Genomic DNA, 57,671 nt, shown 5'->3' on the forward strand with positions numbered 1-57,671 from the left:
AGCATTTTGAGCTATATTTAAAGGAATGTGAATGGCGTTTTAACAACAGTGAAATAAAATCTCAAATTTCCATTTTAAAACAATTAGTTAAGGGGATTTAGATCTAGTTATCTAGTACAGCCCCAAATTTTTTTATAAGTATGTTTTTAGAAAATATCTAACAAATTTAGAAAAAAGTTCACTTATTGGATAAAAAATAACAAAAAATATTTTCTTTCGATAAGAATTTACGCTATCTTTAATTCCCTTGTAGGTGGATTGGTAACAATCTGAAGTTAAATTTATTAAAAAGAAAGATAAAAGTATGAACACATCTCGTTTATTTCGTCTGTTATTCCAGGGCAATTTAGTAAAAAGAATTGCAACTGGTTTAGTTCTAGGGATCATTATTGCGCTTGTTGGACCTGCACTTGAAGGTGCTTTGGGTTTTAATATTGCGGAAAAAGTAGGCGTTTTAGGTAGCATCTTTGTTAAAGCATTGCGTGCTGTTGCGCCAATTTTGATTTTCTTCCTTGTTATGGCTGCGCTTGCAAACCGTAAGATTGGTACGAAAAGCAATATGAAAGAAATCATTGTGCTTTATCTTTTAGGCACATTCCTAGCTGCATTTGTTGCTGTTATTGCTGGTTTCGTATTCCCAACAGAAGTTGTACTTGCAACCAAAGAAGATGCAAGTTCAGCGCCGCAAGCTGTTGGGCAAGTTTTATTTACCCTTATTTTAAATGTGGTAGACAATCCATTAAATGCGATTTTCAAAGCAAACTTTATTGGTGTATTAGCATGGTCTATCGGTTTAGGTTTGGCGTTACGTCATGCATCTGATGCAACTAAGAACGTATTATCTGATTTCGCTGAAGGCGTATCAAAAATTGTTCACGTCATTATTTCTTTTGCGCCATTTGGTGTATTCGGTTTAGTGGCTGAAACCTTATCTGATAAAGGATTAGTCGCATTAGGGGGGTATGTGCAATTACTTACAGTATTAATCGGTACAATGTTATTTACTGCTTTTGTTATTAACCCAGCATTAGTTTATTGGAAAATTCGTCGTAATCCGTACCCATTAGTATGGACTTGTGTACGCGAAAGTGGTGTAACCGCATTCTTTACACGTAGTTCTGCGGCAAATATCCCTGTGAATATTGAATTAGCAAAACGCTTAAACCTTGATGAAGAAACTTATTCTGTTTCTATTCCATTGGGTGCGAACATCAATATGGCGGGTGCTGCAATCACGATCACAATTTTAACGTTAGCGGCAGTACATACATTAGGTGTGGAAGTGTCTTTTGTTAGTGCGATTTTATTAAGTATTGTTGCAGCACTTTGTGCTTGCGGTGCATCTGGTGTGGCAGGTGGTTCATTATTATTAATCCCATTAGCATGTAGCTTATTTGGTATTTCTGATGATGTAGCTGCACAAATGATCGGTGTTGGTTTCATTATCGGTATTTTACAAGACTCAACTGAAACGGCATTAAACTCATCAACTGACGTATTATTTACTGCGGCAGTATGTATGGAAGAAGAACGCAAAAACGCAGCATAATTATGATGCAAATAAGAGAGCGGGCTATGCCCGCTTTTTTTATGTGATTTTATATGCAAAGTGCGGTCTATTTTGATAGACTTTTGCCACTTTTTATTTCCCTACAAATAGGTAAGAAAAATGAACCACTTAATTATTTTTGCTCATCCTAATTCAGAGCGTAGTTTTGGGCGAGCGATTGCCAATCGTATTGAGCAAATTAGTCAAGAAAATGGTGTAAATGTATTTTTTCGTGATCTTTATGAAATGAATTTCAATCCAATTTTATCTCATGAAGAATTGCAGAATGCTAACAAAGGTATTATTCCAGAAGATATTCAGCAAGAGCATGATTTTATTCTTCAAGCGGATTTAATTACGTTGGTTTATCCCCTTTGGTGGATGGGGTTTCCATCGATTTTGAAAGGCTATTTAGATCGCGTATTAAGCCATGGCTTTGCTTATAAAACGGAAAATGGCGAATCAGTGGGATTGCTAAAAAATAAGCAAATGCAGCAATTTATTACGATTGGCAGTAATGTTGATAAATATAAAGAATTTGGTGTAGATAAGTCCCTCAATCATTGTTTGATTAATGGATTGTTTAATTACTGTGGCATTGAAAATGTTGAGTTTGAATTATTCGGTGATATTCATTTAATTGATGATGAGGCGCGTAAGGCAATGATTGAACTTGCAGCTCAAAAAACAAAAGAAAAATTGACCGCACTTTTAAAGGAAAAAGCGTAATGTCTGAAAAACAAATTAATAATTTTTCATTAATTAGTCGATTATTCGGTAATCTTTTTTATCGTTCTCCTATCGATGAAGTACTTGCAGGCGCGTTTGCTTGGTTACAGCAAAAAGGTTTGAGTCAAGTTTGGGCGTTAGATACTGATAAAGAAAGTGAATTAGCGCTGAATAGCTTACAAGCTAAAATTGATCTCGATTTATTGAACCAAGAGTATCAAAAATTGTTTGGTACCAATGGTAAAGTTATGACTGCTATTTCAGCTTATGACATTGATGTTGAAGAATTTATGAATTTTCGCCTTGTACGCAATATGCCAGAGGTGGAAAGCGCGGATCATTGTGCTTTATTATTGCTTACCGCCTCTTGGCTTGAAGATAATTCGGATTCTTTAGTGGCTCAGCAAGAATTCTTTGAAACCTTTTTATTGCCTTGTGCAGCGAAGTTTCTAACTCAAGTAGAAAATCAAGCAACTTTGCCTTTTTATCGTGCATTAGCCCTTCTTACACGAGAAATATTGGCAGCAATGGCGGATGAATTGGAAGAAGAGTAGGCAATATCTTGCTTTCCTCAGTGTTTTGAGGAAAGCAAGAAATATTTTATAGATAGGTTACAAAATCTTTTGTATCGATAACACGGCATTCACGTTCGGCTTTTTCCATGCCTGTGCCAATCATGACTAACGCAATCACACGATCTTGTTCACGACATCCGAAAGCTTCACGTAATGCAGTGCCATTAACCCATTTCCCTGAAATCCACACATTATCAAATCCTTGCGCTTGTGCAGCCAGTTGTAATCCATAAGTTGCACAACCTGCACTCAACATTTGTTCCCATCCAGGTACTTTAGCGATAGTTGGATCGATCTTTGCTACGACACCAATGACCATAGGTGCGCGATGTGCTAAATTTTCAGCTTTCTTTAATTTTTCTTCACCCAAATCAAATTCCACAACGGCAGCTTTAAGTAGCGTTTCCAATTTATTTAATCCATCATTTTCCATTACAACAAAATGATAAGGATGTAATTTCCCATGATCTGGTGCGTGCATTGCTGCTTGGAGAATAAATTCAAGCTGTCCAGCATTAGGCGCAGGTGCGGTCAATTTTTTGTTTGATTTTCTTGTTGTTAAAAGAGTTAACGCGTCCATTTTATTATTCCCTATGAATAAAAGTGCGGTGGATTATAGCATAGTTTTTGACAAGGCTTTGTGATACGCTAGCGCAAAATTTTTAAAGGTAATTTGTATGTTTCGAGTATTAAAATTATGTTGGAAAGCGCTATGTTTTATTCGTGATCTTGTGATGAATGTTGTGTTTTTAGGCTTTGTACTATTGCTAGTGGCGATCATTAGCTTTTCAAGCGGTGGAAAAAAATCTACAACATTAACAGGGGAAGGTGCGTTATTACTGAATTTAGATGGCTATCTAGCGGACAACCGAGATGAAACACTTCGTTGGCAAGATGCGCTAAGCGAATTGAATGGCGAGTACGTCCCTAGAAAAATTTCGACGTTTGATGTGGTATTTGCCATTAAGCAAGCGGAAGATGATCCTAAAATTAAAGGATTAGTGCTCGATCTTAATTATTTTGAAGGGGCGGATTTACCCGCATTAGATTTTATTGGTGGCGCTATCAGCCAGTTTAAAAATGCAGGAAAACCGGTGATTGCCTATGCGGATAATTATTCCCAAGTACAATATTATTTAGCGAGCTTTGCTGATGAAATTTATCTAAATTCAATTGGAAATGTGGATATTCACGGTTTATCGCAAGAGAATTTGTATTTCAAAGAAATGCTCGACAAATTAGCCGTTACACCACATATTTTCCGCGTAGGGACTTATAAATCCGCGGTAGAACCATTTTTACGCAACGATATGTCGGCTGAGGCAAAAGCAAATATGCAGCGTTGGTTAGGTGAAATGTGGAACAACTATGTTTTATCAGTCAGCGAAAATCGCAAGATTAAGAAAGATAACGTTTTGCCGAATACGAAACAGTATCTTGCAGAACTTAAAGCGTTAAAAGGCAATAGTACGGCATACGCACAACAACGTGGATTAGTAACTGATGTTGTAACTCGTTTGGATTTAGATAAAAAACTAGCCGCACTTTTTGGTAAAGGGAGTGACGAGAAAGCGAATCTCATTGAACTTGATGATTATTTGACTCAACTGCCTGATCGTTTAGAACATTACAATGTACCGAATAAAATTGCGGTCGTGAATGTTGAAGGAACGATTATAGATGGTGAAAATGATGAAGAAAATGCAGGTGGTGATACCATTGCACGAATTCTCCGTAAAGCTCACGATGATAACTCAGTAAAAGCCGTTGTTTTACGAGTCAACTCACCGGGCGGTAGTGCTTTTGCTTCAGAAATTATCCGACAAGAGACTGAAAATTTACAGAAAATTGGTAAGCCTGTGATTGTATCTATGGGAGCCATGGCAGCATCTGGTGGGTATTGGATTTCATCTACTGCAGATTATATTATTGCCGATGCAAACACCATTACAGGTTCTATCGGTATTTTCGCGATGTTCCCGACTTTCGAAAATAGTATTAAGAAAATAGGCGTGAATGCAGATGGTGTTTCAACCACTGAATTAGCCAATACATCTGCGTTTTCTCAGTTAGCAAAACCCGTGCAAGATATTTATCAAACAGAAATTGAGCATGGCTATGATAGATTTTTAGAAATTGTCAGCAAAGGTCGCCAGCTTTCTAAAACACAAGTAGATAAACTGGCTCAAGGTCAGGTTTGGTTAGGCAGTGATGCATTCCAAAATGGTTTAGTGGATGAGATAGGTTCTTTTAATGAAGCGGTTAATAAAGCAGAGCAATTAGTGAATCAACGCCAAGATACTGCAGTACAAGATTTTAGCGTGGAATGGTTTACAGATGATAACGTTAGTTTAATTAGCACCTTATTGCGCGATACTAAAAAAGGGGCGCAAGAGCAGTTAGTTAAATGGCTTGGTTTGCCTGCTCCAATTCAAAAATTACAAAAAGAATTGAATGTATTAACTAAATTTAATGATCCTAAAGGTCAGTATTTGTATTGTTTGAATTGTGGGAAGGTTAAGTAATTTAATCCTGATAATCTTTTTATTATTTCAAATTTATAACGCACGCTTTATAGCGTGCGTTTCAATTTTCAGAAAGTATTTATTAGGAAAACAGGTAATAGCATTAAGAATAAAAAATTATTCAACTTTCGAACCTTTCAACCACTTTCTCACCCAAGCTCGATTAGCTGAAAGATTATGTAATATAGCTTCGCTTATAGGTAATGGCTCGCCATAAATGATTGAAGCTAAGGTTTCACCTAAGAGTGGGGCGGAGGTAAGCCCGCGAGAACCTAAGGCAGCCGTTAAGAAAAGATTCTGAAAATTGGCCGCACTGTGAATAGATTGTTTTCGACGACGGAGGTTAAAGATATTGTGATAATCTTCTTTTTGTTGGACAAAATTCGGTACGTTTCCAATCATTGGGACAAGATCTCTTACGGAGCAGCGGATGCCTACACGAGCGAGATTACCTGATGTATCCACATCTTGAGTCCATAGTTGGGCGATATTTTGTTGGAGTTTTTGTTGATTTTCTTGTTGTTCTTGTTCGCTAAAATGGCGATCAATGTTATCACGAACATGGCTTGCACCGATGCAATGTGAGGTTTTTAATTGATCGACTGGGGTGAGATAACCATCATAACAAAGCACAGATTTTAGTTTTAGTAAATTTTCTGATGTTGGAATTTGGCTGACCTGCCCGCGGATAGGGTAGAGCGGTAGCTTTTCTGTTTGAATAAAATCAGTAATTTTATATCCGTTCGCAAGAATGACGACTTCATGGCGGTATTTTTGACCTTGCGTATTTTCTAGTTCCCAACCTTTTTCTTGTTGAGAAAGTGCGGTAATTTTTTGTGAGGTTTTAATGACGACACCCTGCTTTTCAAGAAATGAAAAGGCATTTTGAACAAATTGTCTTGGTGCAAGCCAAGCCCCTTGTGCAACCCAACCGCCTTCGCAATTAAGCGGTAATCCCACTTTTTCACTAAGTTGTTCAGCATTCAGCATTTGGAAGATTTCGTTCGGTAAACCAAGTTGAGAAATCTTTGTTAATTTAACCGCACTTTTTTCGTTGTAAGCACATAGTGCCACGCCACAAAATTCGTGCTCAAACGCTATGTTTTGTGCGATTACCCAATCAAGTAATTGGCGACCGTAACTGAAAGCGTGCAGGTAAAAATCAACGGTGAGCGCATTATCATCGCTAAGTTGCGGATAAAATGCGCCTTGTTTATTGCCTGAGGCATTGAGTGCGAGCGCGTCATCTTCACAATAAATGGTAACTTTTGCCCCACGTTTTACTAAGGAAATGGCAGCACAAAGAGAAGCAATACCACCGCCGATAATAGCGACATCTTGTTTTTCCATTTTCGCAGGCTGAGCAAGATACCAAGGTGTCGAAAGTGCGGTAGATTTTGATTGTATTTTTACCCCACTTAAGCATTCTCGTTTTTTGCCGAAGCCTTTACGCTTGGTCACATTAAAGCCTGCAGATTCAAGTCCTTTTCTGACCGCACTTGCTGCGGTGAAGGTGGCAAAAGAACCATTGGGTTTCGTGAAACGAAACATCAAGTTATAGAGATCATCATTCCACATTTCAGGATTTTTGCTTGGCGCAAAGCCATCTAAAAACCAAGCATCAATACGTTCATTCATATAATCGCCAAGTTGTGGCAAGTTTTCTGAGACATCACCAAGCCATAAATCTAACGTGGTCTCTTCAAAATGAATACGATGACAACCTAGAATCAATGAAGGCCAATAACGTTGCAAATGAGCGCTTAAATTTTCAAACTGCGGATAGGCAAGATGTGCTTGCGAAAGTGCGGTGATTTTTAGCGGATATTTTTCAAAGGAAATAAAATTTAGGCGTTTTAAAGGATGATTCTCGTGTTGCTGGCGAAATTCACGGAACAATTTGGTTGCTGCAAAGAAATTTAATCCTGTACCAAATCCTGTTTCAGCGATGACAAAATTAGCCTCGTTGTGGCTTATCCAACGTTCCCAAAGTTGATTACCTTGTAGAAAAACATAATCTGTTTCAGCCAATCCATTTTCGTTAGAAAAATAGACATCATCGAATTGATCTGAGACGGGAATATGGTTTTGATTGAAGTGAATCTCAGCATGTTGCACGCTAAAGGTCATTTTTTATTCCTTCCTTGCCTAATGAAATTTGCGTATAATAACGCGATTTTCTAAACTGGTCGAACAAATGAATTATTGCTTGAAATATTTTTATTTCGTAGTAATTTTGAGCCGTTATTTTTACATATAAAACAATAAGGAAGAAGCAATGAGAAGAGCTGTAATTACAGGCTTTGGGATTATTTCAAGTATCGGTAACAACAAAGAAGAAGTATTGGCTTCATTAAAAGCAGGGAAATCAGGTATTGAAGTTGTGCCTGAGTTTGTTGAAATGAATATGCGTAGCCATGTTGCCGGAACAATCAAATTAAACCCAAGCGAGCACATTGATCGTAAAGTGTTCCGTTTTATGGGTGATGCAGCGGCTTATGCTTATCTTTCTATGCGTGAAGCGATTGAAGATGCAGGCTTAACAGAAGATCAAGTTTCTAATGATCGTACTGGTTTAGTTATTGGTGCTGGTACGGGCTCTGCACATAATCAATTAGTGGCGTGTGATGCGGTACGTGGCCCTCGCGGTGTAAAAGCAATTGGCCCTTATGCAGTAACGAAAACTATGGCTTCAAGTGTTTCCGCTTGTTTAGCCACCCCTTATAAAATCCGTGGTGTGAACTATTCAATCAGTTCTGCTTGTGCAACCTCTGCACATTGTATTGGTCATGCGGTTGAATTAATTCAATTAGGCAAACAAGATGTGGTTTTTGCTGGTGGTGCAGAAGAATTATCTTGGGAATGTGCGACTGAGTTTGATGCAATGGGGGCAGTTTCAACTAAATATAATGAAACGCCAGAAAAAGCATCTCGTGCTTATGATGCAAATCGTGATGGTTTCGTTATTGCTGGTGGTGGTGCTGTTGTGGTTGTGGAAGAATTAGAACATGCACTTGCTCGCGGTGCAAAAATCTACGCTGAAATTGTAGGTTATGGCGCAACTTCTGATGGTTACGATATGGTGGCACCAAGCGGTGAAGGCGCAGAGCGTTGTATGAAACAAGCAATGGCAACTGTCGATACCCCAATTGATTACATCAACGTACACGGTACATCTACACCAGTTGGTGACGTGAAAGAATTAGGTGCAATTAAAAATGTATTTGGTGATAAAATCCCAGCGATTTCTTCAACTAAATCAATGACTGGCCACTCTTTAGGGGCAGCAGGTGCACACGAAGCAATTTACACGTTATTAATGTTGGATAATGATTTTATTGCACCAAGTATTAATATCGAAACCTTAGATGAAGCTGCTGAAGGTTGCAACATCATTACTGAGACGAAAGAAAATGCAGGATTACAAACTGTCATGTCAAATAGCTTTGGTTTTGGTGGTACGAATGCAACATTAATTTTTAAGCGTTATAATGGTTAAAGCGATTCTATGAAAAAAGCCACTTTCGATTGAAAGTGGCTTTTTTGTATAAATTAAAAAGAAAAATTAAGCAACGATACCAAATTGCTCTTTCATTAATGCTTCAAAGTCAGTGCAACCACCGATTGGTTTTTCATCAATAAAGATTTGTGGTACGGTTTCTACTGGTTTACCGACAGATTTTGATAGATCTTCTTTAGTAATGCCTTCTGCGTGAATATCCACATAACGATAGTCAAAATCAGCAACTTCGCCTTTTAATTTTTCAGCAAGGTTTTTTGCACGTACACAGTAAGGGCAGCCAGGACGACCAAAAATAACAACGAACATAAGATTTCCTTTTTTGAGTTAAAAATTCTAGGCAATTCTACCTGATTTTTATCGTCTACATAAAGTGTTTTTATTCGTGTAATATACGGAACATCGTAGACAATGAGTTAAATATTATGAAATTACTAATGCTTTGCCGCGAACCTCGTCTTTATAGTTGCCAACGCTTAAAAGAAGCTGCGAAATACCAAGGGCATGAGATGGATATTTTAGATCCGAATCGTTGCCTCTTAAAACTCTCGCAAAATCCACCGCATTTTCAGATTTTTTATCAAGAAAATTCAGAGTCGAAACCTTATTTATTGCCTGATTATGATGCTGTTTTGCCTCGATTTGGCACAACAAGTACACAAATGGGATGCTCAGTCTTACAGCATTTTGAAGGCAAAGGGACTTTTTGTTTAAATTCATCTCAGGCATTTTTAAATGCGCGTGATAAGTGGAAAAGTTTACAACTTTTGCTGAAGGTTGGTGTTCCTGTTCCCAATTCACTTTTAAGTGGCGGTGAAGTACAAGCTCAGGCGACGATAGCTCATATCTGTTCGCCGACAATTTTAAAAATGCTAAATGGTTCACAAGGTATTGGGGTGATTTTGGCTGAAAAACCACAAAGTGCGGTGAGCATTATGGAAGCTTTTAAACAAACCAATATAGCTATGCTGCAGCAAGATTTTATCGAAGAAGCGGGCAATGCGGATATTCGTTGTTTTGTGATTGGTGATCAAGTTATAGCAACGATGCAGAGAATTGGACAAGATGGTGAGTTTCGAGCGAATTGCCACCGTGGCGGAAAAACTGAAAAAATTACCCTAAGCGATGAAGAAAAGCAGATAGCCATTCAAGCAACAAAAGCTATCGGTTTAGATGTGGCTGGTGTGGATTTAATTCGTTCGAAAAATGGATTATTGGTTTTAGAAGTGAATGCAAGCCCAGGCTTAGAAATGATTGAAAAAACAAGTGAGATTGATATTGCGTTACAGATGGTAAATTATGTTGAAAAGCAGATTCATTTGAATAAGAAAAATAAATAAAATTTGATATTTGTAAAGCCTTATTATTCACACCAATTTTTATACACATCTTCTAATGACCTCGCTATCAAAAGTGCGGTCATTTTTCTTTGAGTTTTCTCAGAATATTAAAAAACTAGCTAAAACCTGTTTTATATCAAAAAATCCACAGAATTTATAAGCCTATGTTCTTTATTTAGGCGTATTATATTACTCGGAATGAGTAATTCATTCTGGTTATCTAAAATAAGGACATTACTATGACAATTAAAAAAGTGATTACTGTCTGTCCGTATTGCGCTTCAGGTTGTAAGATCAATCTATTGGTTGAGAACAACAAAATTGTGGGTGCTGAAGGTGCAAACGGTAAAACAAACGAACGGGAGCTTTGCCTGAAAGGATATTATGGCTGGGATTTCGTGCATGACACAAAAATCCTCACTCCTCGCCTAACTCAACCGATGATTCGCTACAAACGTGGCGAGCCGTTCACGCCAGTGAGCTGGGAAGAAGCAATTTCCTATTCAGCAAAACGTTTACAAGAAATTAGAGAAAAATATGGCAACGAGTCAATTATGGTAACGGGTTCTTCTCGTGGACCAGGTAACGAAGTGAATTTCGTTATGCAAAAATTTGCTCGTGCGGTATTAGGCAATAACAACATTGACTGTTGTGCACGTGTCTGACATGGCCCATCTGTAGCAGGTCTGCTCAAATCAGTGGGTAATGGCGCGATGTCCAACTCAATCGTTGAGATTGAAGACACTAAATGTGTATTTATCTTTGGCTATAATGCCTCAACATCTCACCCTATTGTAGCGCGTCGTATTAACCACGCTAAAGCAAAAGGGGCGAAGGTTATTGTTTGTGACCCTCGTAAAATTGAAACCGCTCGTATTGCTGATATTTATGCGCCACTTGCCAATGGTAGTAACGTCGCATTTTTGAATGCAATGATGAATGTGATTCTTGAAGAAGGATTACAAGATCAAAAATTCATTGATGAACATACCGAAAATTTCGATGCGTTCTATGAAACTGTAAAAGCTTATACACCTGAATCAACTCAACATATCACTGGCGTTGAGCCTGAAATGTTGAGAGAAATTGCCCGCACTTATGCGAAAGCTGAAACTGCGACAATTCTTTGGGGTATGGGGGTATGTCAGTTCCGTCAAGGTGTGGAAACTGTACGTGCGTTGGCAAGTTTAGCAATGTTGACGGGTAATCTTGGTAAACCAAATGTTGGTGTAAACCCTGTGCGTGGTCAGAACAATGTACAAGGCGCATGTGACATGGGGGCTTTATATAATACTTTACCTGGTTATCAAAGCTATGCGGATCCAGAAATCAACGCTAAATTTGCGAAAGCATGGGGAGTACCATCTATTCCAACCAAACCAGGTGTACCATTGAGTGAAGTACCACATGCTGTAGCAGAAGGTAAACTCAAAGCATTCTATATTATGGGTGAGGATACTTTACAAACTGAACCTGATTTGAATGCAATGAAACAAACCTTTAAAGATCTTGAGTTTATTATCGTTCAAGATATCTTTATGACTCAAACGGCAGCGGAAGCGGATGTGATTTTACCAGCAACATCTTGTGCTGAACACGAAGGTGTTTATAGTGCGGCTGACCGTGGTTTCCAACGTTTCTATAAAGCGGTGGATCCTGTTGGTGATGTAAAAGACGACTGGGAAATCATTAGTCTTATGGCACAAGCTTTGGGTTATCCAATGCATTACAACAACACCAAAGAAATTTGGGATGAGTTGCGTGAGCTTTGCCCAATTTATAAAGGTGCAACTTACGAAAAAATGGAAGGCTTGGGTTATATTCAATGGCCATGTACAGATGAAGGCCCTGAAGATCAAGGCACTACATACTTATATGAAGGTCAAATCTTCGACCGTCCAAATGGTAAAGCAGAGTTCTTTGCTTGCGATTGGGAACCACCAATGGAAGAAGTCTCTGAAGAATATCCATTAGTGCTTTCTACCGTGCGTGAAGTTGGTCACTATTCTTGCCGTTCAATGACGGGTAACTGCCGTGCACTTGCTGCGTTGGCTGACGAACCGGGATTTGTTCAAATGAACGACCAAGATGCGAAAGCTTTAGGCATTAAGAATAATGAGCTTGTTTGGATTTCTTCATCTCGTGGTAAAGTTATATCTCGTGCTGATGTAAGTTCTCGTACTAACAAAGGTGCGTGTTATATGACTTACCAATGGTGGATCGGAAAATGTAACGAACTCACTGCTGAACATTTAAATCCGGGATCTCGTACTCCGGAATATAAATACAGCGCGGTGCGTATCGAAAAAATTGAAGATCAACGTTGGGCTGAGCACTATGTTGTAACTGAATATACTAAGCTCAAATCTCGTTTAAAAGAAACCGCACTTGTGGCTTAATTATAATATTTATCATGATTAGGACAGGCTTTATGCCTGTCCTTTTTTATGCTTAATGAAATATGATATGGGTAAGAATATTGGAAATGCTAAAAAAGAGCGGTTTATTCAAAGGCAATTTCTTTAATACGTAATTCATCACCACTTTGTCGTTGCAAGTGTATGCTGCCACAATTTGGACAAGAATCATGATGCGCTTGTATCTCAACCAATTTTTGACACTGCCAACACCAGGCTTGCGCTGCTATAGGAATGAGATGTAGTTTACAGCCTTCAGCAGCCGTACCTTGAAAGGTTATATCAAAACAAAATTCTAATGCGTCAGGTTCTACACAAGAGAGTGCGCCAATTTCCAACCAAAGATCCGTGACTTTTTTTATATCGTGACTTTTACATTGTTGTTCTACTATTTCCAGCATATTTTGACAAAGAGATAATTCGTGCATAATTTTTCCTTTTATTTTTCTTCCTTAAAATAAATGCCTTTATCAATTCAAGATAAAGGCATTTCTCTAAAACATTGTCAATTTCAACCGCACTTTACGCGAGCATATTTACAACTGCAAATGAGACTTTTAATAGCGCAGCGTTGATTAAGTCGATAAAGAATGCACCGACCATTGGAACGATTAAAAATGCTTTGTGCGATGGCCCAAAACGGCTGGTGACAGCTTGCATATTTGCGACTGCGGTCGGAGTTGCCCCCAAACCGAAACCACAGTGACCTGCGCTTAATACGACAGCATCATAATCTTTCCCCATTGCACGATAGGTGATGAAGATTGCAAATACCGCCATAAATGCAACTTGAATAGCAAGAACGACTAATACATCGACAGCTAAACCTGCAAGTTCCCAAAGTTTTAACGACATTAAAGCGATAGCTAAGAAAATAGATAAACCTACGCTACCTAATACATCAATAGCTGATTCAGCTACTTGGAAGCGGAAAATGTTCGTTAGAATATTGCGGATAATAACACCAGTAAATAAACACCATACGAAAGTTGGTAATTGAAGTGCTGTACCTTTTGTTTGCGCATCTAAATATTGACCGATAAGCAAACAAATAGACATCATTGCAATAGTTTCAATTAAAGAACGAGAAGTAATTTTACGTTTGTAAGTTGGATGTTCAAAGGCTTCTTGAACATCATCAACTTCATCATTTTCAGGGTTTTCACCTTGTTTTTGACGATTTAATAAGAAACGTGCAACAGGGCCACCGATAATACCACCAAAGACTAAACCAAAGGTTGCACAAGCCATCGCTATTTCAGTTGCACCTTGTAGATTAAATTGATGAACGAATGTATCAGCCCAAGCTGCACCCGTACCATGACCGCCAGTTAATGTTACCGAACCAGCCAATAATCCATATGCGGGATGAATACCTAATGCTAATGAACCCGCGATACCAATAATATTTTGACAAATAATCAGTAAACCAGCGACAAATAAAAATACGATAAGTGGTTTTCCGCCTTTAATTAAACGGGAAAAGTTTGCGCTTAAACCAATGGAAGTGAAGAACACTAACATCATGGTAGTTTGCAAATTTTTATCAAAGTTAAAGGATGTTCCATCGACTTTATGCCAAATTAAAAGACCAATGGCAACGATAAAGCCTCCAACAACTGGCTCAGGAATGTTGAAGGTTTTTAAGATGCTGATTCGTTTAACGAGAAAATAACCCAAGAGCAAGACTAAGCTTGCTAGTGCAAGGGTTTCATACGTGCTAAATGTATGACTCATAAATTGGATCTCCCTATGTTGTGTTTAAATTATGTGTTGTGTTGCGGTTCAATTACCACTATTTCAACATTGGTATGTAATCCGCGTGGTAATGTCGAACCTTTTCTGCCTCGTTCTGCTCGGAACTTCTGCAGATCTTCCGGTTTTAATGTGAGTTTTCGTTTGCCAGAATGAAATTCAAGACTTGCTTGACCTGAAATGAGCAATAATTTTATCAATAATTCACTACGATCTTTTGCATTCACAGCGGGAATAGTGACAATTTTATTGCCTTTACCTTTTGATAATACCGGTAAATCTTTTGCCGGAAAAATCAACATTCTGCCTGCTGATGTTAGCGCAATGAGAAGTGCGGTTGCATTCGGCAGAATTTTAGGTTCTAACACTTTGGCATTTTCTGGCAAAGAAATCAAGGCTTTTCCTGCTTTATTGCGAGCAATTAAATCTTCAAATTTACAAATAAAACCATAACCTGCATCAGAAGCCATCAATAATTCTTGCTGTTCACTCGCCATTACGACATATTCAATGGTCGCACCAGCTGGTAAATTTAGCTTACCCGTGAGTGGTTCACCTTGCGAACGAGCGGAAGGTAATGAAAGCGGATCGAGTGCATAACTCCGCCCCGTACTGTCAATGAATACAACGGCTTGATTACTCTTGCCACAAGCGTGAGCTCGATAATTATCACCTGCTTTGTAGCTTAATGATTTAGGATCTATATCGTGTCCTTTAGCACAACGTACCCAGCCCATTTCTGATAAGATGACAGTGACAGGCTCTGCGGGCGTCATGTCACTTTCAGAGATCATTTTGGCTTCTTCTCGTTCGACCAGTTGAGACATACGTGGACTGGCATATTTTTTCGCATCTTCTTGAATTTCTTTTTTGATAAGCGTATTCAAGCGACGTTCTGATCCTAAAATTGCTTCTAAATTTGACCGCTCTTTTTCAAGTTCATCTTGTTCTGCTTTGAGTTGGTTTTCTTCTAATTTCGCTAAATGACGTAAGCGTAAATTTAAAATTGCATCGGCTTGTTCATCGCTTAAATTAAAGCATGCCATAAGCTCTGCTTTTGGATCATCTTCATTGCGAATAATGTCGATAACCTCATCAATATTTAAGAAGGCTATCATCAAACCTTCTAAAATATGTAAGCGAGAGAGCACTTTATCCAAACGATATTGAAGACGACGAGTCACGGTTGTTCGGCGGAAAGTGAGCCATTCATTTAAGATTTCTAATAAGCCTTTTACCGCAGGTTTATGATCAAGCCCGATCATATTCATATTTACACGGTAGCTTTTTTCAAGATCTGTGGTAGCAAATAAATGTGCCATTAACGCATCAGTATCGACGCGATTTGAGCGAGGAACTAGCACAATTCGAATTGGATTTTCGTGATCGGCTTCATCTCGAATATCTTCTAGCATTGGCAGTTTTTTTGCCGTCATTTGTTCGGCTATTTGTGCAATAACTTTGGATGGCGAAGATTGATGTGGAAGCGCAGAGATAATAATTTCACCATCTTCTTTTTTCCACGTCGCACGCATTTTTATTGAGCCACGGCCTTGCTCATAAATTTTACGAATTTCTGATTTTGGCGAAATAATTTCTGCTTCTGTTGGAAAATCTGGGCCTTGAACAATTTCAAGTACATCGTCTAATCCCGCTTTAGGATTATCTAGCAACATTACTGCCGCATCAGCAATTTCGTTAATATTGTGTGGTGGAATATCTGTCGCCATACCCACCGCAATACCTGTTGTGCCGTTCAATAAAATATGCGGTAAACGAGCAGGTAAATATTGTGGTTCGGCCAAGGTTCCATCAAAGTTTGATTGATAATCAACTGTTCCTTGTCCGAGTTCACTCAACAAGATTTCAGAGATTTTAGATAGGCGCGATTCCGTATAACGCATGGCAGCGAAGGATTTGGGATCATCTGGCGCCCCCCAGTTGCCTTGACCATCTACAAGCGGATAACGATAAGAGAAGGGTTGTGCCATTAACACCATTGCTTCATAACAAGCGCTGTCACCATGTGGATGGAATTTACCAAGTACATCACCGACGGTACGGGCAGATTTTTTGTATTTTGCTGTGGCATTTAAGCCAAGTTCAGACATCGCATACACGATACGGCGTTGAACAGGTTTTAAACCATCGCCGATAAAAGGCAGCGCACGATCCATGATGACATACATGGAATAGTTGAGATAAGCCCTTTCGGTGAAGGTGCGTAGAGGCATTTGCTCAATGCCTTCATAATTGATATTTGTCATTTTGGTTTCTGTTAATTGAATAGATTCTTAATTTATTAAAATTCGGATTTGCTGAGATTAATTTAGTCTAAACAGATAAATCAACCTGATCGCCTTTCGCTTGCAACCAATTTTTACGGTCTTCGGAACGTTTTTTCGCTAACAACATATCCATGAGTTCTAATGTATCCGCGCCTTGGTCTTCCTCTAAATCATAAGTTAATTGAACAAGGCGACGAGTATTAGGAGCCATTGTCGTTTCACGCAATTGCAATGGGTTCATTTCACCTAAACCTTTAAAGCGTTGAACATTCGGTTTGCTTTTTTTATTTTTTAACCGATCTAAAATCGCCTCTTTTTCACTTTCATCTAATGCGTAGAAGACTTCTTTATTTAAGTCAATGCGATAAAGTGGTGGCATTGCGACGTAAACGTGACCGTCTTGTACCAATTTCGGAAAATGGCGTAAGAACAAGGCGCAGAGTAGGGTAGCAATATGCAGACCATCGGAATCAGCATCCGCGAGAATACATACTTTACCATAGCGAAGTTGTGATAAATCATTGCTATCAGGATCTATCCCTAGCGCAACGGCGATATCGTGAATTTCTGTTGAACCTAATACTTGATCAGGTGAAACTTCCCATGTATTTAAGATTTTTCCACGTAACGGTAAAATCGCTTGGTACTCGCGATCACGTGCTTGTTTTGCTGAACCGCCCGCAGAGTCGCCCTCTACTAAAAATAATTCCGTTTTTTCTAAATCCTGTGAGCCACAATCAGCTAATTTTCCTGGTAACGCTGGGCCACTAACAAGTTTTTTTCGTACGACTTTTTTGGCTGCGCGTAATCGGCGTTGTGCGGAACTAATGGCGATTTCTGCTAATTTTTCAGCGTCTTGTACGTTTTGGTTGAGCCATAGACTGAACGCATCTTTTAAAACACCGCTGACAAAGACCGCACTTTGGCGTGATGATAAGCGTTCTTTAGTCTGCCCTGCGAATTGCGCATCTTGCATTTTAAGGGAAAGAATGTAAGAACAACGATCCCAAATATCATCAGCGGTAAGTTTTACGCCGCGTGGTAATAGATTTCTAAATTCGCAAAATTCACGAATGGCATCTAATAAACCTTGGCGTAAGCCATTCACATGTGTTCCACCTTGAATTGTTGGAATTAAGTTTACGTAGCTTTCGCCAATCAGTTCTCCACCTTCTGGCAACCAAAGTAATGCCCAGCTAACCGCTTCATTTGTTCCTTTAAATTCACCAACGAATGGTTTTTCCGGAAGCGTTTCAAAGCCATTAACTGCTTCGATAAGGTAATCGGAAAGCCCATCTTCATATAACCAAATATCTTGAGTATTGTTTATTTTATCAATGAATTTGATTTCAAGCCCTGAGCAGAGGACTGCTTTCGCTCTTAATAAATGGCGTAGGCGGCTAACGGAAAATTTTGCGCTGTCAAAATATTTTGGATTCGGTTTGAAGTGAACAGTTGTTCCCGTTGTGCGTCTGCCACAAGTCCCAATAACTTCCAATTCTTCTACTTTATTGCCGTTTTCAAAGGCAATTTTATACACTTCACCATTGCGTTTAACTTGAATATCCACGCGTTCAGAAAGCGCATTCACCACAGAAATCCCAACACCGTGTAAACCACCGGCAAATTCATAATTTTTATTGGAGAATTTACCACCCGCATGTAGTTTAGTCAGGATTACTTCTACGCCAGAAACGCCCTCCGTAGGATGAATATCCACAGGCATACCGCGACCATTGTCTGTGACTTCAATGGATTGATCAGGGTGTAAAATTACTTCAATTTTTGTGGCAAAACCCGCGAGGGCTTCATCCACGCTGTTATCAATAACTTCTTGTGCGAGGTGATTCGGACGAGTGGTGTCTGTATACATACCGGGGCGAATTTGCACCGGCTCGAGATCTTTAAGAACGGTAATTTCTTGAGCTGAATAATTGCTTGTCATGGTTAGATGAGTCGTTAATTTTTTAAATTTGAGAAAATTCTATCAAAAAGTGCGGTGATATTCGACCGCACTTTTAATCGTATAAACTAGGCGTCTTTTCATCGGGGCGCGTTTTAAAACGGCGATGTAGCCACATGTATATTGTTATGTCCTTCATTATTTCCTTTTCTACGATTTGATTCATTCGCGTAGCAATCGCCGTTTCATCCTGTAAATCCATAAAATCAACAGGTGCTGAAATACTCACGGTATAGCCTGAACCATCTTTATTGCGTAATGGCGCAAATGGAATCACTTTGCTATTTGGTGAGGATTTCAATAAATAATAACTACCAGTGGTTGTGCAAGCATCGGGCATCGCAAAAAATGGTACAAAAACGGCATTTTTTCTGCCGTAATCGTGATCAGGCGCATACCAAATGGTTTCTTCGTGACGTAAAGCTTTGATCATTCCGCGCAAATCTTTACGATCAAGCATATCTTTATTAGAGCGTAAACGGCCTTGCGTTTGTAGCCAATCAAGCAAAGGATTATCATTTGGACGATAAACACCAATGCCGGGATGATGCAAACCAAGAATGCGTGCGCCAAGTTCTAGCGTTAAGAAATGAACACCAACGAGAACAATTCCATCTTTTTGATTTTCTTTTAGATAATGTAAGCCTTCAACTTTTGACCATTTTTTGATACGTGAATCCGACCAAAACCAAGCCATACCTGTTTCGATAATTGCCATGCCTACTGAACGAATATTTTCTTGCAAAATCGTCTCACGCTCGTTTTCAGGCATATCAGGGAAACAAAGTTCAAGATTACGGCATGCAATGGCAGCTCGACGTTTACCCACTTTTAAATGTGAAAACAGCCAACCGAAACCATTACCAATATGGCGCAAAACAGGGTAGGGAAGACATAAAATACTTCGCCAAATTGCCACGCCTAACCAAAAAAGCCAGTATTTTGGGGCTAAAAAGTGCGGTTGAAATTGAGGGAGTTTTTCGTTTTTCATTGTTCTTTCCATCTAAGTTAGGGGCGTAGTTTATCGTAAATTTGAGTTGTGGTAAAATCGCCACAATTTTGGTTATTCAAATAGAGAGATTTTAAAATGGCTCAATATTCAGCAGAATTTAAGCAAGCAAAAGTACTCGTATTAGGCGATGTGATGCTTGATCGCTATTGGTTCGGCGCAACCAATCGTATTTCACCAGAAGCACCTGTGCCAGTAGTTCGTGTACAAGAAAATGAAGAGCGCGCGGGTGGTGCAGCAAATGTGGCGATGAATATTGCGTCACTTAATGTACCCGTTCAGTTAATGGGATTGATTGGACAAGATGAAACTGGTTCTGCTCTTTCTCATTTATTAGAAAAACAAAAAATCGATTGTAATTTTGTTGCATTAGAGTCCCATCCAACCATCACTAAATTACGTATTTTATCTCGTCACCAACAGTTACTTCGCCTTGATTTTGAAGAAGATTTCAATAATGTAGATTGCAAGGATTTATTAGCGAAGTTAGAAAGTGCGGTGAAAAATTACGGTGCCTTGATTCTTTCTGATTACGGTAAAGGCACGCTTAAAGATGTTCAGAAAATGATTCAAATTGCACGCAAAGCAAATGTGCCTGTGTTAATCGATCCAAAGGGAACTGATTTTGAACGCTATCGTGGTGCGACATTATTGACACCAAATATGTCTGAATTTGAAGCTGTTGTGGGTAAATGTAATACAGAAGAAGAGATTATTGAGAAAGGTTTAAAATTAATTTCTGATATTGAATTAACCGCACTTTTGGTGACGCGTTCTGAAAAAGGGATGACATTATTACGTCCAAATCAAGAACCCTATCATTTGCCAACTGTTGCAAAAGAAGTGTTTGATGTGACGGGAGCCGGTGACACTGTTATTAGCGTATTAGCAACTGCATTAGCAGATGGACGTTCTTTCGAAGAATCTTGTTACCTAGCTAATGTAGCCGCTGGAATTGTGGTGGGTAAATTGGGGACTTCAACGGTTTCGGCTGTGGAACTTGAAAATGCTATTCATGCTCGCCCTGAAACGGGATTTGGCATTATGAGTGAAGCAGAATTAAAAGATGCAGTAGCTCAAGCGAAAGCGCGCGGTGAAAAAATTGTGATGACTAATGGCTGTTTCGATATTTTGCATCCAGGGCATGTTTCTTATTTAGAAAATGCACGTAAATTGGGTGATCGTTTAATTGTCGCGGTAAACAGCGATGATTCTGTTAAACGCTTAAAAGGTGATAGTCGCCCAATTAATAATCTTGAAACTCGTATGGCGGTATTGGCTGGTTTGGCATCAGTGGACTGGTTGGTGCCATTCACTGAAGATACACCACAACGTTTAATCGGCGAAATTCTACCAGACCTTTTAGTCAAAGGCGGAGATTACAAACCCGAAGAGATTGCTGGAGCAAAAGAAGTTTGGGCAAATGGCGGTGATGTTAAAGTGCTAAACTTTGAAAATGGTTGTTCAACAACAAATGTGATTGAAAAAATTAAATTATTGAAAGATTAGGTGAAAGGTTGGGTCGTCCCAACCTTTTTTGCTGCTTTAATATTCATATGAAATTATCACAGAAAGCACTGTTTTTAAGTAACAGGTTTATTTATCTCAAGGACAACTAATTTAAGGAGTAGCAATGATTTATTTTTCAGATAAAGAATTGGATGATTTATTGCTTGAGGATATTTATCGTGGTGATTTAACCACTCACGCCCTTGGTATTGAAAATATCCCAGCAAAAATTCTTTTTAAGCGTAAAAATGCAGGGATTGTGGCGGGTGTTTCTGTTGCGGAAAAATTATTAAAAAAACTCGATATTCAACCGCACTTATATGTAAAAGAAGGGGATTGGGTTGAATCAGGTGCTTTGTTGATCAGTGTGGAAGGAATGTCTGAACAATTACATCAAGCTTGGAAAGTGGTGCAATTGGTACTTGAGTGGTCATGTGGGGTTGCGCAATATACGGCAGAAATGATTGCCAATGCCAAAGCGGTGAACCCAAGTACAGTAGTTGCTTGCACGCGTAAAAGTATTCCTAATACGCGTAAGCTTGCGACGAATGCTGTATTAGCAGCTGGTGGGCATATTCATCGACAAGGCGTCAGCGAGACTCTTTTGGTTTTTACTAATCATCGAAATTTACTTTCGGATCCAAATGATTGGACGAAAATTGTGGATAGATTACGTCAAGAAGCACCTGAAAATAAAATTACTTTAGAAGTAGATAATTTTGCTCAATTTGAGCAAATGTATGTAGCAGAGCCAGATATTATTCAACTTGATAAATGGTCTTTGGAGGATGTGAAAAAGGCTTTAGATCTACTTCAATCAAAACAGAAAGATATTCTGCTTTCTGTTGCTGGAGGGGTAAATAAAGATAATGTATCAGATTATGCTAAATTGGGTATTCATTTATTTATCACTTCTGCACCTTATTATGCACTGCCAGAAGATATAAAGGTGGTGATTGAAAAGATATAATGTTTTTCAATTTTATTTTTTAGCTTTAAACCTTGCATTTAAGCCTATTCATCGCTAGAATATAGGCTCTTTGTCATCGCTGAGTTAGAGATCGGCGAATGATGTATTAACAACACTACCTTTTAGGAGTAAAAAATGTCTCTAAGTACTGAAAAAAAAGCAGCAATCGTTGCTGAATTTGGTCGTGATGCGAAAGATACTGGTTCTTCTGAAGTTCAAATCGCATTATTAACTGCACAAATCAACCACTTACAAGCTCACTTTGCAGAGCACAAAAAAGACCACCATGGTCGTCGTGGTTTATTACGTATGGTTTCTCGTCGTCGTAAACTTTTAGACTACTTAAAACGTACTGATCTTGCTTTATACCAAAGCACTATCGCTCGTTTAGGTTTGCGTCGCTAATTTTTATTACGATAGTAAAAGATCAAGCCCTCAAATTTCGAGGGCTTTTTTGTACCGTTTTGTTTTATGAAATTATAGATTTACTTTTTGTTTGGTACATAAGTTTTTCTATAATATGCAAGGTTTGCAGCTAAAAAAGCTGGAATTCTTTCTTTCATTTTTTCTCCTTAGTTTGAATTGAAAAAAATTCTTTTCAATTATAGTTAAAATTTTTTAAAGTCAAGTTATATTAAAAAAGAAAAATCCCCAAAATGGGGATTTTTGTAGTTATTTAAGTAGTGATTTAATTTGGGAAAAAACCGGCTTCTATAGTTTTAGTAGCTGGATAGTAAATAAAATATCTATCACTACTATCCCAGAATCCTTCAGGCAAAGTAAAATTATTCCATTCAAGTCCTTCTCCTTTTACTGTCATTGAACCATTACTATGTTTTGTGAAAACAAAACTTTGGCCACAAGCCTTGAATTTCATTTTATTTTTCACTACAAAATTTCCACGATGAGTTTTTCCTTCACATTCTATAATAATCTCATTCTTTTTCAGTTCATAAGAAGCAGAAGCAGTTGTACTAACGGATGTAGCTAAGCAAGCAGCAGCTAAAAGTGCCATAGTTTTTACTTTCATAATTTTCTCCTTAGTTTGATATGAAAAGTTTAAAAATAATGAAAGAGGCTGTACTAGACCAAACTCCCCTTAACTAATTGTTTTAAAATGGAAATTTTAGATTTTATTTCACTGTTGTTAAAACGCCATTCATATTCCTTTAAATATAGGTCAAAATCTTTGGAAATGCAATTAAACTTGCGTAAATGACGTTTTGCTTGATTCCAAAAATTCTCAATTCCGTTTATGTGGTTATGATTTTCAGCAAAATGCGCGCTGTGATTGACGCGAAAATGGCTAAATTCACTGACATCAAGCACATTCATAACGACGAAAAGTATTCGTGTACACAATGCTATCAGGCTTAACTTTCTCTCGGATAATTGGCAACACTGCGACCACGTTTACCTTTTCGAGTACTGCCGAAATAGCTTTCATCGGCTTCAATCTCACCTTCAAACATTTCCAAATGTGGGCTTGTTTGATAGATGAGCAAGCGTAATCGATGAAAGTAATAAGCGGCTGTATTTTTGTTTACATTAACCAATTCACTGGCTGTTCTTGCTGTGACACCTGCGACAAACAGTTCAATGAGTTTATTTTGTTTATGCTGACTTAAGCGACTTTTTCTCATTGGTTTATTTTAATCTAAATGGGATTTTTAGTTGTTATCTACTACAGCACCTTAATATTTATAGATTTCGTTATATAAGCCACTTTCAAATTGTACCAATGGAGCTCGTTTGGTTTTGCTTTCCAAATCGCCTGTTGAGTAGCCATTAATAAATTGTACAAAGGCCACTTTTTCCCCTCGAGCATTTGTCATAAAACCGGTTAGGTTATAAACCCCTTTCAAAGAACCTGTTTTAGCAATCACATTTTTCACTAATGGAGGGCTAATTAATCCACCTCGCCCACTGATCGTGCCATCTACACCTGCGATGGGGAAAGTTTCCATTAAATGCAATTTATCTTCGTTTTTGGCGATGTATTCTAAAACAGATAGCATCGTTTTAGGTGCTACAAGATTATGGCGAGACAGGCCCGAACCATCGGCTAAAATACTGTTGCCAAAACGAATTCCCTGTTTTTGTAATATGGATTTAATCGCTAATGTACCTAATTGAAAGGATGCAGGGCGTTTATAGTAATTGAATGCCACAGCTCGGAATAATGAATCGGCAATTTGGTTATCCGATTTTTTCATCATTTTTTTCAATAAATCCGGTAATGGTTTGGATAAATGTTTCGCTAAGAGCTGACCTTGTTGTGGTTTTTGGGGGAGCATGACTTTGCCATTAAACTCAATACCTAATTGTCTTAATTGTCGTTGAATAATCGCGGCTGCATAAGCATCCGTATCTTGCACGGCAAAGCTTAAGCCAAAAGGTTTAGATTGACGGGCTAAACATCCTTTTACTTGATAGCGATTATTGTCGTGTACAACAACATCGAGCTGACAATAAGGTGCTTCATTGCTATCCGCTATATAAACTTGTCCGAATACTTGAATTGGAAATTGTGCAGGCACATTGATTTTTACTGTTTCACCAGGATTTTGATTGGCATCTAGTTCCGCATAAAAGCAGTTGTTATCAATATTCGCAGCGGATGGGGGAGAGTTGAAACACATGGTTAGATCGTTCCAAATCCAACCTAATCCTCGGTCGTGACTAGAAAAAACAGAAGTATCTAATACTAAATCGCCATTAATTTTTTTGATACCTTGTTTTTTTAATTCGGCAAGTAAGGTATAAAGCTGGCCACTTGTGAGATCTGGATCGCCTGTGAAACGCACGATTAAGTTGCCATCTAAATTCCCATTTTGAATTTTCCCATTACTCAAAAGCGCGGTCTCAAATTGGAATTGATCACCTAATGCAAGTTTAGCGGCAACAGCTGTAAAAACTTTTTGTGTGCTCGCAGGAAGCATAAAGGTTGAGCCATTATAATCCGCAATAATTTGGTTTTGATTTATATTTTTTGCGATGAAACCTACGCTAGAGCCTTCAGGCAATTTTTGTGTTAAATCTGAAACATTAATATTGGCGAAAGTTGGCAGGCTAAAACTTACTGCAAGTAAAAAGGAACCAAGTGCGGTAGAAATTGAAGATAATTTTTTCATATTAGGTTTGTTATGGTTGCTATTTTTTTTTAGACGAACAATAATAAGCCCCGAATGAAATTGAGTAAATCATTTTCTCATTTCAAGTTTATTTTTAATAATACTGCGGCAAGATTTTAGGATTTTGCCGTGGTTTTTGTTTTATTTAGTAAAAGGAAAAACAATGCAACAAATTCCAATGACTGTGCGTGGCGCAGAACAATTACGTGAAGAATTGGATTTCTTAAAAAATGTACGTCGTCCTGAAATTATTAAAGCGATAGCAGAAGCACGCGAGCACGGTGATTTAAAAGAAAATGCAGAATATCATGCAGCTCGTGAGCAACAAGGTTTTTGCGAAGGTCGTATTCAAGAGATTGAAGGTAAACTTGGTAATGCTCAAATTATTGATGTAACAAAAATGCCAAATAACGGTAAAGTTATTTTTGGTGCAACCGTTGTGCTTGTAAATACAGATACAGACGAAGAAGTCACTTATCGAATTGTGGGCGATGATGAAGCGGACATTAAATCTGGTTTGATTTCGGTTAATTCACCAATTGCAAGAGGTTTAATTGGTAAAGAATTAGATGATACCGTTAATATTACAACGCCTGGCGGTATCGTTGAGTTTGATATTATTGAAGTGAATTATATTTAAATAAAAAAGTGCGGTTAAAAATGACCGCACTTTTGTTGTTATTTGCGTGGAAGCTGAATTTTTGCTTCTTCGCTTGGGCGATAAAGCACCAAAATATGCCCGATAGTTTGTACTTGTGCTGCTTTAGTTTCACGCACAATCGCATCGATAATAAGCTGTTTTGTTTCGCGATCTGCACCAGCAACTTTTACTTTAATGAGTTCGTGATAATTAAGTGCATTTTCAATTTCAGCAAGTACACCTTCGGTTAAGCCATTTCCACCAAGCATAACGACTGGGTTAAGATGGTGCGCAAGACCTTTTAAAAATTGTTTTTGTTTGGTTGATAAGGTTGTCATAAGGATTCCTAATAAAAAAGAGCAGTTGATTTTCTCAATGTTTTTCACTGATTTCAATCAGCCTCGGCTTGAATTTGACAGATTGTACCCAAATATAGGCGAAACGACTACAAAAAATAGAAAATTATGGGAAAGAAAAAACGTTCAGCGAGTTCTTCTCGCTGGCTAAATGAACATTTTAGTGATCAATTTGTGCAAAAAGCGCATAAGCAAAAGTTGCGTTCACGCGCTTATTTTAAGATTGATGAAATTCAACAAACGGATAAATTATTTAAACAAGGAATGACCGTTGTCGATCTCGGCGCAGCACCTGGCGGATGGTCACAATATGTGGTAGGGCAAATCGGTGGCAAAGGTCGAGTGATTGCTTGTGATATTTTGGAAATGGATCCCATTGTAGGCGTTGATTTTCTGCAAGGTGATTTCCGTGATGAAAACGTTTTGAATGCTTTATTAGCGCGTGTAGGCGAAGATAAAGTTGATGTTGTGATGTCTGATATGGCACCCAATTTTAGTGGAATGCCATCAGTAGATATTCCACGCGCAATGTATTTGGTCGAGCTTGCTTTAGATATGTGTAAACAGGTCTTGACAACCAAAGGAAGCTTTGTTGTTAAAGTTTTCCAAGGTGAAGGCTTTGATGAATATTTAAGAGAAATTCGTTCTTTATTTAATGTGGTGAAAGTGCGTAAGCCTGAAGCATCACGCGGACGCTCTCGTGAAGTATATATTGTGGCGACAGGCTATAAAGGCTAATTGCTTTGATAGCTTTTCATCGCTAGTGATGTGTAGTATCTTGTGACGAAATTTTTTAACTTAGGAAAGGTAGGTTAGACTTTGAACGATATGGTCAAAAATCTAGTGCTTTGGGTGGTAGTGGCAGTCATTATGATGACGGCATACCAAAGTTTCAATTCATCTTCAGTAGAAAATTCTACTGATTATACAACTTTTGTTTATGATGTCAGCAATGGACAAGTGACAGAAGCGCGTTTTGATGCCAATGAAATTACGGTAACGAAAACGGATGGTTCTAAATATTCAACCGTAATGCCGCCACTTGAAGATAAAAAATTGCTTGATGATTTGTTAAGCAAAAAAGTCAAAGTGGAAGGTACGCCATTTGAAAAGCGTGGTTTCTTATCCCAAATTTTAATTTCTTGGTTCCCAATGTTATTCCTTGTTGGTGTATGGGTATTTTTTATGCGTCAAATGCAAGGTGGTGGCGGTAAAGCGATGAGCTTTGGTAAAAGCCGCGCCAAAATGCTAAATCAAGATCAGATTAAAGTGACTTTTGCGGATGTCGCTGGTTGCGATGAAGCAAAAGAAGAAGTGGGCGAAATCGTTGATTTCTTGCGTGATCCGAATAAATTCCAAAACTTGGGTGGTAAAATTCCAAAAGGTATTTTGATGGTTGGGCCTCCGGGTACAGGTAAAACCTTACTTGCTCGTGCGATTGCAGGGGAGGCAAAAGTTCCATTCTTCACTATTTCTGGTTCTGATTTCGTAGAAATGTTTGTGGGTGTTGGTGCATCACGTGTACGTGATATGTTTGAACAGGCTAAGAAAAATGCACCTTGCTTAATCTTCATTGATGAAATCGATGCTGTGGGTCGCCAACGTGGTGCGGGCTTAGGCGGCGGACACGATGAACGTGAACAAACCTTAAACCAAATGCTGGTTGAAATGGATGGCTTTAGTGGTAATGACGGCGTAATTGTTATTGCGGCGACTAACCGTCCAGATGTGCTTGATCCAGCCTTAACTCGTCCAGGCCGTTTTGACCGACAAGTAGTTGTTGGCTTGCCTGATGTGAAAGGTCGTGAGCAAATCTTAAAAGTGCATATGCGTAAAGTGCCTGTTGCGCAAGATGTTGATGCAATGACATTAGCGCGTGGTACACCCGGTTATTCTGGTGCAGATTTAGCAAACTTAGTAAATGAAGCTGCCTTATTTGCCGCTCGAGTCAATAAACGTGCGGTAACTATGCTTGAGTTTGAAAAAGCAAAAGACAAAATCAATATGGGGCCAGAACGTCGCACAATGATTATGACGGATAAGCAAAAGGAATCAACGGCTTATCACGAAGCAGGTCACGCCATTGTGGGCTATTTAGTGCCTGAACACGATCCTGTTCACAAAGTGACGATTATTCCTCGTGGCAGAGCGTTAGGTGTAACATTCTTTTTGCCTGAGGGCGATCAAATTAGTATTAGCCAAAAACAATTAGAAAGTAAGCTTTCTACCTTGTATGCAGGGCGTTTAGCGGAAGATTTGATTTACGGCGAAGAAAATATCTCAACGGGTGCATCAAATGATATTAAAGTAGCGACTAATATCGCGCGTAATATGGTGACGCAATGGGGATTCTCTGACAAATTAGGGCCAATTCTTTATACGGAAGATGAGGGCGAGGTTTTCTTAGGTCGTTCAATGGCGAAAGCAAAACATATGTCAGATGAAACGGCTCATGCAATTGATGAAGAAGTTCGTGCAATTGTAAATCGTAACTATGCGAGAGCAAGACAGATTTTGACTGATAATATGGATATTTTGCACGCAATGAAAGATGCGTTAGTCAAATATGAAACTATTGAAGAAGAACAAATCAAACAGTTGATGAATCGCGAACCTGTCACACCGCCATCAGGTTGGGGAGAACCGAAAACTCAGCAGGCTGCTTATGCAAATTCAACCACGAATGATACAAAGCCTGAAAGTGCGGTAGAAAATACCGACGATTTTAATGTTTAACTTATCAAAGCCTTTCTTCGGAAAGGCTTTATTTTTATCAGAAATAGATAGATCTGTTCATTATTTAGGCATAGAATGATTATAACCAAACAGCAATGATTATTTTTAGGTAATGTAATTTATAAGGAGTTCACATGAAAAATAGAAGTCCATTATTTTTTTTATCGATGGTTACAATAGGGAGTCATGTTCAGGCGTTTGATGCAAATACGGATACTGTAAATAATTGGGATACTGTAGATATACATAGTCATGGTAAAAAAGTTGAGGATACATCTGATAAAATTAAGTATGAATTTAATTATAAGGACGGAGATATTATTGGTACAAAAAATTGGCAACCACATTCCGGTGGAAGTACAATAAATAAGATAATTGATGTTAGAAATAGAACATCATCAACAGATGACTTAAAAAAAGATATAACAGAAACAACAATAAAAACTCCGGGGAAATTGAATATTATACATGTTGATGATGGCACTCCAATTAGCTGGCAAGATGGAGTACAGGTGTATAATTCTAATAATAAGAATGTTGAAAGATCTGAAACTATACTTAATTTTGATACAGAGCTTAATGTTGATATAACTACACATAGAAATTATTCTAGTCGTTATTATTCTATATTTAATGTTTTTGATGTTGATGGACAAGGTAATAGTGCTGGAGATGTAACAAAACCAGTTTCAATTGTCAATTTATTAAAGAAAACGACTGTAAAAACTACTGCACAATCTATACCAGATAATTCTAATTTAAGATTAGAAGAAAGAAGGGTTAATGTATTTTTTGCTAGAAGTAATGGTGGTGGAGAATCGCATCTTACTTTTAAAAATGATTTAACAATGGAGAGTCAATCTACTACAAATGATTTACAATTAACTGGATTTCGTCTACAAAACACAGAGGAAAATCGTTTTAAAACAGTTTCCACTAAAGATACTATTGATAAAGAAAATGGAGGATCAACACTTACTTTTGAAGGAAATGTAGGTAGTTCGATGACTGGAAACACAACAACAAAATTGTGGTTTTTATCAAATACTCAAATTGGGGGGGGGTAAAAGTTACAAGTAAAGCAGGAAAAACATTTACTTCAGAAATATTAAATACTTCTACTGATAACAACGCTGAGAGTCTTAACCTTTATTCAAAGACTACTACAAATGGAGAAAGTAAGTTACTATTTAATTCAAATATGAATTTAATTACTTCAAATAAGAATGGAAGTATTTGGGGTATGTTTCTTGATGCACAAGAAAATGGTAAAAATATTTTAGAATTCAATGGAGATAAAAATGAAATAAAAACCAGTAATGATGGAACTAGTGCTTGGGTATATGGAATTAAAACTTCTTCTACAAATGGAGAAAATAATATCAAGTTAAAAAATACTAATATAACGACTAATTCTAATTATGTTGCAAGAAGTATTGATATATCTGATGAAAATCTTGGTAAAAATAATTTTGAATTAGAGAATACAAAGATTAACACAGTAGGTAATTATTCTTATGGAATTAATATAGGAAGTAGTTATACAAGTAATGGTAGTGGAGAAAATACTATAAATTTTAAAGGAGAGAATACTTTTTATTCAATAGGGGTAAATAATGTTTATGGATTTAGAATAGAAAAAAATAAATCTAATACAGGAAATGGAACTACTATTACATCAGATGAAAATTCTAATGTAGATATACAAATTGATACTGAATCTAGTGGGTATGGAATTTCTCAAATTCATAAAGATGCTAATAATAAAACTGAAACTACTTTCAATGGGAATGTTTCTATGACTATGGGTGTCAATGGAAACAAAAAAATAGCAGTCAATAATGAAACTCTAGAAAATGCACCAGATGATTCAAAAAGTATAATATCGTTTAATAAGAAATTAGCTATTAATGGAGCTATATCAGATCCTGCTCTAGTTTCTAAAGGTAAAAATGCTGAAATAACTGTTGCTGGTAAAGATGATGTAAATATTTTAGGCAATATTTTTACATCAAATAAAGGGAAAGTTACTTTAAATTTATTAAATGAAAATTCTTATTTAGTAGGGCTTGCTGAGAATAATGGTACTGGAATTATAGATATGAAGTTGGCTAATTCTAGTGATTGGTTAATGACTACTGATTCAAAAATAAATGATTTATATATTTTATCTGGAGCAAAAATTCAATTTTCTAAAACAGATATTCCTGCTAATTTATCTGTTGATAATTTAAAAGGTAATGGTGGAATATTTAAAATGCAAGGAAATGTTCAAACTGATGTAACAGATTTGTTGTCTATAAAAAATAAGAGTGAAGGAGATCACTATATAGAGTTTGAAAATATGGCTGGAGCAAAATCTAGTGGGACAGAAGTTTTAAAACTTGTAGAAAGTTCAGGAAATGAGGATGATTTTAAAGCTACTTTTAAATTAAAAAATCCTAATGGGCGAGTAGGAATACTTATTGATGATACAGCCTCACAAAATAACAAAGCTTTCATTGAGAGGGGGGCGTATTTGTATACCTTAGGTAGAAGCACTGATGCAGAAGTTTTATCAGATCCAAATAAAAATAACTGGTATTTATACCCTGTGAAAAATAATAACCAAGGTAAATTAACACCAGGAGCAGAAAGTAGCTTAAGTTTTAATAGTATCATCTATCAACTCAACTTATTGAATACAGAAACATTGGTTCAGCGACTTGGAGAAATCCATTTTGATAAAACAGATTTAAAACCTCATAATGCTTGGATTAAACATGTTAATGGAAAATATACAAATTTTGCCAATGACGCCATCGGTAGTTTTAATACTCATTATTGGGGAATTAAAGCCGGTTTTGATTGGTTGAATTTAAGAAATAATTGGATTAATTACAACGGAATTTCAGTCGAGAATCTAAATGCTTCCACATACCCTAAACGTTTTGAAGGTAAAACAAAAATATCAGGTAAAGGCATTGGTATTTATTCTACCTGGTTAAATAAAAATAATGATATTTACATCGATTTAGTCGGTAAGATGATGCGGTATAAAGGAAAATACGACATTGTGAATTATTCTAATGAAAATATTAAATCAAATAATGCAAATATTAATTCTTACTTATTATCTATTGAGACTGGAAAAAGATCTTATCTTTTACAGAAAAAAGAAAAAGCATTTTATATTCAACCTGAAATGCAATTGATTTATCAATTTGTAGATGATTATACACTTCGCTCTTCAAATGGTTTGAAATCAATGACTAAAAATTCAAATAGTTTAATTGGACGTATTGGATTTAGAGCTGGATTAGATTTTTATGGAGACAGTGTGTTAAGCCCTTATATTAAGCTTATGTATAATAAGGAATTTTTAGGCTCAGTCCTTAATGATCTAAATACAGCTAAAATAGAAATGAATAATAAGGATGATTGGTTTAATTACGGGGTAGGTATCAGCCATGAGAATAAGAAAAAAAGAAGACAGATTTACTTGGATGTTCAGCGTTCTAATAAACATCTAATTAGACAAGATTGGCAAGTTAATTTAGGATTAAGATACAGCTTCTAATTTAACTAGTTGAGATAAATCATTCTACGTTCTATGTTAATAGCCTTTCTTCGGAAAGGCTTTATTTTTCCCTAATGATTTTTTTCTTGAACGTATTCCGCTATAATTGCCCGATTAAAATCAATCTAAAAATCCACCGCACTTTATGAAACTTTACGCGAACAATAAATGTCTTGATTTAAGCGTTCCTAAGATTATGGGAATCCTTAATTTTACGCCTGATTCTTTTTCTGATAGAGGACAGTTTTTTAGCTTGGATAAAGCGCTTTTTCAAGTTGAAAAAATGTTGGAAGAAGGGGCGACAATTATTGATATTGGTGGTGAATCTACGCGTCCGTCATTCCTTTATAATGATGCGGATGAAGTCTCTGAACAAGAAGAATTGCATCGTGTTGTGCCAGTAGTGGAGGCGGTGCGAAGCCGTTTTGATTGCTGGATTTCTGTCGATTCTTCAAAAGCAGTTGTGATGCGTGAAGCAGCAAGTGTTGGAATGGATTTGATTAATGATATTCGTGCTTTGCAAGAGCCAAATGCGTTAGAAACCGCAGTAAAACTAGCTTTACCTGTTTGTATCATGCATATGCAAGGGCAACCTAGAACGATGCAGGCAAATCCTCATTATGAGAATGTCGTACAAGATATATTCGCTTTTTTACAGAAACGTACTAATGAATGTCTTTCTGCTGGTGTTAAAAAAGAAAACTTAATTTGGGACATGGGATTTTGTTTTGGTAAGTCTGTACAGCATAATTATCAATTATTACAAAATCTGAATGAATTTTGTCATAGTGGATATCCTGTGTTAGCGGGATTATCTCGCAAATCAATGATTGGTGCGGTGCTTGATAAACCCGTCGATCAGAGAGTGATAGGTAGTGCGGCAGGTGCGCTTATTGCTGCGCAAAAAGGTGCAAAAATTTTACGCGTACATGATGTTGCAGCAACATCAGATATGCTCAAAGTTTGGCAGGCAACAGAAAATGCCTGATGGTTTTATAACGATAAAAAATTAAAGGAATTTTATTATGGCAAATCGTAAATATTTTGGAACAGATGGTGTACGTGGAAAAGTGGGTACTTATCCAATCACACCAGATTTCGCATTAAAATTAGGCTGGGCCGCTGGAAAAGTATTGGCTTCTCAAGGTTCTAAAATGGTTTTAATCGGTAAAGATACCCGAATTTCTGGATACATGTTGGAATCAGCCCTTGAAGCAGGTTTAGCTGCTGCGGGGTTATCTGCTGCATTTACCGGCCCTATGCCTACACCTGCTATTGCTTATTTGACCAGAACTTTCCGTGCTGAAGCGGGTATTGTGATCTCAGCCTCTCATAATCCTTATTATGATAATGGTATTAAATTCTTTTCAGCAAAAGGGACTAAATTACCTGATGAAATTGAAGAAGCCATCGAAGCAATGTTAGAGCAACCTATCGATTGTGTGGAATCTGCCGAATTAGGTAAAGCAAGTCGTATTAATGATGCAGCAGGACGCTACATTGAGTTTTGTAAAGGCACATTCCCAGCTCACTTAGGCCTGGAAGGTTATAAGATCGTGGTAGATTGTGCAAATGGTGCAACCTATCATATTGCGCCTAACGTGTTGAGAGAGCTTGGTGCGGAAGTTATTGAAATTGGTACGGATCCAAATGGTTTGAACATTAATGAAAAATGTGGCGCAACGGATGTAACAGCGTTGCAAGCTAAGGTTATTGAAACGAAAGCTGATGTTGGTTTAGCTTATGATGGTGATGGCGACCGCATTATGATGGTTGATCATTTAGGAAATAAAGTCGATGGCGACCAAATTCTCTTTATTATTGCGCGTGAAGCACTGCGTTCAGGTCAATTAAAAGGCGGTGTCGTTGGCACATTAATGAGTAATATGAGCTTAGAGATTGCGTTGAAAATGCTTGGTGTTCCTTTCTTACGTGCAAATGTAGGTGACCGTTACGTATTGGAAAAAATGGTTGAAAATGATTGGACGCTTGGTGGTGAGAATTCAGGACATATTATCATTGCGGATAAAAATACAACTGGCGATGGCATTGTTGCGTCATTAGCTGTATTGGCGGCAATGGCACAGCATAAATTATCATTAAATGAATTAGCGAGTGCGGTTAAATTATTCCCACAAGTGTTAATCAATGTACGTTTTGCAGGTGGGGATAATCCACTTGAAAGTGACGCTGTAAAATCTGTTGCCGCAGACGTTGAAAAACGTTTAGAAGGCAAAGGTCGTATTTTATTGCGTAAATCGGGTACGGAACCACTTATTCGCGTTATGGTGGAATGTCAAGATGCCACACTTGCACAACAATGTGCAGAAGAAATTGCAGAAGCAGTTAAATCTCATTAATTTTTTAACCGCACTTTATTTAGTGCGGTTTATTTTTATCAAATACTTAGGAAAGCAAAATGAATATTTTTATTATGCGTCATGGCGAGGCTGAAGTAATGGCTAATAGTGATAAAGCTCGTCGCTTAACTGCTTATGGTATTAAACAAGCTTTTTCTCAAGGAGAATGGTTAAAACAGCATTTAAGCACTCTAGTAATTAATTCTCTAGATTGTATTTTAGTGAGCCCTTATGTTAGAGCTCAAGAAACCTTTCATCAAGTTAATCAAGCGTTTGATTTGGCGTTAGAAAATAAACTTGAAACTTGGGAGGGAATAACCCCTTATGGCCATGCGCATTCAGTCATTGATTATTTAGAAGTGCTGAAACATGATGGGGTTAAGTCTGTATTGATTATTTCTCATTTACCTTTAGTTGGAGAAATCGTTGCTGAACTGTATGGAAAACGAAATCCAATACCATTTTATCCTGCAACCATTGCTCAATTATTATGGGATGGTAATAAATCAGAAATATTGATACATCAAGCATCTAGAGCAAATTCATAAGATTGATTAAATCTAAAACATATATTCATATATATTTCTTTACAAAAAATAAAATTTTTCTATGAAACTTTTTTAAAATATATTAAATATCAATGTGTTAATGCTCTTTTTTTACACTTATGTATTTATCAGGAATGTAAATTTTTGTATTAGTTATTTTATTTTAATAAAATTTCTGTAAACTACGCCACATCAGTGCAATAGGGCTTTGCCGTAATCAAGATTTATTCTATGGAGAAAATTATGAAAAAATTAACACTAGCATTAGTTTTAGGTTCAGCTTTAGCGGTAACTGGTTGTTTCGATAAAGAAGAAGCTGCACAAAAAGTTGACGCAGCTAAACAAGCGGCAACATCAATGGTTTCTGAAGCAAAAGACGCAGCAACTAATGCTGTTGCTGATGTTAAAGATGCTGCTAAACAAGCTTCAACTGAAGTGAAAAACACTGCAGTAGAGAAAGCTGCTGAAGTTAAAGATGCAGCAATGGCACAAGTTGAACAAGTAAAAGATGCTGCAGCAGCTAAAGTTAGCGAAATGAAAGACTCTGCGACTTCTAAAATGACTGAAGTTAAAGAATCCGTTTCTGAAAAAGCAACTCAAGCAGCTGATGCAGTAAAAGAAGCCGCAAAATAATGCTTTAATCAATTTAAATGATAAAATCCCTGTTAAAGAAATTTAATAGGGATTTTTTATTTAGGAAAACAAAATATGTTATGTGCAATTTATAAAAGTAAAAAGAAACCAGGGAGCTATCTGTATATTGCGAAAAGAGAGGATTTTTCTCAAGTACCAGAAGTGTTACTGATCCACTTTGGAAAACCAGAATTAGTGATGATGTTTAATTTACTGGGAAGCAAGCCTCTACATAATGTAGATTGTAATGAGGTATTGGAAAAAATTAAACAACAAGGCTTTTATTTGCAAATACCAAAACAAGATGATGGTTTATTTAATAGCTTGAGTGAGATCAAATAAATTGTTTATTTTTGATACGAAAAAGAGAAAGTTTGCGTTATCTCAAATTTTTAAAGGAAAAATTCTTTTAAAATCCACCGCACTTTTTAAAGGAGAGAAAAATGAGTAGCTTTTTTGTTGCGGGGACAGATACAAATGTGGGAAAAACCACGGCAACCCGCGCGATTATTCAAGCCTTGCAAAAACAAGATGTGCGAGTGGTTGGCTATAAACCTATTGCTTGTTGCGGTGAGGAAAGTATTTACCCTGCGATGCAAGAAGAAAATACATCAGATTATGATAATTTATCAAATTCAGATGTATTAACATTAATGGATTCTACCAAAGAAAATGTGTCCTACAAGGATATTAATAGTTATACATTTAGCCATAGCGCACCGATGCTGACACAAGATAGGACGCGTATTAAGTTAGATAAAATTAATCATGATTTAACTCGATTAAATCAAAATTATCAGTCTGTGGTGGTTGAGGGCTCGTTTGGTTTAATGACTCCAATGGCGGAGGGAAAAAGTTTTGCTGATTGGGTTGCACAACGAAAAATGCCTGTGGTTCTTGTGGTTGGTATTAAAGATGGTTGTGTGAATCACGCGTTGTTAACTGTGCAAGCGATTCAACAGCTAGGCGTGCCGTTATTGGGTTGGATAGCTAACCGAGTTAATCCATTATTAAGTCACTATGCAGAAATTGTTGATTTGCTTGTTGAGCATATTGATGCGCCGCTTTTAGGTAAAATTCCTTATTTACATAAACCAGAAGAGCAAGAATTAGGACATTATTTGACGGATATTGATCGATTAATGTATATGCAAACAGAGTTAGTCAAATAATAAAGTGCGGTTAAAGTTTTTTATATTTAGATAAGGGCGTAAATAACGCCCTTATTTTATGGAAGAAAGATATTTTATCTTTAAGTTATTCTGGTCTTACACCTAACATATGACAAATTGCATAAGTTAGTTCACTACGATTTAGTGTATAGAAATGGAAGTCATTCACGCCTTCTCGAGATAAAATTTTCACCATATCCATCGCAACACTAGCTGCTACAAGATTACGAGTAGTTTGATCATCGTCTAATCCTTCATAAGCGTTAACAAGCCATGCAGGAATTTTCACATTAGTGAAAGAAGCCATTTTTTGTAACTGTTTAAAGTTAGTTACAGGTAAAATGCCCGGTACGATTTCAGTATCAATACCAATTGATGCACAACGATCACGGAAACGTAGGTAGCTTTCAATATCAAAGAAAAATTGAGTGATAACATGATTTGCACCTGCATCAATTTTACGTTTTAAATTAATCAAGTCTGCTTGTGCTGATTTTGCTTCTGGATGAACTTCTGGATAAGCTGCTACAGAAATATCAAAATCAGCGACAGAACGGAGTAATTCCACAAGATCTGACGCATAAAATGGTTTTTTAGCATATCCTTTTGGTTCGTCACCGCGTAACGCAACGATGCGACGAATACCACTGTCCCAGTAATCTTTAGCAATTTGTTTTAATTCTTCAGGGGTGGCATCAATACCAGTTAAATGCGGAGCAGCCTCTAAGCCAGTTTCTTGTTTGATTGCTTTTACAATACTATGAGTGCGGTCACGCTCGCCAGAGTTTGCACCGTAAGTAACAGAAACAAATTTAGGTTTTAACACTTTTAAACGATGAATAGAATCCCATAAAAGCGTTTCCATTTTTTCATTTTTAGGTGGGAAAAATTCAAAAGAAACATTAATTTTTTTATTGAAGTCAGCGATGTGCTGATTAAGCGTGTCAATTTCTTTAGCGTAGCTCATAAAAATTCCTATAGCTAGTATGATGATATTTGAGTTAACAATAAAATAACTTTATGTATGAGTCAATTTTAATAAATTCATTAAAAACATTAATTTAGTTAATGTAAATAGGTTTCGGCAAAAATACTAAAATATTGCATAAAAAATTAGCATTCATGAAATAAATATGTATAATACACCGACCCTGTAAATGTGCGAATTCCCATCGTACATTATTTTATCGAGATCTCACTCGAAGGGGTGGCGATTAAGATCAATGGTTGTGTTCATAAGAACACTGGGTATCAAACTAATTTTTGGTAATTAATTAATGAAAACTTTTGTAGCAAAACCAGAAACGGTTAAACGCGACTGGTACGTAGTAGATGCGACAGGTAAAACTTTAGGTCGTTTAGCGACTGAATTAGCACGTCGTCTTCGTGGTAAACACAAGGCTGAGTACACTCCACACGTAGATACAGGTGATTACATCATCGTTATCAACGCAGACAAAGTGGCAGTAACTGGTCGTAAAGAAACAGATAAACTTTACTACTGGCACACTGGCTATGTAGGTGGTATTAAACAAGCGACTTTCAAAGAAATGATCGCTCGCCGTCCTGAAGCAGTGATTGAAATTGCGGTTAAAGGTATGTTGCCAAAAGGTCCATTAGGCCGTGCAATGTTCCGTAAATTAAAAGTGTACGCGGGTGCTGAACACCAACACGCTGCACAACAACCACAAGTATTAGATATTTAATCACGAGGTTTAGAAAATGGCAGAGAATCAAAACTACGGCACAGGTCGCCGCAAAAGCTCTTCAGCTCGTGTATTTATCAAACCGGGCAGTGGTAAAATCACTATCAACCAACGTGAATTAGACGTTTACTTCGGCCGTGAAACTGCGCGCATGGTAGTACGTCAGCCATTAGAATTGGTTGAGTTAACTGATAAATTAGACCTATACATCACTGTTAAAGGTGGTGGTATTTCTGGTCAAGCGGGTGCAATCCGTCACGGTATCACTCGTGCATTGATGGAATACGATGAAACATTACGCCCAGCACTTCGTGCAGCTGGTTTCGTTACTCGTGACGCACGTCGCGTTGAACGTAAAAAAGTGGGTTTACACAAAGCACGTCGTCGTCCACAATACTCAAAACGTTAATTTTTATTTTCGTTTCGAAAAAGAAAAGCAGAGAGAAATCTCTGCTTTTTTGTTATCTAACTTATTGATTATAAAACAATAAAAAAGAATTATTTGGCAAATGACTTACGCTTTGTGGTAGAATACACACCCCTTGTAAAATATAGAATATTTTTGGATCTTCGGAGGAATAAATGTCCAGCGCATCAAGTAAACGTTCAGTAATGACTCTTTTTTCAAATAAAGATGATATTTACTGTCATCAGGTAAAAATTGTTTTAGCTGAAAAAGGTGTACTTTATGAGAACGAAGAAGTTGATTTGCAAGCATTACCAGAAGATTTAATGGAATTAAATCCGTATGCTACGGTGCCTACGTTAGTTGATCGTGATCTTGTTTTGTTTAGTTCGCGAATTATTATGGAATATCTTGACGAGCGTTTTCCGCATCCACCATTAATGCAAGTGTATCCAGTTTCTCGAGCAAAAGATCGCCTTTTGATGTTACGAATTGAACAAGATTGGTATCCAACTCTCAAGAAAGCAGAAAATGGTACAGAAAGTGAAAAAGCTGAAGCGCTTAAACAATTAAAAGAAGAACTTTTAGCGATTACACCAGTTTTTCAGCAAACGCCTTATTTCATGAATGAAGAGTTTGGTTTAGTAGATTGTTACGTTGCACCATTATTATGGAAATTAAAACATTTAGGCGTCGAATTTACAGGTCCAGGTAGTAAACCGATTAAGGGATATATGGATCGTGTATTTAGTCGAGATTCATTTTTGCAGTCTGTAGGTGAGGCTGCACCAAAAAATTTAATGGATGATAAATAATGGAATACAAAGCTTCTCCTAAGCGCCCTTATTTATTACGCGCCTATTATGATTGGCTAGTAGATAATAGTTTTACGCCTTATTTAGTTGTTGATGCGACTTACTTAGGCGTGAATGTTCCTGTCGAATATGTAAAAGATGGGCAGATTGTATTGAACTTGTCTGCCAATGCTACGGGTAATTTACAGCTTACAAATGATTTCATCCAGTTTAACGCCCGATTTAAAGGTGTCTCTCGTGAACTCTATATTCCAATGGGCGCAGCGCTTGCGATCTATGCTCGTGAAAATGGTGATGGCGTGATGTTTGAGCCAGAAGAGGTTTACGATGAACTTAATTCTGAGCCAGATACAGAACAACCAACAGGTTTTCATGAGGCTGTAGATAGCCCTAGAAAACGAGAAGAAAAAAAGAAAACAAAATCAGTTTCCCATTTAAGAATTGTTGATTAAGAAAAAACGCGATGAAGTTATCATCGCGTTTATTTTTATAAATTACCTTGTTTTTCAATAAAGTTAAGAATTTTTTCTTCAATTCCTTTTGAATCTAATCCTAAATCTTTCAATGCCTCTTGCTGTGTTGCCTGAGGAATAAAATAATCAGGTAAACCAAGCTGTAAAAGTGCGGTCGATTTTCCAGATGAATTTAGCACTTCCGCAATAGCAGATCCCGCTCCACCTTGAATTGCATTTTCTTCTAATGTGACCAAATAATCGTGAGTTTGAGCAAGCACATTAATCATTTCAATATCAATCGGTTTCACAAAACGCATATCGACAACAGTGGCATTAAGTTTTTCTGATGCCTCTAACGCAGAAGGTAGCAGAGTACCAAAGTTTAAAATCGCAATTTTTTGACCTTCTCGAATTAAACGTGATTTACCGATAGGAAGTATTTCTAAAGGTGTTAGTTCAACACCAATGGCATTTCCGCGAGGATAACGCACTGCCGCTGGTTTCCCGCATTGATAACCTGTATAGAGCATTTGACGGCATTCATTTTCATCACTTGGTGTCATGATAATCATATTTGGAATGCAACGCATAAAGCTGAGATCAAATGCCCCTTGGTGTGTGGGACCATCTGCGCCAACTATCCCTGCTCGATCAATCGCAAATAGCACAGGAAGATTTTGAATGGCAACATCGTGAATTAATTGATCGTAAGCACGTTGTAAAAATGTCGAGTAAATTGCGACGATAGGTTTATATCCGCCAATAGCGAGTCCAGTAGCAAACGTGACGGCGTGTTGCTCTGCAATTGCCACATCAAAATATTGTTCTGGGAAACGCTGAGAAAACTCCACCATGCCAGAACCTTCGCGCATTGCAGGTGTGATACCAATAATCTTGGAATCTTTTTCTGCCATTTCGCATAGCCAATCACCAAAAATTTTCGAATAAGTTGGCTTAGTATTATGTTTAGGCAATTCACCACTGATTGGGTCAAATTTTGGTACGCCGTGGAAACCAATTGGATCTTTTTCTGCGGGCGCGTATCCTTTACCTTTTTTTGTTTTTATATGTAAGAATTGTGGGCCTTTCAGATTACGCATATTCGTAAGTGTTGCCACTAATTCATCAATGTTATGACCATCCACTGGGCCAATATAATTAAAACCGAGTTCTTCAAATAATGTACTTTCTGGTGAGAACATCACTCCTTTCATATGTTCTTCGGTTTTTTTCATAAAGTTTTTTACAGGTGGAACTTTATCGAGAATTTTTTTACTTCCATCTCGTAATGTGGAGTAGATAGAACCAGAGAAAATACGAGCAAGGTGATTATTCAATGCGCCAACATTTTCTGAAATAGACATTTCATTGTCATTTAAAATGACCAACATATCAGTGTGAAGTGAACCTGCGTGATTCAGCGCTTCAAAAGCCATGCCTGCAGTAATTGCGCCATCACCGATGACACATACCGTTTTTCTACCTGTATTTTCTCGTTCTGCGGCGACAGCAATACCTAATCCAGCACTAATAGAAGTAGAGGAGTGGCCAACGCTTAATACGTCAAATTCACTTTCTTCACGCCAAGGGAAAGGATGAATACCGTCTTTTTGGCGAATTGTGGACATTTGATCTCGACGACCCGTTAAAATTTTGTGTGGATAGGCTTGATGTCCAACATCCCAAATTAACTGATCAAATGGTGTTTTATACACGTAATGTAGTGCAACAGTTAGCTCTACAGTGCCTAAACCTGATGCTAAATGCCCGCTAGTTTGACTAACTGATTCTAAAAGATAACTGCGTAATTCTTGGCAGAGTTGTGGTAGCTGATCTTTATTTAAAAGACGTAAATCTTCTGGTGAATTAATCAAAGATAATAAGGGGTAATTGTTCATATTGTTAGTCATTTTAAAAACGTTATAATTTTTGACCGCACTTTGTGAGCATTGATGCGGTCGGTATTAACTTTTTCTAGTAATAATGAATTCAGCTAATGCACGAAGTGCGGTTGTATCAAAAGGAATTTTTTCTAATTCAGACAAAGCACTTTGATATAGATCTTGCGCTTTTTGTTTTGCGCCGCTTAACCCAAGTAATTTTGGATATGTACTTTTATCTAAATCAAGATCGGCGCCGACTTGTTTGCCAATTTCTGCGCTATCACCTTCAATATCTAAAATATCATCTTGAACTTGAAAGGCTAAGCCAATAGCTTCCGCATATTGTGTTAAGGATTGTTCTAACGTTTTGTCGGCAAAATGCGGAGAACAAATAAAACCTAATTTTAATGCAGCAATCAGCAATGCGCCCGTTTTATTACGATGGATTAATTCTAATTCGCTTAAACTAATTTGTTTATGTTCAGAGATAAGATCTAAACTTTGCCCTAAGCACATTCCTTGTACGCCAGCGCCTTGTGCTAAAATTTGAACTAAATCCAGTTTTTGTTCAGAAGAAATATTTGGCGTTTTAGTTAACATTTCAAAAGCAAAACTTTGAAGGGCATCGCCAGCAAGAATAGCCGTAGCTTCATCAAATTGGATATGACAAGTAGGGTGCCCACGACGTAGATTGTCATCATCCATTGCAGGTAAATCATCGTGAATTAAGGAATAGGCATGAATGGCTTCAATGGCCGCAGCAGCGTAATCTAAGGTTTGTTTCTCTGCGCCAAGCATTTGACCTGTTGCGTAAACTAAGAAAGGTCGAACTCGTTTGCCACCAAGTAATAATGCGTATTTCATCGCGTGAAGTAAAGGCGCATTATGACTTTCAATTCCCTCAAATTGAGCTTCTAAAAAGTGGTTAATACGAGTTTGAACCTGTTGTAATTCTTCAGAAAAGTGACCCATTAAGCATTCCCTTCATAATCGTTCAGTGGGGCATCTTCTGTTTTTTGCAATAAGATCTGAATACGTTGTTCTGCTTGTTGTAAACGTTCTTGTCCTAACTTAGCGAGTTGCACACCTTGTTCAAATTCTTTTAACGCTTCTTCTAATGGTAGATCGCCATTTTCTAAATGTGTAACAATATTTTCTAACTGCGCTAACGTTGTTTCAAAATCTTGTGAAGATGCGGGTTTACGCGCCATGGAATCATCCTTTTTCACGGTAAAAATTGCTTGCCATTGTACTGTATTTTACTTGAGTTGTTAAAAATTTATTTCAAGCTAGGACCAGTGGACTTTTCACTATCTTTGCGTAAAATACTCGCCACTTTAAATACCCAAGAAATACCTAAGCTATTTATATGAAATTTATCGTTAAACTTTTTCCTGAAATTATGATTAAAAGCGAAACTGTGCGTAAACGTTTCGCAAAAATTTTAACCTCTAATATCCGCAATATTTTACAGAAATATGATGAAGAAACTGCTGTTGTACGTCACTGGGATTACATTGAAGTGCGGTCAAAAAATGAAGAAAATCGTGAAGAATTAATCGCCTTGTTACAACGTATTCCTGGTATTCATCATTTTTTGGAAGTTGAAGAAAAACCGTTTACCGATTTACATCATATTTTTGAATTGACGCTTACTGATGTCGCGCAACAACTTCAAGGCAAAACCTTTTGCGTTCGAGTAAAACGTAAAGGAAAACATAAATTTAGTTCGATTGAAGCAGAACGTTATATCGGCGGTGGATTAAATCAACATATTGAAAGCGCAAAAGTGCGGTTGAAAAATCCAGATGTGACTGTTCGTATTGATATTGAAGATGACAAAATGATGTTAGTTAAAGCACGTCACGCTGGTATTGGCGGTTATCCGATTGGGACGCAAGAGGATGTGCTTTCTTTGATTTCTGGGGGATTTGATTCAGGCGTATCGAGTTATATGTTGATTCGTCGTGGTTCCCGAGTTCATTATTGTTTCTTTAATCTTGGCGGTGCAGCTCATGAAATTGGCGTTAAACAAATGGCTTATCATATTTGGCAACGCTATAGCTCTTCACATAAAGTACGCTTTATTGCGATTAACTTTGAAGGGGTTGTCGGTGAGATTTTAGAGAAAGTCGATAACGGTCAAATGGGCGTTGTATTAAAACGGATGATGGTGCGTGCCGCAAGTAAAGTCGCTCAACGTTTCAATATTGAAGCGATTGTGACAGGGGAGGCTTTAGGGCAAGTTTCTAGCCAAACTTTAACCAATTTACGCTTGATTGATGAAGCCGCTGATGCCTTAGTATTACGCCCGTTAATTACGCATGATAAAGAACAAATTATCGCGATGGCGAAAGAAATTGGTACTGACGATATTGCAAAATCTATGCCTGAATTTTGTGGTGTCATTTCAAAAAATCCTACGATCAAAGCGGTTCGTGAAAAGATTCTTGAAGAAGAAGGGCATTTTAATTTTGAGATTCTTGAAAGTGCGGTGCAAAATGCGAAATATTTAGATATTCGCCAGATCGCAGAAGAAACAGAAAAAGAAGTCGTGGAAGTCGAGGCAATTTCTGTATTGGGTGAAAATGAAGTGATTTTGGATATTCGTAGCCCAGAAGAAACGGATGAAAATCCATTTGAATCAGATACACATGACGTCATTCAAATGCCGTTCTACAAACTTTCCTCTCAATTTGGTAGCCTTGATCAAAGTAAAAATTACGTGTTGTATTGTGAACGTGGTGTGATGAGCAAATTACAAGCCTTATATTTGAAAGAAAATGGTTTTTCAAATGTGCGTGTGTTTGCAAAAAACATTCATTAATTAGGATATAAAATATGCGTAATCAAACTAAACAGCATCTTGAACAGCTTCAAATTACCATGCAGCAGCTTAATTTATGGCAAACTATGCCACCTGCTGCTGAGGCTTTTTTAAGTGAAGAACCTTTTTCAATTGATACGATGTCTGCCGAAGAATGGCTACAGTGGGTATTTATTCCACGCATGCAGGCATTATTAGAAAGTGGTTCAGCCTTGCCAAATAAAATTGCCATTTCGCCTTATATTGAAGAAGCAATGAAGGAATTTGATGAGTTACAACAACTATTAACTCCTTTGGTTGCTTTAGAAGAACTTCTGAACAAGAAAGAATGTTAGAAATTTTATATCAAGATGAGTTTCTCGTTGCGGTGAATAAGCCTGCTGGTATGTTGGTTCATCGCAGTTGGTTAGATCCTCACGAAACTCAATTTGTGATGCAAACTTTGCGAGATCAAATTGGTCAACATGTATTTCCTATTCATCGTTTAGATCGACCGACATCTGGCGTGTTGTTATTTGCATTGAGCAGTGAAATTGCGAATCTAATGTGTGAACAGTTTGAACAAAAGTGCGTTCAGAAATCTTATTTGGCTGTAGTACGAGGGTATCTACAGGGAAAAGAGCGGATAGATTATCCACTAAAAATCCAATTGGATAAAATCGCAGATAAATTTTCTCAAGAAGATAAAGAGCCTCAAGAAGCCGTTACTGATTATGAAGGATTAAAAATAGTCGAAATGCCTTATCCTGTTGGACGTTACCAAACGACACGTTATTCTTTAGTTAAATTAATCCCTCATACAGGCAGAAAACACCAATTACGTCGCCATATGAAACATATTTTTCACCCAATTTTAGGTGATACGCAATATGGTGATTTGCATCAAAATCGTGCCTTAATGATGCATCTTGGCTGTTCTCGGTTATTTTTACATTCTGATAGTTTGTCTTTTATTCATCCAATAACGAAAGAACAAATAACAATTACAGCAGGTTTAGATGAACAATGGCATCAATTAATGAATCAATTTGGATGGGAAAATGTTTGATATTAACTTAACACACGAACAGCAACAAAAAGCAGTTGAACAAATTCAAGAACTTATGGCAAAAGGGATTAGTAGCGGAGAAGCGATTCAAATAGTGGCGAAAGCACTACGAGAAATTCATAAAAATGATAAAAAAACTCCAGAAAATTAAATTTTTTGTGATCTACTTATCATTTTTGAATATTGCTCATTGCATAACCGATCAAAATATTTAAATATAACGTCCATACGAGGTGATAAGGCGAGAGTCTTATTGATTTATTGTTTTAGTAGGCGAAGCCTAGAGAGGTCTTTTATGGAAATTGGTGTTGTGAAATGGTTCAATAATGCAAAAGGATTTGGTTTCATTTCCGCAGAAGGCGTGGATGCTGATATTTTTGCACATTATTCAGTGATTGAAATGGACGGTTATCGTTCATTAAAAGCAGGTCAAAAGGTGCAATTTGAAGTTATCCACGGAGACAAAGGATCTCATGCCACGAAAATAATTCCACTTGTGGATAATCAAGAGTAATGCGAATACTCTAAATTTTTCTCTATTAGTCCTAACTCAAAAAGACAAGAATTGCAGCTTGTCTTTTTTATTTTAATAAATTCTTTAAACTGGTTTTCATTGCTGCCATTTGATTTTCAAATTGCGCTTTGCTTTCTCTTTCATCAATCATATAGGTAATTGTTTCCGAAAGCGTCATTTTCATTTTTCTAGAATATTTAGAAAGACGTAGCCAAACCGCATATTCCAAATCAATAGATTTTTTCTTGGTATGTTGTTTTTCTCCATTAAAAAAGCGTTTACGGCGTGCACGAATAGCTTGATCAAGCTTAATTGGTAAGGCCGGAGAAAGATGATTCTTAATCCATTCTTCAATTTTTTCAGGATAATTTTGGGATTCTAATAATTCTTGCGCTTTGGCTTCTTGCAAACTGCGTTCTTCATAACGCGTGATATTTTCCCCTTCGCGATGTTTACGAATTAGGTAAATCCATTTCCAATTTGCTTCTTGATTTTCGAGTTTTTGGTATTTCATTTTTTATCATTGAGTGACGTGGTAACTGCATTAATATACGTGTTTTTATGCCGATTTTCTAGTGGATTTTCACAAGGCTATTAAATATGCGATAATGTGGTCAATTTTTCTAGAAAGAGACTAGCCGTGAGTTCATTATTTTCTCAACAACAAGCTATTGAGCAATCTTTAAATTGGCAGGCATTGCAACCTGATTTGGCAATTCAAGATTTTCCTTTAGAACCAGTGGATTTTTGGGCATTACAACCGAATGCCACGCAGGCTATCGATTTATTTTTACGCCATCCAACGCGTTCCTTATTGATGATGAAAGTAGGTGAGGCGGTTGAATATGCGGAATTATTACAAAATTTTATATCGAAAAACCATCATAAAGTGCGGTCAATTTTCGGTGTAAATTATGTGATAGAGCAGGGCGACTCTTTTTCTTTTCCTCATGTTTATACTGAGCCAGCAAAATCTTTAGATGATAATTTTGCCAGTCAAGGTGAGGCGTTAAGCGCATTGTATTGCGATCAATTCCAGCTTTTTGGTAGTTTTCGGATTCATCCAAGTTCACAAGATATTCAATTAGTGCCAGGATTAGTGCATAAAGCTAATGGCGGAGTTTTGATTTTAAGTGCGGCAACATTGTTATCTCAATTTGACTTATGGGGGCGATTAAAACAAATTCTGCAAACCCAAACTTTTGATTGGTATTCAGCCCATCCATTTAAAAATTTACCTTGTGATATACCAGGCTATGCACTGAACTTAAAAGTGATTGTACTTGGTAATCGTACCGAATTAGCCACTTTGGCTGAGTTAGAAGAAAACCTTTATTCTTTCGCCGATTATGCTGAAATTGAAAGTTATGTTTCTGTGGCTGAAGTGGAGGAACAAAAAACTTGGGCGGGTTATGTACAACAAATGGCTCAAGAGCAAAATATTGAGCTAGATTTTTCGGCGTTAAATAAACTCTATCAATTATTAGTTCGTGAAAGTGAAGATCGTTTTTTAATTAATGCATCTCCTCTAAAATTGAAAGAAATATTACAAGATGTTTCAACTTTTGCTGAAAAAACTGCATTAAGTGCGGAGGATTTTGAGGATATTTTTCAACAAAAATTGGCGCAATATGGTTTCCTAAAAGAACAAACTTATGCCGATATTTTAAATGAGCAAGTTTATGTAGAAACTCAAGGGGAAATTGTTGGGCAAATTAATGGGCTTTCGGTGATTGAATATCCTGGTACACCCGTATGTTTCGGCGAACCTTCGCGTATTAGTTGTATTGTACAATTCGGTGAAGGGGAAGTGATCGACGTTGAAAGAAAAAATGAATTAGCGGGAAATATTCACGGTAAAGGCATGATGATTGCGCAAGCTTGCCTTTCCAATATATTAGATTTACCATCGCAATTGCCATTTTCTGCATCATTAGTGTTTGAACAGTCTTATGGTGAAATTGATGGTGATAGTGCATCTTTGGCGATTTTCTGTGTGCTAGCAAGTGCTTTGGCGGATTTGCCTTTGCCTCAAAATATCGCAATTACAGGATCGATTGATCAATTCGGACTTGTTCATTCTGTTGGTGGGGTAAATGATAAGATTGAAGGCTTTTTTACTATCTGCCAACGTCGTGGTTTGACTGGAAAACAAGGTGTAATTATTCCAATGACGACCATTCAGCAACTGAGTTTGTCTGATGAAGTGAAAAGTGCGGTAAAAAATGGCGAGTTTTTTATTTATCCTGTGGAAGATATTTATCAGGCTTGTGAATTGTTATTTGAGCGTGATTTGTTAGATGAAAACAAAGATTATACAGAAAAAAATGAGCCTTTATCTCGTCTTATTCAACGCCGAATTGAGGGGAGAGCTGATTCAGAAAGAAAAGGTTTTTGGAATTTTTTCCGCCCTTAATAGATAAAAGCGAACATTTGTTCGCTTTTATTTCTTCTATAATCTATCAAAGTGACTGCTCCGACAAGTTTTGCGAACAAGTGTTAGCTATTTACACTTTGCTATGTTCTCTTTAGAATGTTTTATATCAGTTTTAAACTGAATTTATCATATGTAAAGGAACTTAAAATGCAAAACACTTGTACACCTAATAAAAAAAGTAGCTATTCTTATGATGATTTGCTCGCGTCAGGTCGCGGCGAATTATTCGGCAAAGAAGGGCCTCAATTACCTGCTCCAACTATGCTGATGATGGATCGCATTATTGAAATGAATGAGGAAACAGGTGCTTTTAGTAAAGGGTATATTGAAGCCGAACTTGATATTAAGCCTGAATTGCCATTTTTTGGTTGTCATTTCATTGGCGATCCAGTGATGCCTGGTTGTTTAGGATTAGATGCTATGTGGCAGCTTGTTGGGTTTTATTTAGGCTGGATTGGTGGCAAAGGAAAAGGCAGAGCATTAGGCGTTGGTGAAGTAAAATTTACAGGGCAAATTTTGCCGACGGCTAAAAAAGTAGTGTACCGAATCCATATGAAACGAGTTATTAATCGTAAACTAGTGATGGGAATGGCTGATGGTGAAGTTGAAGTAGATGGTCGCGTTATTTATACAGCAACAGATTTAAAAGTGGGACTATTTCAAGATACCTCAGCATTTTAATTTTTCTTTATTAATTCATACAAAAGAGCGGTGAAAATTTTTCTTAGATTTTCACCGCTCTTTTTATCCTTCTATTCTTTTTATCCTTCTATCAATAAGCAACGTTCAATTACATCATATAAATGTCATTGGAACATGCTAGTGTCTAAGGAAAGTTGTCCTTTTTCTATACGGATTTCTTTAGCAAATTTTTTTATAAGCACATCACGCATATTGTTTTTATCTAATGTATAAACAGGAATATGTTCCAGTAATTTAGCGACATTCTCATTTAAAAAAGGCATGATTGTTTGCATTTGTTGCATATATTGCTGTGGTTCTTCTGACCAACGTAAAATACGCATTTTCTTTAAATAAACCGCACCTTCTTCAGGATTATAATAAGGAATTGTATCGAAGGTCAGATTTAATTTCCCGGGCAATTTTTTATTGCCAAATTGAAATAAACCTTCTAAAGTACCGCTCATTTCTATGCGTTTATCATTAGTTTGTCCAATTTTGGTACTCAAATTTTTTACTTGATAATCAAGAAAAACAATCCTGGTAAGCCAAATTTATCCGCAATAGCTCCTTTCTCTTGTAGATATTGATTAATTTGAGATTCAGTTATTGAAAAAGGTGAGGCCGATATATTAGGGGATACTGCTAAAATAGATGTTAACGTAAGAAATAATAATTTAATTTTTTTCATATCTAATTTTTAGTTAAATTAAAAGCAAAAGAAAAATGGTGGACAAATATACCACAAATAGCCATGGAGTGATGTCGTAATGAGCCCTGAATTTAAAGAATATGTTAATCAATTAGTCATAGCACATCGTGATGAAAGAATTTATCCTTTTCAATATGAAGGCAAGAAATTTTGGTTGAAGCAACCTGAAAAATTGAAAGGAATTTGGCTATTATTAAAACCTAGACCTAAGCAATCTTTCAAAAATGAATTACAAACTTTATTGAATCTTACTGAAAAAAATGCACCTGTTCCAATAGTCTCTTATCATGATGAGGATTTTTTTGTTTTAGAAGATGCGGGAATCACTTCATCGCAATGGCTATGTAATAAGGATATCGATAATCAGCAAAAATTTTCGATTATTTATGACGTTTGTTTTGCTTTGATTAATTTACATGCTAAAAATTTGGTGCATGGTCGTCCTGCTATTAGAGATATCACTTGGGATAAGGGAAAGGTTACTTTTCTTGATTTTGAATCTCGTTCAAGTAGTCAAAATCGAAATTGGTTAATCGTTCGAGATATGTTGTTTTTCTTTGATAGTTTATGTCGAGAAGAAGATATTTCAGACGATTTTATTCAAAAAGTTGCCTTGTATTATCAAGCAAATTGTAAGGCAGAAAATTGGCATAATATGATTATATATTTGCAGCGTTTTCGCTGGATTTACTATCTTTTGTTACCTTTTAAACCTATTGCAAAGACAGATTTAATTGCAGTTTATCGCTTATTTGAAATTTTATTAATAAAGGAAAAATGATGAAGAAAACACTTTTTATTATTGTATTATCAAGCATATTAGCTGCTTGTGCTGTAGGTGGTGGTGTTAGCGCTGGTGGCGGAAGTAACGGCGTTGGGTTAGGACTAGGGATTGGCTCTGGTATTCGATTCTAGTGATGATGAAAAGTGCGGTAAGTTTTAGCAAAGTTTTTAAGGAACTTAGTAAAACTTCTTGCATTTTAAATTTTTATCACTATAATGCACCCCATATTTCGGACGCGGGGTGGAGCAGCTTGGTAGCTCGTCGGGCTCATAACCCGAAGGCCGTCGGTTCAAATCCGGCCCCCGCAACCAATAATAAGTTCAGTAAAAGAACCCCAGTTTTGGGGTTTTTTTCTATAAGAAATTTAATAAAAACTGGGCTTAGGTTCCTGTGAACCTAACCCTTTTTTTATGCCTAAAATTTTTTGTAGAAGTTTTTAGATTAATCAAAAGAAGTTATTTGGGCTAAAAACTGACACTACAGTATAGGAGTAGAAATTGGCTACATTAGAACAAAATTTACAAGAAATGCTACAAGGCGCAGTAGAGGATTTAGGCTGTGAACTTTGGGGCATTGAATGTCAACGCGCAGGCCGTTTTATGACGGTGCGTTTATTTATTGATAAAGAAGGTGGCGTGACTGTCGACGATTGTGCTGATGTAAGTCGTCAAGTGAGCGCAATTTTAGACGTGGAAGATCCGATTGCGGATAAATACAATCTAGAAGTATCGTCACCAGGTTTAGATCGTCCGCTATTTACCTTGCCGCAATTTGAACGCTATATTGGACAAGATGTCGCAGTGCATTTGCGAATTCCAGTGATGGAACGCCGTAAATGGCAAGGTAAGTTAGCGCGTATTGAAAACGATATGGTTATTTTAATTGTTGATGGACAGGAACAAGTTTTAGTCTTTGGTAACATTCAAAAAGCGAATGTTGTTGCAAAATTTTAAAAGGAGCAAAAGAAAAAATGAGTAAAGAGATTTTACTGGCGGCAGAAGCCGTATCCAACGAAAAGTTATTACCACGTGAGAAAATTTTTGAAGCGTTAGAAAGTGCAATTGCGCTTTCTACCAAGAAAAAATATGAATACGAAACAGATATTCGAGTATCAATCAACCCAAAAACAGGGGATTTTGATACTTTCCGTCGTTGGTTAATCGTTGATGAAGTCAAAGTGCCAACGAAAGAAATTACTTTAGAAGCGGCCCAATTTGAAGACCCAAATCTTCAACTAGGCGATTATGTAGAAGATCAAATCGAATCTATCGCATTTGACCGTATTGCAATGCAAACTGTACGCCAAGTAATCAGCACCAAAATCCGTGAAGCTGAGCGTGCAAAAGTTGTAGAACAGTTCCGTGCTGAAGAAGGCAAAATTGTCACCGGTACTGTGAAAAAAGTAAGTCGTGACAGCATCATCTTAGATCTTGGCAATAAAGCAGAAGCGATGATTGCTCGTGAAGACATGTTGCCACGTGAAAATTTCCGTCCAGGTGACCGTGTGCGTGGTGTGCTTTATAAAGTAAATCCTGAAGGCAAAACTGCACAATTATTTGTGACACGTTCTAAACCAGAAATGTTGATCGAATTATTCCGTATTGAAGTGCCTGAAATTGGTGAGGAAATGATTGAAATTCGTGGTGCAGCTCGTGATCCTGGTTCTCGCGCTAAAATTGCAGTGAAATCAAACGATAAACGTATTGACCCAGTTGGTGCTTGTGTGGGTATGCGTGGTGCGCGTGTTCAAGCCATTACCAATGAACTTGGTGGTGAGCGCGTAGATATCGTGCTTTGGGATGATAATCCGGCACAATTCGTGATCAATGCAATGGCACCAGCTGATGTGTCTTCTATCATCGTTGATGAAGATAATCATTCTATGGATATTGCCGTTGAAGCCGCTAACCTTGCGCAAGCAATTGGTCGTAATGGTCAAAACGTACGTTTAGCAACACAATTAACGGGTTGGACACTAAACGTGATGACTACTGATGACTTAAATGCAAAACATCAAGCAGAAGATAACAAAGTTTTAAACTTATTTATGAACGCATTAGAACTTGATGAAGAATTTGCTCAAATCCTTGTAGAAGAAGGCTTCACAAGTTTAGAAGAAATTGCTTATGTGCCAATGAATGAATTGACAGCAATTGATGGTTTAGAAGATGAAGATCTTGTCGAAGAACTTCAAACTCGTGCTAAAAATGCGATTACCGCCGCAGCGGTTGCTGAAGAAGAAGCATTGAAAAAAGCGAATATTGAAGATCGCTTATTGAATTTAGATGGCATGAATCGCCATGTGGCATTCAAATTAGCTGAAAAACAAATTACTACTCTCGAAGAACTCGCCGAACAGGGTGTAGATGATTTAGCAGATATTGAAGAATTAACAGCAGAACAAGCAGCAGATTTAATTATGGCTGCACGTAATATCTGTTGGTTTGGCGAAGAATAAGGAGAGTAGTAATGACTGAAGATGTTAAGGCTGATGCGCCAAAGAAATTAAGCATTCAACGCAGAACAAAAACAACAGTGAGCAGCACCACAACTGGCGGTAAAAGCAAAGAAGTACAAGTAGAAGTACGTAAAAAACGCACAGTAAAAACTGATATTGCTCAACAAGAAGAAGCAAAATTAAAAGCACAGCAAGAAGCGGAAGCGAAAAAAATTGCTGAGCAAAAAGCAGCAGAAGAAAAAGCTCGTTTAGAAGCTGAAAAAGTAGCAGCGAAGAAAGAAGCTGATGAAAAAGCAAAAGCTGAAAAAGCGAAAGTAGAAACAGCTAAGCCGGCAAAAAGTGCGGTAGATTCTAAAGCAAAATCTGTTGATCCTGAAAAAGAGAAACGCAAAGCAGAAGAAGCAGAACTTCGTCGTAAAGCTGAAGAATTAGCTCGTCAAAAAGCAGAAGAACAAGCTCGCCGTGCAGCAGAAGAAGCGAAACGTTATGCTGAAGCAGATGATTCAGAAAATGACTCTTCTTCAGAAGACTATTCTGATTACAACTTAAGTTCAAGATATGCACTTGAAGCTGAAGATGAAGAAGATCGTCGTAACGAAAATCGTGGCCGTGGCAAAAATAAAGTAGCGAAAGCTAAAAAGGGCGGTCGCGACGATGAAAATAGCAAAAACTCGAAAAACGAGCGCGAATCTAATCGTAAAAATCAAAAAGACGCTAAATTTGGTAAAGGTAAAAACGGCAAAAAAGGTGCCGCACTTCAACAAGCCTTTACTAAACCAGTTCAAGTTGTGAAAGCGGATGTTGTCATTGGTGAAACTATTACCGTTGCTGAATTAGCGAACAAGATGGCTGTAAAAGCGACTGAAATCATCAAAACGATGATGAAGATGGGCGAAATGGTTACTATTAACCAAGTTATTGACCAAGAAACCGCTCAATTAGTGGCAGAAGAACTTGGTCATAAAGTGATTCTTCGCAATGAAAATGAGCTTGAAGAAGCGGTATTAGGCGATCGCGATGTAAACGCAGAAAAAGTAACGCGTGCACCAGTTGTAACCATCATGGGTCACGTTGACCATGGTAAAACCTCTTTACTTGACTATATTCGTAAAGCGAAAGTTGCAGCAGGTGAAGCGGGTGGAATTACCCAACATATCGGTGCCTATCACGTAGAAATGGATGATGGCAAAATGATCACCTTCTTAGATACTCCAGGACACGCAGCGTTTACTTCTATGCGTGCACGTGGTGCAAAAGCTACAGATATCGTTGTTCTTGTTGTTGCTGCCGATGATGGTGTGATGCCTCAAACTATCGAAGCGATTCAACACGCAAAAGCAGCGGGTGCACCTTTAGTAGTTGCAGTAAATAAAATCGATAAACCAGAAGCAAATCCAGACCGTGTTGAGCAAGAATTATTACAACATGATGTCATTTCTGAAAAATTCGGTGGTGATGTTCAATTCGTTCCAGTATCTGCGAAGAAAGGTACAGGGGTTGATGAGTTATTAGATGCAATCTTACTTCAATCAGAAGTGCTTGAATTGACCGCTGTAAAAGACGGCATGGCAAGTGGTGTAGTCATTGAATCTTACTTGGATAAAGGTCGTGGTCCTGTGGCAACTATCTTGGTTCAATCAGGTACACTACGTAAAGGTGACATCGTACTTTGTGGTTTTGAATATGGCCGTGTACGTGCAATGCGTGATGAAAACGGGAAAGAAGTTGATGAAGCAGGTCCTTCAATTCCAGTTGAATTATTAGGTCTTTCAGGCGTGCCTGCAGCGGGTGATGAAGCAACCGTTGTACGTGATGAGAAAAAAGCACGTGAAGTTGCGTTATATCGTCAAGGTAAATTCCGTGAAGTGAAATTAGCTCGTCAGCAAAAAGCGAAACTTGAAAATATGTTTAGCAATATGTCTGAAGGCGATGTGGCTGAATTGAACGTTATTGTGAAAGCAGACGTACAAGGCTCTGTAGAAGCGATTGTTCAAGCGTTAAATGAACTTTCTACCAATGAAGTAAAAGTTAAAGTTGTTGGTTCAGGTGTAGGTGGTATTACTGAAACTGATGCAACTTTAGCTGCAGCATCTAATGCTATTATTGTCGGCTTTAACGTTCGTGCTGATGCATCTGCACGTCGTGTCATTGAAGCGGAAAACATTGATTTACGTTATTACTCAATCATCTATGAATTGTTGAATGAAATTAAAGCAGCAATGAGCGGTATGTTAGAGCCTGAATTTAAACAAGAAATTATTGGCTTAGCTGAAGTTCGTGATGTATTCCGTCATCCGAAATTTGGTGCAATCGCAGGTTGTATGGTAACCGAAGGTGTAGTGAAACGTAACAATCCAATCCGTGTATTACGTGACAACGTCGTTATCTTTGAAGGGGAATTAGAATCTCTTCGCCGTTTCAAAGATGATGTATCTGAAGTTCGTAACGGTATGGAATGTGGTATCGGCGTGAAAAACTACAACGATGTAAAAGTCGGCGACCAAATCGAGGTGTTTGAAGTGGTTGAAGTTAAACGTTCAATCTAATCTTTAACAAAATAAAGGGCGGTTAAAAATCATAGTGTTTTTAATCGCCCTTTTCTTATCAACACTCTTAAATAACCTTATTTTTAGATAAAAGAATATATTTAATTTGTCTAAAAACAGTACCAGGTTGAAAGGGATTTTTGCGTGCTAAATTCAATGATTTCCAGTAGAATGAGGCGCTTTTATAAATAAGGAATAACTATGGCAAGAGAATTTAAACGTAGCGATCGCGTCGCTCAAGAAATACAAAAAGAAATAGCAGTCATTTTACAACGCGAAGTGAAAGATCCCCGTATTGGGATGGTGACGGTTTCTGATGTGGAAGTGTCGAGCGATTTATCTTACGCAAAAATCTTCGTGACTTTTTTATTTGATCATGATGAAACGGCAATTGAGCAAGGTATGAAAGGCTTAGAAAAGGCATCGCCTTATATTCGTTCATTACTAGGCAAAGCGATGCGTTTACGTATCGTGCCAGAGATTCGCTTTATTTACGATCAATCCTTAGTGGAAGGGATGCGTATGTCAAATCTTGTGACAAATGTTGTGCGTGAAGATGAGAAAAAACACGTTGAGGAAAGCAACTAATGTCTAGACCTCGTAAACGCTGGCGTGATGTTGATGGTGTGTTTTTGTTGGATAAACCACAAGGCATGTCATCAAATGATATTATGCAAAAGGTAAAGCGTTTATTTCAAGCGAACAAAGCGGGGCATACTGGCGCGCTCGATCCGTTGGCAACGGGGATGTTGCCGATTTGTCTGGGCGAGGCAACTAAGTTTTCACAATTTTTGCTTGATGCAGATAAGCGTTATCTTGTTACGGCAAAATTAGGAGAACGTACTGATACTTCCGATGCGGAAGGGCAAGTGGTGGAAACTCGTGAAGTTCATGTTGAAACTCAGCAAATTTTGACCGCACTTGAACAATTTCATGGCGATATTTTACAAGTGCCGACAATGTTTTCCGCACTAAAACATAACGGTAAACCGCTTTATGAATATGCGCGACAAGGTATTACGGTTGAGCGTGAGGCTCGTCCAATTACGATTTTTGAACTCAATTTTATTGACTATAACGCGCCTTTTTTAACCTTAGAAGTGCATTGTTCA

55 protein-coding genes, 1 tRNA gene and 3 pseudogenes (1 of these 59 running past the window's edge) are annotated in these 57,671 nt (G+C 37.4%); 41 read left to right on the top strand and 18 right to left on the bottom strand.

What is annotated here, in order from left to right:
• From DV434_RS08315 to DV434_RS08330, 4 genes and pseudogenes are all read left to right on the top strand, one after another.
• Positions 1-101, top strand: a pseudogene (locus DV434_RS08315) (IS1595 family transposase); the annotation flags it as partial.
• Positions 102-304: 203 nt separating this feature from the next.
• Positions 305-1,549: a serine/threonine transporter SstT gene (gene sstT, locus DV434_RS08320; RefSeq protein WP_118785732.1), complete on the top strand. Its 1,245-nt coding sequence runs from the start codon at positions 305-307 to the stop codon at positions 1,547-1,549.
• A gap of 120 nt (positions 1,550-1,669) precedes the next feature.
• Entirely contained in the window at positions 1,670-2,278 is a 609-nt protein-coding gene (locus tag DV434_RS08325; RefSeq protein WP_111407862.1) for an NAD(P)H-dependent oxidoreductase, read from the top strand.
• Positions 2,278-2,832, top strand: a complete 555-nt coding sequence (locus tag DV434_RS08330; RefSeq protein ID WP_118785733.1) for a TorD/DmsD family molecular chaperone — start codon at positions 2,278-2,280, stop codon at positions 2,830-2,832. The genes DV434_RS08325 and DV434_RS08330 overlap by 1 nt, the downstream gene beginning before the upstream one ends.
• A 46-nt stretch (positions 2,833-2,878) precedes the next feature.
• Here the strand turns inward: DV434_RS08330 and DV434_RS08335 are convergent, their stop codons facing one another.
• The gene (locus DV434_RS08335; protein ID WP_118785734.1) at positions 2,879-3,433 is read right to left on the bottom strand and encodes an NAD(P)H nitroreductase; all 555 of its coding nucleotides are present in this window, start codon (positions 3,431-3,433) and stop codon (positions 2,879-2,881) included.
• A gap of 97 nt (positions 3,434-3,530) precedes the next feature.
• Between DV434_RS08335 and sppA the strand changes: the two genes are divergently transcribed.
• Positions 3,531-5,378 carry a signal peptide peptidase SppA gene (gene sppA, locus DV434_RS08340; RefSeq protein ID WP_118785735.1) on the top strand — a complete coding sequence of 616 codons (1,848 nt, stop codon included), beginning with the start codon at positions 3,531-3,533 and terminating at the stop codon, positions 5,376-5,378.
• Between the two features lie 117 nt (positions 5,379-5,495).
• On the opposite strand, the gene mnmC is transcribed toward sppA, so the two are convergent.
• Complete coding sequence (mnmC, locus tag DV434_RS08345; RefSeq protein ID WP_118785736.1) at positions 5,496-7,508, bottom strand: bifunctional tRNA (5-methylaminomethyl-2-thiouridine)(34)-methyltransferase MnmC2/FAD-dependent 5-carboxymethylaminomethyl-2-thiouridine(34) oxidoreductase MnmC1; 2,013 nt, start codon at positions 7,506-7,508, stop codon at positions 5,496-5,498.
• A 148-nt stretch (positions 7,509-7,656) separates the two neighbouring features.
• Between mnmC and fabB the strand changes: the two genes are divergently transcribed.
• On the top strand, positions 7,657-8,877 hold the full coding sequence (fabB, locus tag DV434_RS08350) for a beta-ketoacyl-ACP synthase I (protein ID WP_118785737.1): 1,221 nt from the start codon (positions 7,657-7,659) through the stop codon (positions 8,875-8,877).
• Between the two features lie 66 nt (positions 8,878-8,943).
• Here fabB and DV434_RS08355 read toward each other — a convergent pair whose 3' ends face one another.
• On the bottom strand, positions 8,944-9,207 hold the full coding sequence (locus DV434_RS08355) for a GrxA family glutaredoxin (protein ID WP_005628952.1): 264 nt from the start codon (positions 9,205-9,207) through the stop codon (positions 8,944-8,946).
• Between the two features lie 116 nt (positions 9,208-9,323).
• Between DV434_RS08355 and DV434_RS08360 the strand changes: the two genes are divergently transcribed.
• Both DV434_RS08360 and fdhF read left to right on the top strand, forming a co-directional pair.
• Positions 9,324-10,238 carry a RimK family alpha-L-glutamate ligase gene (locus tag DV434_RS08360; RefSeq protein WP_118785738.1) on the top strand — a complete coding sequence of 305 codons (915 nt, stop codon included), beginning with the start codon at positions 9,324-9,326 and terminating at the stop codon, positions 10,236-10,238.
• A gap of 239 nt (positions 10,239-10,477) precedes the next feature.
• Positions 10,478-12,637, top strand: coding sequence for a formate dehydrogenase subunit alpha (gene fdhF, locus DV434_RS08365; RefSeq protein ID WP_232604891.1), 2,160 nt, complete (start codon positions 10,478-10,480; stop codon positions 12,635-12,637).
• A gap of 104 nt (positions 12,638-12,741) precedes the next feature.
• Here fdhF and hypA read toward each other — a convergent pair whose 3' ends face one another.
• The 5 genes from hypA to htrB all read right to left on the bottom strand — a co-directional run bounded on the left by hypA (position 12,742) and on the right by htrB (position 19,652).
• The gene (hypA, locus tag DV434_RS08370; protein ID WP_005633520.1) at positions 12,742-13,083 is read right to left on the bottom strand and encodes a hydrogenase maturation nickel metallochaperone HypA; all 342 of its coding nucleotides are present in this window, start codon (positions 13,081-13,083) and stop codon (positions 12,742-12,744) included.
• Between the two features lie 94 nt (positions 13,084-13,177).
• A complete protein-coding gene (gltS, locus tag DV434_RS08375) occupies positions 13,178-14,392 on the bottom strand; it encodes a sodium/glutamate symporter (protein ID WP_118785739.1) in 1,215 nt (404 codons plus the stop codon).
• A 29-nt stretch (positions 14,393-14,421) separates the two neighbouring features.
• Complete coding sequence (gene parC, locus DV434_RS08380) at positions 14,422-16,677, bottom strand: DNA topoisomerase IV subunit A (RefSeq protein WP_118785740.1); 2,256 nt, start codon at positions 16,675-16,677, stop codon at positions 14,422-14,424.
• A gap of 67 nt (positions 16,678-16,744) precedes the next feature.
• On the bottom strand, positions 16,745-18,643 hold the full coding sequence (gene parE, locus DV434_RS08385; RefSeq protein WP_118785741.1) for a DNA topoisomerase IV subunit B: 1,899 nt from the start codon (positions 18,641-18,643) through the stop codon (positions 16,745-16,747).
• Positions 18,644-18,716: 73 nt separating this feature from the next.
• Positions 18,717-19,652, bottom strand: coding sequence for a lipid A biosynthesis lauroyl acyltransferase HtrB (gene htrB, locus DV434_RS08390; RefSeq protein WP_118785742.1), 936 nt, complete (start codon positions 19,650-19,652; stop codon positions 18,717-18,719).
• Positions 19,653-19,748: 96 nt separating this feature from the next.
• On the opposite strand from htrB, the gene hldE reads away from it, so the two are divergent.
• The 3 genes from hldE (at position 19,749) to rpsO (ending at position 22,554) form a co-directional block, all read left to right on the top strand.
• Positions 19,749-21,179: a bifunctional D-glycero-beta-D-manno-heptose-7-phosphate kinase/D-glycero-beta-D-manno-heptose 1-phosphate adenylyltransferase HldE gene (gene hldE / locus DV434_RS08395; RefSeq protein WP_118785743.1), complete on the top strand. Its 1,431-nt coding sequence runs from the start codon at positions 19,749-19,751 to the stop codon at positions 21,177-21,179.
• Positions 21,180-21,303: 124 nt separating this feature from the next.
• Positions 21,304-22,149, top strand: coding sequence for a ModD protein (modD, locus tag DV434_RS08400; RefSeq protein WP_118785744.1), 846 nt, complete (start codon positions 21,304-21,306; stop codon positions 22,147-22,149).
• Between the two features lie 135 nt (positions 22,150-22,284).
• On the top strand, positions 22,285-22,554 hold the full coding sequence (gene rpsO, locus DV434_RS08405) for a 30S ribosomal protein S15 (RefSeq protein ID WP_005628925.1): 270 nt from the start codon (positions 22,285-22,287) through the stop codon (positions 22,552-22,554).
• A gap of 283 nt (positions 22,555-22,837) precedes the next feature.
• Here rpsO and DV434_RS08410 read toward each other — a convergent pair whose 3' ends face one another.
• The 3 genes and pseudogenes from DV434_RS08410 to dacB all read right to left on the bottom strand — a co-directional run bounded on the left by DV434_RS08410 (position 22,838) and on the right by dacB (position 25,283).
• Positions 22,838-23,179 carry a hypothetical protein gene (locus DV434_RS08410; protein ID WP_118785745.1) on the bottom strand — a complete coding sequence of 114 codons (342 nt, stop codon included), beginning with the start codon at positions 23,177-23,179 and terminating at the stop codon, positions 22,838-22,840.
• A gap of 53 nt (positions 23,180-23,232) precedes the next feature.
• Positions 23,233-23,792 (bottom strand): annotated as a pseudogene (locus tag DV434_RS08415) (transposase).
• A gap of 51 nt (positions 23,793-23,843) precedes the next feature.
• Positions 23,844-25,283 (bottom strand): serine-type D-Ala-D-Ala carboxypeptidase, encoded by a 1,440-nt coding sequence (gene dacB / locus DV434_RS08420; RefSeq protein WP_118785746.1) that lies wholly within the window; start codon positions 25,281-25,283, stop codon positions 23,844-23,846.
• A gap of 163 nt (positions 25,284-25,446) precedes the next feature.
• Between dacB and greA the strand changes: the two genes are divergently transcribed.
• On the top strand, positions 25,447-25,923 hold the full coding sequence (gene greA / locus DV434_RS08425) for a transcription elongation factor GreA (protein WP_118785747.1): 477 nt from the start codon (positions 25,447-25,449) through the stop codon (positions 25,921-25,923).
• Positions 25,924-25,961: 38 nt separating this feature from the next.
• Here the strand turns inward: greA and yhbY are convergent, their stop codons facing one another.
• Positions 25,962-26,261, bottom strand: coding sequence for a ribosome assembly RNA-binding protein YhbY (yhbY, locus tag DV434_RS08430; RefSeq protein WP_005674664.1), 300 nt, complete (start codon positions 26,259-26,261; stop codon positions 25,962-25,964).
• Between the two features lie 126 nt (positions 26,262-26,387).
• Between yhbY and rlmE the strand changes: the two genes are divergently transcribed.
• The 10 genes from rlmE to bioD all read left to right on the top strand — a co-directional run bounded on the left by rlmE (position 26,388) and on the right by bioD (position 37,287).
• Positions 26,388-27,017: a 23S rRNA (uridine(2552)-2'-O)-methyltransferase RlmE gene (gene rlmE / locus DV434_RS08435; protein ID WP_118785748.1), complete on the top strand. Its 630-nt coding sequence runs from the start codon at positions 26,388-26,390 to the stop codon at positions 27,015-27,017.
• A 90-nt stretch (positions 27,018-27,107) separates the two neighbouring features.
• On the top strand, positions 27,108-29,015 hold the full coding sequence (ftsH, locus tag DV434_RS08440) for an ATP-dependent zinc metalloprotease FtsH (RefSeq protein WP_118785749.1): 1,908 nt from the start codon (positions 27,108-27,110) through the stop codon (positions 29,013-29,015).
• A gap of 134 nt (positions 29,016-29,149) precedes the next feature.
• Complete coding sequence (locus DV434_RS08445) at positions 29,150-30,082, top strand: hypothetical protein (protein ID WP_118811579.1); 933 nt, start codon at positions 29,150-29,152, stop codon at positions 30,080-30,082.
• Positions 30,046-32,574 (top strand): autotransporter outer membrane beta-barrel domain-containing protein, encoded by a 2,529-nt coding sequence (locus DV434_RS08450; protein ID WP_153065762.1) that lies wholly within the window; start codon positions 30,046-30,048, stop codon positions 32,572-32,574. Before DV434_RS08445 ends, DV434_RS08450 begins: the two co-directional genes overlap by 37 nt.
• A gap of 145 nt (positions 32,575-32,719) precedes the next feature.
• Positions 32,720-33,562, top strand: a complete 843-nt coding sequence (folP, locus tag DV434_RS08455; protein WP_118811581.1) for a dihydropteroate synthase — start codon at positions 32,720-32,722, stop codon at positions 33,560-33,562.
• Between the two features lie 37 nt (positions 33,563-33,599).
• Entirely contained in the window at positions 33,600-34,934 is a 1,335-nt protein-coding gene (glmM, locus tag DV434_RS08460) for a phosphoglucosamine mutase (RefSeq protein WP_118795790.1), read from the top strand.
• A 59-nt stretch (positions 34,935-34,993) separates the two neighbouring features.
• Complete coding sequence (sixA, locus tag DV434_RS08465) at positions 34,994-35,482, top strand: phosphohistidine phosphatase SixA (protein WP_118811582.1); 489 nt, start codon at positions 34,994-34,996, stop codon at positions 35,480-35,482.
• Positions 35,483-35,713: 231 nt separating this feature from the next.
• Entirely contained in the window at positions 35,714-36,115 is a 402-nt protein-coding gene (locus DV434_RS08470; RefSeq protein WP_118811583.1) for a hypothetical protein, read from the top strand.
• A gap of 75 nt (positions 36,116-36,190) precedes the next feature.
• Positions 36,191-36,457, top strand: coding sequence for a YcgL domain-containing protein (locus DV434_RS08475; RefSeq protein ID WP_118811584.1), 267 nt, complete (start codon positions 36,191-36,193; stop codon positions 36,455-36,457).
• Between the two features lie 101 nt (positions 36,458-36,558).
• On the top strand, positions 36,559-37,287 hold the full coding sequence (bioD, locus tag DV434_RS08480) for a dethiobiotin synthase (RefSeq protein ID WP_118811585.1): 729 nt from the start codon (positions 36,559-36,561) through the stop codon (positions 37,285-37,287).
• Positions 37,288-37,372: 85 nt separating this feature from the next.
• On the opposite strand, the gene metF is transcribed toward bioD, so the two are convergent.
• Entirely contained in the window at positions 37,373-38,254 is an 882-nt protein-coding gene (gene metF / locus DV434_RS08485; protein ID WP_118800398.1) for a methylenetetrahydrofolate reductase, read from the bottom strand.
• Between the two features lie 310 nt (positions 38,255-38,564).
• Between metF and rplM the strand changes: the two genes are divergently transcribed.
• The 4 genes from rplM (at position 38,565) to DV434_RS08505 (ending at position 40,666) form a co-directional block, all read left to right on the top strand.
• On the top strand, positions 38,565-38,993 hold the full coding sequence (gene rplM, locus DV434_RS08490) for a 50S ribosomal protein L13 (RefSeq protein WP_005628896.1): 429 nt from the start codon (positions 38,565-38,567) through the stop codon (positions 38,991-38,993).
• 16 nt (positions 38,994-39,009) lie between these two features.
• On the top strand, positions 39,010-39,402 hold the full coding sequence (gene rpsI, locus DV434_RS08495; RefSeq protein ID WP_005631594.1) for a 30S ribosomal protein S9: 393 nt from the start codon (positions 39,010-39,012) through the stop codon (positions 39,400-39,402).
• Between the two features lie 173 nt (positions 39,403-39,575).
• A complete protein-coding gene (gene sspA / locus DV434_RS08500; RefSeq protein WP_005633569.1) occupies positions 39,576-40,214 on the top strand; it encodes a stringent starvation protein SspA in 639 nt (212 codons plus the stop codon).
• Positions 40,214-40,666, top strand: a complete 453-nt coding sequence (locus DV434_RS08505) for a ClpXP protease specificity-enhancing factor (RefSeq protein ID WP_114909054.1) — start codon at positions 40,214-40,216, stop codon at positions 40,664-40,666. Before sspA ends, DV434_RS08505 begins: the two co-directional genes overlap by 1 nt.
• Positions 40,667-40,701: 35 nt before the next feature.
• Here DV434_RS08505 and dxs read toward each other — a convergent pair whose 3' ends face one another.
• Genes dxs through xseB form a run of 3 tightly spaced genes read right to left on the bottom strand, consistent with a single transcriptional unit; the run spans position 40,702 to position 43,763 of the window.
• On the bottom strand, positions 40,702-42,579 hold the full coding sequence (gene dxs, locus DV434_RS08510) for a 1-deoxy-D-xylulose-5-phosphate synthase (protein ID WP_118785757.1): 1,878 nt from the start codon (positions 42,577-42,579) through the stop codon (positions 40,702-40,704).
• Positions 42,580-42,633: 54 nt separating this feature from the next.
• Positions 42,634-43,524 carry a (2E,6E)-farnesyl diphosphate synthase gene (ispA, locus tag DV434_RS08515; RefSeq protein ID WP_118785758.1) on the bottom strand — a complete coding sequence of 297 codons (891 nt, stop codon included), beginning with the start codon at positions 43,522-43,524 and terminating at the stop codon, positions 42,634-42,636.
• Positions 43,524-43,763, bottom strand: a complete 240-nt coding sequence (gene xseB / locus DV434_RS08520) for an exodeoxyribonuclease VII small subunit (RefSeq protein WP_005628882.1) — start codon at positions 43,761-43,763, stop codon at positions 43,524-43,526. The genes ispA and xseB overlap by 1 nt, the downstream gene beginning before the upstream one ends.
• Before the next feature lie 158 nt (positions 43,764-43,921).
• On the opposite strand from xseB, the gene thiI reads away from it, so the two are divergent.
• The 5 genes from thiI (at position 43,922) to cspD (ending at position 46,941) form a co-directional block, all read left to right on the top strand.
• Positions 43,922-45,379: a tRNA uracil 4-sulfurtransferase ThiI gene (gene thiI / locus DV434_RS08525; RefSeq protein ID WP_118785759.1), complete on the top strand. Its 1,458-nt coding sequence runs from the start codon at positions 43,922-43,924 to the stop codon at positions 45,377-45,379.
• A 14-nt stretch (positions 45,380-45,393) separates the two neighbouring features.
• Positions 45,394-45,714 (top strand): YqcC family protein, encoded by a 321-nt coding sequence (locus DV434_RS08530; RefSeq protein ID WP_046942853.1) that lies wholly within the window; start codon positions 45,394-45,396, stop codon positions 45,712-45,714.
• Entirely contained in the window at positions 45,708-46,427 is a 720-nt protein-coding gene (gene truC / locus DV434_RS08535; protein WP_118785760.1) for a tRNA pseudouridine(65) synthase TruC, read from the top strand. The genes DV434_RS08530 and truC overlap by 7 nt, the downstream gene beginning before the upstream one ends.
• Positions 46,420-46,578: a YoaH family protein gene (locus tag DV434_RS08540; protein ID WP_005628875.1), complete on the top strand. Its 159-nt coding sequence runs from the start codon at positions 46,420-46,422 to the stop codon at positions 46,576-46,578. The genes truC and DV434_RS08540 overlap by 8 nt, the downstream gene beginning before the upstream one ends.
• Before the next feature lie 144 nt (positions 46,579-46,722).
• Positions 46,723-46,941, top strand: coding sequence for a cold shock domain-containing protein CspD (gene cspD / locus DV434_RS08545; RefSeq protein ID WP_005628872.1), 219 nt, complete (start codon positions 46,723-46,725; stop codon positions 46,939-46,941).
• 67 nt (positions 46,942-47,008) lie between these two features.
• On the opposite strand, the gene matP is transcribed toward cspD, so the two are convergent.
• Entirely contained in the window at positions 47,009-47,455 is a 447-nt protein-coding gene (matP, locus tag DV434_RS08550) for a macrodomain Ter protein MatP (protein ID WP_005628871.1), read from the bottom strand.
• A gap of 126 nt (positions 47,456-47,581) precedes the next feature.
• Here matP and DV434_RS08555 point away from each other — a divergent pair, with 126 nt between their 5' ends.
• Positions 47,582-49,357, top strand: coding sequence for an AAA family ATPase (locus tag DV434_RS08555; RefSeq protein WP_192881503.1), 1,776 nt, complete (start codon positions 47,582-47,584; stop codon positions 49,355-49,357).
• A gap of 168 nt (positions 49,358-49,525) precedes the next feature.
• Positions 49,526-50,059: a bifunctional 3-hydroxydecanoyl-ACP dehydratase/trans-2-decenoyl-ACP isomerase gene (fabA, locus tag DV434_RS08560; protein ID WP_005631615.1), complete on the top strand. Its 534-nt coding sequence runs from the start codon at positions 49,526-49,528 to the stop codon at positions 50,057-50,059.
• Positions 50,060-50,184: 125 nt separating this feature from the next.
• On the opposite strand, the pseudogene DV434_RS08565 reads toward fabA, so the two are convergent.
• A pseudogene (locus DV434_RS08565) lies at positions 50,185-50,750 on the bottom strand (YceB family lipoprotein).
• A gap of 79 nt (positions 50,751-50,829) precedes the next feature.
• Here DV434_RS08565 and DV434_RS08570 point away from each other — a divergent pair.
• The 8 genes from DV434_RS08570 to truB form a co-directional block, all read left to right on the top strand.
• A complete protein-coding gene (locus tag DV434_RS08570; protein WP_118785762.1) occupies positions 50,830-51,552 on the top strand; it encodes a BUD32 family EKC/KEOPS complex subunit in 723 nt (240 codons plus the stop codon).
• Positions 51,552-51,686 (top strand): hypothetical protein, encoded by a 135-nt coding sequence (locus DV434_RS11080; RefSeq protein ID WP_005628603.1) that lies wholly within the window; start codon positions 51,552-51,554, stop codon positions 51,684-51,686. The genes DV434_RS08570 and DV434_RS11080 overlap by 1 nt, the downstream gene beginning before the upstream one ends.
• Before the next feature lie 103 nt (positions 51,687-51,789).
• Positions 51,790-51,866 (top strand) — tRNA-Met (locus tag DV434_RS08580).
• 186 nt (positions 51,867-52,052) lie between these two features.
• Positions 52,053-52,508 (top strand): ribosome maturation factor RimP, encoded by a 456-nt coding sequence (rimP, locus tag DV434_RS08585; RefSeq protein ID WP_118785763.1) that lies wholly within the window; start codon positions 52,053-52,055, stop codon positions 52,506-52,508.
• 17 nt (positions 52,509-52,525) lie between these two features.
• On the top strand, positions 52,526-54,013 hold the full coding sequence (gene nusA, locus DV434_RS08590; protein ID WP_005645077.1) for a transcription termination factor NusA: 1,488 nt from the start codon (positions 52,526-52,528) through the stop codon (positions 54,011-54,013).
• 11 nt (positions 54,014-54,024) lie between these two features.
• Positions 54,025-56,559: a translation initiation factor IF-2 gene (infB, locus tag DV434_RS08595; RefSeq protein WP_118785764.1), complete on the top strand. Its 2,535-nt coding sequence runs from the start codon at positions 54,025-54,027 to the stop codon at positions 56,557-56,559.
• Between the two features lie 201 nt (positions 56,560-56,760).
• On the top strand, positions 56,761-57,147 hold the full coding sequence (rbfA, locus tag DV434_RS08600) for a 30S ribosome-binding factor RbfA (protein WP_005628626.1): 387 nt from the start codon (positions 56,761-56,763) through the stop codon (positions 57,145-57,147).
• Positions 57,147-57,671, top strand: partial view of a tRNA pseudouridine(55) synthase TruB gene (truB, locus tag DV434_RS08605; protein ID WP_118785765.1) — the 5' portion only. 396 nt of this gene lie beyond the right edge of the window; 525 of the gene's 921 nt are visible here — the first part of the coding sequence; the start codon lies at positions 57,147-57,149; its stop codon lies off the right edge, out of view. The genes rbfA and truB overlap by 1 nt, the downstream gene beginning before the upstream one ends.

The sequence above is a fragment of the Haemophilus haemolyticus genome, assembly GCF_003493685.1.
Lineage (GTDB): Bacteria > Pseudomonadota > Gammaproteobacteria > Enterobacterales > Pasteurellaceae > Haemophilus > Haemophilus haemolyticus_O.

Coding starts and splice junctions, on each gene's coding strand:
- sstT (WP_118785732.1), top strand. CDS start 305: ATGAACACATCTCGTTTATTTCGTCTGTTATTCCAGGGCAATTTAGTA.
- DV434_RS08325 (WP_111407862.1), top strand. CDS start 1,670: ATGAACCACTTAATTATTTTTGCTCATCCTAATTCAGAGCGTAGTTTT.
- DV434_RS08330 (WP_118785733.1), top strand. CDS start 2,278: ATGTCTGAAAAACAAATTAATAATTTTTCATTAATTAGTCGATTATTC.
- DV434_RS08335 (WP_118785734.1), bottom strand. CDS start 3,433: ATGGACGCGTTAACTCTTTTAACAACAAGAAAATCAAACAAAAAATTG.
- sppA (WP_118785735.1), top strand. CDS start 3,531: ATGTTTCGAGTATTAAAATTATGTTGGAAAGCGCTATGTTTTATTCGT.
- mnmC (WP_118785736.1), bottom strand. CDS start 7,508: ATGACCTTTAGCGTGCAACATGCTGAGATTCACTTCAATCAAAACCAT.
- fabB (WP_118785737.1), top strand. CDS start 7,657: ATGAGAAGAGCTGTAATTACAGGCTTTGGGATTATTTCAAGTATCGGT.
- DV434_RS08355 (WP_005628952.1), bottom strand. CDS start 9,207: ATGTTCGTTGTTATTTTTGGTCGTCCTGGCTGCCCTTACTGTGTACGT.
- DV434_RS08360 (WP_118785738.1), top strand. CDS start 9,324: ATGAAATTACTAATGCTTTGCCGCGAACCTCGTCTTTATAGTTGCCAA.
- hypA (WP_005633520.1), bottom strand. CDS start 13,083: ATGCACGAATTATCTCTTTGTCAAAATATGCTGGAAATAGTAGAACAA.
- gltS (WP_118785739.1), bottom strand. CDS start 14,392: ATGAGTCATACATTTAGCACGTATGAAACCCTTGCACTAGCAAGCTTA.
- parC (WP_118785740.1), bottom strand. CDS start 16,677: ATGACAAATATCAATTATGAAGGCATTGAGCAAATGCCTCTACGCACC.
- parE (WP_118785741.1), bottom strand. CDS start 18,643: ATGACAAGCAATTATTCAGCTCAAGAAATTACCGTTCTTAAAGATCTC.
- htrB (WP_118785742.1), bottom strand. CDS start 19,652: ATGAAAAACGAAAAACTCCCTCAATTTCAACCGCACTTTTTAGCCCCA.
- hldE (WP_118785743.1), top strand. CDS start 19,749: ATGGCTCAATATTCAGCAGAATTTAAGCAAGCAAAAGTACTCGTATTA.
- modD (WP_118785744.1), top strand. CDS start 21,304: ATGATTTATTTTTCAGATAAAGAATTGGATGATTTATTGCTTGAGGAT.
- rpsO (WP_005628925.1), top strand. CDS start 22,285: ATGTCTCTAAGTACTGAAAAAAAAGCAGCAATCGTTGCTGAATTTGGT.
- DV434_RS08410 (WP_118785745.1), bottom strand. CDS start 23,179: ATGAAAGTAAAAACTATGGCACTTTTAGCTGCTGCTTGCTTAGCTACA.
- dacB (WP_118785746.1), bottom strand. CDS start 25,283: ATGAAAAAATTATCTTCAATTTCTACCGCACTTGGTTCCTTTTTACTT.
- greA (WP_118785747.1), top strand. CDS start 25,447: ATGCAACAAATTCCAATGACTGTGCGTGGCGCAGAACAATTACGTGAA.
- yhbY (WP_005674664.1), bottom strand. CDS start 26,261: ATGACAACCTTATCAACCAAACAAAAACAATTTTTAAAAGGTCTTGCG.
- rlmE (WP_118785748.1), top strand. CDS start 26,388: ATGGGAAAGAAAAAACGTTCAGCGAGTTCTTCTCGCTGGCTAAATGAA.
- ftsH (WP_118785749.1), top strand. CDS start 27,108: ATGGTCAAAAATCTAGTGCTTTGGGTGGTAGTGGCAGTCATTATGATG.
- DV434_RS08445 (WP_118811579.1), top strand. CDS start 29,150: ATGAAAAATAGAAGTCCATTATTTTTTTTATCGATGGTTACAATAGGG.
- folP (WP_118811581.1), top strand. CDS start 32,720: ATGAAACTTTACGCGAACAATAAATGTCTTGATTTAAGCGTTCCTAAG.
- glmM (WP_118795790.1), top strand. CDS start 33,600: ATGGCAAATCGTAAATATTTTGGAACAGATGGTGTACGTGGAAAAGTG.
- sixA (WP_118811582.1), top strand. CDS start 34,994: ATGAATATTTTTATTATGCGTCATGGCGAGGCTGAAGTAATGGCTAAT.
- DV434_RS08470 (WP_118811583.1), top strand. CDS start 35,714: ATGGAGAAAATTATGAAAAAATTAACACTAGCATTAGTTTTAGGTTCA.
- DV434_RS08475 (WP_118811584.1), top strand. CDS start 36,191: ATGTTATGTGCAATTTATAAAAGTAAAAAGAAACCAGGGAGCTATCTG.
- bioD (WP_118811585.1), top strand. CDS start 36,559: ATGAGTAGCTTTTTTGTTGCGGGGACAGATACAAATGTGGGAAAAACC.
- metF (WP_118800398.1), bottom strand. CDS start 38,254: ATGAGCTACGCTAAAGAAATTGACACGCTTAATCAGCACATCGCTGAC.
- rplM (WP_005628896.1), top strand. CDS start 38,565: ATGAAAACTTTTGTAGCAAAACCAGAAACGGTTAAACGCGACTGGTAC.
- rpsI (WP_005631594.1), top strand. CDS start 39,010: ATGGCAGAGAATCAAAACTACGGCACAGGTCGCCGCAAAAGCTCTTCA.
- sspA (WP_005633569.1), top strand. CDS start 39,576: ATGTCCAGCGCATCAAGTAAACGTTCAGTAATGACTCTTTTTTCAAAT.
- DV434_RS08505 (WP_114909054.1), top strand. CDS start 40,214: ATGGAATACAAAGCTTCTCCTAAGCGCCCTTATTTATTACGCGCCTAT.
- dxs (WP_118785757.1), bottom strand. CDS start 42,579: ATGACTAACAATATGAACAATTACCCCTTATTATCTTTGATTAATTCA.
- ispA (WP_118785758.1), bottom strand. CDS start 43,524: ATGGGTCACTTTTCTGAAGAATTACAACAGGTTCAAACTCGTATTAAC.
- xseB (WP_005628882.1), bottom strand. CDS start 43,763: ATGGCGCGTAAACCCGCATCTTCACAAGATTTTGAAACAACGTTAGCG.
- thiI (WP_118785759.1), top strand. CDS start 43,922: ATGAAATTTATCGTTAAACTTTTTCCTGAAATTATGATTAAAAGCGAA.
- DV434_RS08530 (WP_046942853.1), top strand. CDS start 45,394: ATGCGTAATCAAACTAAACAGCATCTTGAACAGCTTCAAATTACCATG.
- truC (WP_118785760.1), top strand. CDS start 45,708: ATGTTAGAAATTTTATATCAAGATGAGTTTCTCGTTGCGGTGAATAAG.
- DV434_RS08540 (WP_005628875.1), top strand. CDS start 46,420: ATGTTTGATATTAACTTAACACACGAACAGCAACAAAAAGCAGTTGAA.
- cspD (WP_005628872.1), top strand. CDS start 46,723: ATGGAAATTGGTGTTGTGAAATGGTTCAATAATGCAAAAGGATTTGGT.
- matP (WP_005628871.1), bottom strand. CDS start 47,455: ATGAAATACCAAAAACTCGAAAATCAAGAAGCAAATTGGAAATGGATT.
- fabA (WP_005631615.1), top strand. CDS start 49,526: ATGCAAAACACTTGTACACCTAATAAAAAAAGTAGCTATTCTTATGAT.
- DV434_RS08570 (WP_118785762.1), top strand. CDS start 50,830: ATGAGCCCTGAATTTAAAGAATATGTTAATCAATTAGTCATAGCACAT.
- DV434_RS11080 (WP_005628603.1), top strand. CDS start 51,552: ATGAAGAAAACACTTTTTATTATTGTATTATCAAGCATATTAGCTGCT.
- nusA (WP_005645077.1), top strand. CDS start 52,526: ATGAGTAAAGAGATTTTACTGGCGGCAGAAGCCGTATCCAACGAAAAG.
- infB (WP_118785764.1), top strand. CDS start 54,025: ATGACTGAAGATGTTAAGGCTGATGCGCCAAAGAAATTAAGCATTCAA.
- rbfA (WP_005628626.1), top strand. CDS start 56,761: ATGGCAAGAGAATTTAAACGTAGCGATCGCGTCGCTCAAGAAATACAA.